This window comes from Streptomyces sp. GESEQ-4 (genome assembly GCF_017948455.1).
Lineage (GTDB): Bacteria > Actinomycetota > Actinomycetes > Streptomycetales > Streptomycetaceae > Streptomyces.
Window position 1 is genome coordinate 286,430 of record NZ_JAFFSU010000008.1, and the last position, 57,671, is coordinate 344,100.

51 protein-coding genes and 1 tRNA gene (2 of these 52 running past the window's edge) are annotated in these 57,671 nt (G+C 71.3%); 37 read left to right on the forward strand and 15 right to left on the reverse strand.

The features are described 5' to 3' along the window. The 5 genes in view from KCH48_RS18490 to KCH48_RS18510 are tightly spaced (at most 55 nt apart) and all read left to right on the forward strand, a layout consistent with a single transcriptional unit that may run on beyond the window. Positions 1–481, forward strand: partial view of a glycine C-acetyltransferase gene (locus KCH48_RS18490; RefSeq protein WP_210575423.1) — the 3' portion only. It extends 722 nt beyond the left edge of the window; the window shows 481 of its 1,203 coding nt (coding positions 723–1,203); its start codon lies off the left edge, out of view; its stop codon occupies positions 479–481. Next, positions 478–1,380, forward strand: a complete 903-nt coding sequence (locus KCH48_RS18495) for a LysR family transcriptional regulator (RefSeq protein ID WP_210575424.1) — start codon at positions 478–480, stop codon at positions 1,378–1,380. Before KCH48_RS18490 ends, KCH48_RS18495 begins: the two co-directional genes overlap by 4 nt. Before the next feature lie 55 nt (positions 1,381–1,435). Then, the gene (locus KCH48_RS18500; RefSeq protein WP_210575425.1) at positions 1,436–2,014 is read left to right on the forward strand and encodes a helix-turn-helix domain-containing protein; all 579 of its coding nucleotides are present in this window, start codon (positions 1,436–1,438) and stop codon (positions 2,012–2,014) included. Between the two features lie 5 nt (positions 2,015–2,019). Then, positions 2,020–2,547, forward strand: a complete 528-nt coding sequence (locus KCH48_RS18505; protein ID WP_210575525.1) for a GNAT family N-acetyltransferase — start codon at positions 2,020–2,022, stop codon at positions 2,545–2,547. A 30-nt stretch (positions 2,548–2,577) separates the two neighbouring features. Then, positions 2,578–2,937, forward strand: coding sequence for an MmcQ/YjbR family DNA-binding protein (locus KCH48_RS18510; RefSeq protein ID WP_210575427.1), 360 nt, complete (start codon positions 2,578–2,580; stop codon positions 2,935–2,937). Between the two features lie 147 nt (positions 2,938–3,084). On the opposite strand, the gene KCH48_RS18515 is transcribed toward KCH48_RS18510, so the two are convergent. Both KCH48_RS18515 and KCH48_RS18520 read right to left on the reverse strand, forming a co-directional pair. Further along, complete coding sequence (locus tag KCH48_RS18515) at positions 3,085–3,984, reverse strand: transketolase family protein (RefSeq protein WP_210575429.1); 900 nt, start codon at positions 3,982–3,984, stop codon at positions 3,085–3,087. Between the two features lie 85 nt (positions 3,985–4,069). Continuing rightward, the gene (locus tag KCH48_RS18520) at positions 4,070–4,777 is read right to left on the reverse strand and encodes a transketolase (RefSeq protein WP_210575430.1); all 708 of its coding nucleotides are present in this window, start codon (positions 4,775–4,777) and stop codon (positions 4,070–4,072) included. Positions 4,778–4,926: 149 nt separating this feature from the next. On the opposite strand from KCH48_RS18520, the gene KCH48_RS18525 reads away from it, so the two are divergent. Further along, positions 4,927–5,000, forward strand: a tRNA-Pro gene (locus KCH48_RS18525). Positions 5,001–5,249: 249 nt separating this feature from the next. On the opposite strand, the gene KCH48_RS18530 is transcribed toward KCH48_RS18525, so the two are convergent. From KCH48_RS18530 to KCH48_RS18540, 3 genes are all read right to left on the reverse strand, one after another. Next, positions 5,250–5,957 carry an SDR family oxidoreductase gene (locus KCH48_RS18530; RefSeq protein WP_210575431.1) on the reverse strand — a complete coding sequence of 236 codons (708 nt, stop codon included), beginning with the start codon at positions 5,955–5,957 and terminating at the stop codon, positions 5,250–5,252. Positions 5,958–6,063: 106 nt separating this feature from the next. After that, on the reverse strand, positions 6,064–6,417 hold the full coding sequence (locus KCH48_RS18535) for a hypothetical protein (protein WP_246885470.1): 354 nt from the start codon (positions 6,415–6,417) through the stop codon (positions 6,064–6,066). 9 nt (positions 6,418–6,426) lie between these two features. Then, positions 6,427–7,026, reverse strand: a complete 600-nt coding sequence (locus tag KCH48_RS18540) for a PAS domain-containing protein (protein WP_307840900.1) — start codon at positions 7,024–7,026, stop codon at positions 6,427–6,429. Positions 7,027–7,716: 690 nt separating this feature from the next. Between KCH48_RS18540 and KCH48_RS18545 the strand changes: the two genes are divergently transcribed. The 21 genes from KCH48_RS18545 (at position 7,717) to KCH48_RS18645 (ending at position 35,207) form a co-directional block, all read left to right on the forward strand. Beyond that, on the forward strand, positions 7,717–9,195 hold the full coding sequence (locus tag KCH48_RS18545; protein ID WP_210575433.1) for a sugar transferase: 1,479 nt from the start codon (positions 7,717–7,719) through the stop codon (positions 9,193–9,195). Positions 9,196–9,268: 73 nt separating this feature from the next. Continuing rightward, entirely contained in the window at positions 9,269–10,585 is a 1,317-nt protein-coding gene (locus KCH48_RS18550; protein ID WP_210575435.1) for a nucleotide sugar dehydrogenase, read from the forward strand. Further along, entirely contained in the window at positions 10,575–11,855 is a 1,281-nt protein-coding gene (locus tag KCH48_RS18555; RefSeq protein WP_210575437.1) for a glycosyltransferase family 4 protein, read from the forward strand. The genes KCH48_RS18550 and KCH48_RS18555 overlap by 11 nt, the downstream gene beginning before the upstream one ends. Next, positions 11,852–13,219, forward strand: coding sequence for a Wzz/FepE/Etk N-terminal domain-containing protein (locus KCH48_RS18560; RefSeq protein ID WP_210575438.1), 1,368 nt, complete (start codon positions 11,852–11,854; stop codon positions 13,217–13,219). The genes KCH48_RS18555 and KCH48_RS18560 overlap by 4 nt, the downstream gene beginning before the upstream one ends. Beyond that, positions 13,219–14,739: a Wzz/FepE/Etk N-terminal domain-containing protein gene (locus KCH48_RS18565; protein ID WP_210575439.1), complete on the forward strand. Its 1,521-nt coding sequence runs from the start codon at positions 13,219–13,221 to the stop codon at positions 14,737–14,739. The genes KCH48_RS18560 and KCH48_RS18565 overlap by 1 nt, the downstream gene beginning before the upstream one ends. A 3-nt stretch (positions 14,740–14,742) precedes the next feature. Continuing rightward, positions 14,743–16,677 carry an asparagine synthase (glutamine-hydrolyzing) gene (asnB, locus tag KCH48_RS18570; protein ID WP_210575440.1) on the forward strand — a complete coding sequence of 645 codons (1,935 nt, stop codon included), beginning with the start codon at positions 14,743–14,745 and terminating at the stop codon, positions 16,675–16,677. 28 nt (positions 16,678–16,705) lie between these two features. After that, on the forward strand, positions 16,706–18,877 hold the full coding sequence (locus KCH48_RS18575) for a bi-domain-containing oxidoreductase (protein WP_210575442.1): 2,172 nt from the start codon (positions 16,706–16,708) through the stop codon (positions 18,875–18,877). Then, entirely contained in the window at positions 18,874–20,817 is a 1,944-nt protein-coding gene (locus KCH48_RS18580; protein WP_210575444.1) for an alginate lyase family protein, read from the forward strand. Before KCH48_RS18575 ends, KCH48_RS18580 begins: the two co-directional genes overlap by 4 nt. Positions 20,818–20,825: 8 nt before the next feature. Next, positions 20,826–22,382, forward strand: coding sequence for a right-handed parallel beta-helix repeat-containing protein (locus KCH48_RS18585; protein WP_210575446.1), 1,557 nt, complete (start codon positions 20,826–20,828; stop codon positions 22,380–22,382). Between the two features lies 1 nt (position 22,383). Beyond that, positions 22,384–23,640 carry an O-antigen ligase gene (locus tag KCH48_RS18590; RefSeq protein WP_210575447.1) on the forward strand — a complete coding sequence of 419 codons (1,257 nt, stop codon included), beginning with the start codon at positions 22,384–22,386 and terminating at the stop codon, positions 23,638–23,640. A 2-nt stretch (positions 23,641–23,642) separates the two neighbouring features. Then, on the forward strand, positions 23,643–24,863 hold the full coding sequence (locus KCH48_RS18595; RefSeq protein ID WP_210575448.1) for a glycosyltransferase: 1,221 nt from the start codon (positions 23,643–23,645) through the stop codon (positions 24,861–24,863). Further along, a complete protein-coding gene (locus KCH48_RS18600) occupies positions 24,864–26,123 on the forward strand; it encodes a class I SAM-dependent methyltransferase (RefSeq protein WP_210575449.1) in 1,260 nt (419 codons plus the stop codon). It begins immediately after the preceding gene. Next, complete coding sequence (locus KCH48_RS18605; RefSeq protein ID WP_210575450.1) at positions 26,120–26,914, forward strand: glucose-1-phosphate cytidylyltransferase; 795 nt, start codon at positions 26,120–26,122, stop codon at positions 26,912–26,914. The genes KCH48_RS18600 and KCH48_RS18605 overlap by 4 nt, the downstream gene beginning before the upstream one ends. Next, positions 26,911–27,558 (forward strand): PIG-L deacetylase family protein, encoded by a 648-nt coding sequence (locus KCH48_RS18610; RefSeq protein ID WP_210575451.1) that lies wholly within the window; start codon positions 26,911–26,913, stop codon positions 27,556–27,558. The genes KCH48_RS18605 and KCH48_RS18610 overlap by 4 nt, the downstream gene beginning before the upstream one ends. Before the next feature lie 3 nt (positions 27,559–27,561). Then, complete coding sequence (locus tag KCH48_RS18615; protein ID WP_210575452.1) at positions 27,562–28,587, forward strand: NAD(P)-dependent oxidoreductase; 1,026 nt, start codon at positions 27,562–27,564, stop codon at positions 28,585–28,587. Beyond that, on the forward strand, positions 28,575–29,858 hold the full coding sequence (locus tag KCH48_RS18620; RefSeq protein WP_210575453.1) for a DUF4910 domain-containing protein: 1,284 nt from the start codon (positions 28,575–28,577) through the stop codon (positions 29,856–29,858). Before KCH48_RS18615 ends, KCH48_RS18620 begins: the two co-directional genes overlap by 13 nt. Continuing rightward, on the forward strand, positions 29,855–31,153 hold the full coding sequence (locus KCH48_RS18625; protein ID WP_210575454.1) for a hypothetical protein: 1,299 nt from the start codon (positions 29,855–29,857) through the stop codon (positions 31,151–31,153). The genes KCH48_RS18620 and KCH48_RS18625 overlap by 4 nt, the downstream gene beginning before the upstream one ends. Continuing rightward, entirely contained in the window at positions 31,150–32,097 is a 948-nt protein-coding gene (locus tag KCH48_RS18630; RefSeq protein ID WP_210575455.1) for a glycosyltransferase family 2 protein, read from the forward strand. The genes KCH48_RS18625 and KCH48_RS18630 overlap by 4 nt, the downstream gene beginning before the upstream one ends. Beyond that, positions 32,094–33,326 (forward strand): polysaccharide pyruvyl transferase family protein, encoded by a 1,233-nt coding sequence (locus KCH48_RS18635; protein ID WP_210575456.1) that lies wholly within the window; start codon positions 32,094–32,096, stop codon positions 33,324–33,326. The genes KCH48_RS18630 and KCH48_RS18635 overlap by 4 nt, the downstream gene beginning before the upstream one ends. Next, positions 33,323–33,874, forward strand: coding sequence for a dTDP-4-dehydrorhamnose 3,5-epimerase (gene rfbC, locus KCH48_RS18640; protein WP_210575458.1), 552 nt, complete (start codon positions 33,323–33,325; stop codon positions 33,872–33,874). The genes KCH48_RS18635 and rfbC overlap by 4 nt, the downstream gene beginning before the upstream one ends. 7 nt (positions 33,875–33,881) lie before the next feature. Beyond that, entirely contained in the window at positions 33,882–35,207 is a 1,326-nt protein-coding gene (locus KCH48_RS18645) for a glutamate-1-semialdehyde 2,1-aminomutase (protein ID WP_210575460.1), read from the forward strand. Between the two features lie 23 nt (positions 35,208–35,230). Here the strand turns inward: KCH48_RS18645 and KCH48_RS18650 are convergent, their stop codons facing one another. Further along, the gene (locus KCH48_RS18650; protein ID WP_210575462.1) at positions 35,231–35,914 is read right to left on the reverse strand and encodes a phosphatase PAP2 family protein; all 684 of its coding nucleotides are present in this window, start codon (positions 35,912–35,914) and stop codon (positions 35,231–35,233) included. Between the two features lie 166 nt (positions 35,915–36,080). Between KCH48_RS18650 and KCH48_RS18655 the strand changes: the two genes are divergently transcribed. Together KCH48_RS18655 and KCH48_RS18660 are read left to right on the forward strand one after the other, a co-directional pair. Beyond that, on the forward strand, positions 36,081–36,584 hold the full coding sequence (locus KCH48_RS18655; protein ID WP_210575463.1) for a pyridoxamine 5'-phosphate oxidase family protein: 504 nt from the start codon (positions 36,081–36,083) through the stop codon (positions 36,582–36,584). Positions 36,585–36,759: 175 nt separating this feature from the next. After that, positions 36,760–37,482, forward strand: a complete 723-nt coding sequence (locus tag KCH48_RS18660) for a dienelactone hydrolase family protein (protein ID WP_210575464.1) — start codon at positions 36,760–36,762, stop codon at positions 37,480–37,482. 102 nt (positions 37,483–37,584) lie between these two features. Here the strand turns inward: KCH48_RS18660 and KCH48_RS18665 are convergent, their stop codons facing one another. After that, positions 37,585–38,334 carry an SDR family oxidoreductase gene (locus KCH48_RS18665; RefSeq protein WP_210575465.1) on the reverse strand — a complete coding sequence of 250 codons (750 nt, stop codon included), beginning with the start codon at positions 38,332–38,334 and terminating at the stop codon, positions 37,585–37,587. A 159-nt stretch (positions 38,335–38,493) separates the two neighbouring features. After that, positions 38,494–39,399 (reverse strand): AraC family transcriptional regulator, encoded by a 906-nt coding sequence (locus KCH48_RS18670; RefSeq protein WP_210575467.1) that lies wholly within the window; start codon positions 39,397–39,399, stop codon positions 38,494–38,496. A 144-nt stretch (positions 39,400–39,543) separates the two neighbouring features. Between KCH48_RS18670 and KCH48_RS18675 the strand changes: the two genes are divergently transcribed. Then, positions 39,544–39,861 (forward strand): putative quinol monooxygenase, encoded by a 318-nt coding sequence (locus KCH48_RS18675; RefSeq protein WP_210575469.1) that lies wholly within the window; start codon positions 39,544–39,546, stop codon positions 39,859–39,861. A gap of 56 nt (positions 39,862–39,917) precedes the next feature. Next, positions 39,918–40,883, forward strand: coding sequence for an alpha/beta hydrolase (locus tag KCH48_RS18680; protein WP_210575471.1), 966 nt, complete (start codon positions 39,918–39,920; stop codon positions 40,881–40,883). Here the strand turns inward: KCH48_RS18680 and KCH48_RS18685 are convergent. Beyond that, the gene (locus tag KCH48_RS18685; protein WP_210575473.1) at positions 40,874–41,167 is read right to left on the reverse strand and encodes a hypothetical protein; all 294 of its coding nucleotides are present in this window, start codon (positions 41,165–41,167) and stop codon (positions 40,874–40,876) included. The two genes, KCH48_RS18680 and KCH48_RS18685, sit on opposite strands and share 10 nt — an antisense overlap. Positions 41,168–41,368: 201 nt before the next feature. On the opposite strand from KCH48_RS18685, the gene KCH48_RS18690 reads away from it, so the two are divergent. The 5 genes from KCH48_RS18690 to KCH48_RS18710 all read left to right on the forward strand — a co-directional run bounded on the left by KCH48_RS18690 (position 41,369) and on the right by KCH48_RS18710 (position 49,805). Continuing rightward, positions 41,369–42,223, forward strand: coding sequence for a hypothetical protein (locus KCH48_RS18690; protein WP_246885474.1), 855 nt, complete (start codon positions 41,369–41,371; stop codon positions 42,221–42,223). Then, positions 42,216–44,399 (forward strand): bifunctional serine/threonine-protein kinase/ABC transporter substrate-binding protein, encoded by a 2,184-nt coding sequence (locus KCH48_RS18695; protein ID WP_210575475.1) that lies wholly within the window; start codon positions 42,216–42,218, stop codon positions 44,397–44,399. Before KCH48_RS18690 ends, KCH48_RS18695 begins: the two co-directional genes overlap by 8 nt. Positions 44,400–44,442: 43 nt before the next feature. Further along, a complete protein-coding gene (locus tag KCH48_RS18700; RefSeq protein WP_210575477.1) occupies positions 44,443–46,560 on the forward strand; it encodes a bifunctional serine/threonine-protein kinase/ABC transporter substrate-binding protein in 2,118 nt (705 codons plus the stop codon). A 104-nt stretch (positions 46,561–46,664) separates the two neighbouring features. After that, the gene (locus tag KCH48_RS18705; RefSeq protein WP_210575479.1) at positions 46,665–47,825 is read left to right on the forward strand and encodes an FAD-dependent monooxygenase; all 1,161 of its coding nucleotides are present in this window, start codon (positions 46,665–46,667) and stop codon (positions 47,823–47,825) included. A gap of 147 nt (positions 47,826–47,972) precedes the next feature. After that, on the forward strand, positions 47,973–49,805 hold the full coding sequence (locus tag KCH48_RS18710) for an ABC transporter ATP-binding protein (RefSeq protein WP_210575480.1): 1,833 nt from the start codon (positions 47,973–47,975) through the stop codon (positions 49,803–49,805). 59 nt (positions 49,806–49,864) lie between these two features. Here KCH48_RS18710 and katG read toward each other — a convergent pair whose 3' ends face one another. The 6 genes from katG to KCH48_RS18740 all read right to left on the reverse strand — a co-directional run bounded on the left by katG (position 49,865) and on the right by KCH48_RS18740 (position 56,675). Further along, positions 49,865–52,081 (reverse strand): catalase/peroxidase HPI, encoded by a 2,217-nt coding sequence (katG, locus tag KCH48_RS18715; RefSeq protein WP_210575481.1) that lies wholly within the window; start codon positions 52,079–52,081, stop codon positions 49,865–49,867. A 34-nt stretch (positions 52,082–52,115) separates the two neighbouring features. After that, positions 52,116–52,553, reverse strand: a complete 438-nt coding sequence (locus tag KCH48_RS18720; RefSeq protein WP_210575482.1) for a Fur family transcriptional regulator — start codon at positions 52,551–52,553, stop codon at positions 52,116–52,118. Between the two features lie 108 nt (positions 52,554–52,661). Beyond that, entirely contained in the window at positions 52,662–53,189 is a 528-nt protein-coding gene (locus tag KCH48_RS18725; RefSeq protein ID WP_210575527.1) for an NUDIX hydrolase family protein, read from the reverse strand. Positions 53,190–53,213: 24 nt separating this feature from the next. Further along, positions 53,214–54,341, reverse strand: a complete 1,128-nt coding sequence (locus KCH48_RS18730; protein ID WP_210575483.1) for an amidohydrolase family protein — start codon at positions 54,339–54,341, stop codon at positions 53,214–53,216. Between the two features lies 1 nt (position 54,342). Next, a complete protein-coding gene (locus KCH48_RS18735) occupies positions 54,343–55,728 on the reverse strand; it encodes a glutamine synthetase family protein (protein ID WP_210575485.1) in 1,386 nt (461 codons plus the stop codon). A 131-nt stretch (positions 55,729–55,859) separates the two neighbouring features. Further along, positions 55,860–56,675 carry an SAM-dependent methyltransferase gene (locus tag KCH48_RS18740; RefSeq protein WP_210575486.1) on the reverse strand — a complete coding sequence of 272 codons (816 nt, stop codon included), beginning with the start codon at positions 56,673–56,675 and terminating at the stop codon, positions 55,860–55,862. A 216-nt stretch (positions 56,676–56,891) separates the two neighbouring features. On the opposite strand from KCH48_RS18740, the gene KCH48_RS18745 reads away from it, so the two are divergent. Continuing rightward, on the forward strand, positions 56,892–57,671 hold the 5' portion of the coding sequence (locus tag KCH48_RS18745) for a cytochrome P450 (RefSeq protein ID WP_210575487.1). 636 nt of this gene lie beyond the right edge of the window; only the first 780 of its 1,416 coding nucleotides appear in the window; the start codon lies at positions 56,892–56,894; the stop codon falls past the right edge of the window.

Sequence of the window (57,671 nt, forward strand, 5' to 3'; positions counted from 1 at the left end):
CACCCTCGGCAAGGCGCTCGGCGGCGCCTCCGGCGGCTACGTCGCCGCACGCGCCGAGATCGTCGCCCTGCTGCGGCAGCGCTCACGGCCGTACCTCTTCTCGAACACGCTTGCCCCGGTGATCGCGGCGGCCTCACTGAAGGTGCTCGACCTGCTGGAGGCAGCGGACGACCTCCGGGTCCGGCTCACCGAGAACACCGCGCTGTTCCGCCGCCGGATGACCGAGGAGGGCTTCGACATCCTCACCGGCGACCATGCGATCGCCCCCGTCATGATCGGTGACGCCTCCGTCGCCGGGCGGCTGGCGGAGCTGCTGCTGGAGCGCGGGGTGTATGTGATCGGCTTCTCCTACCCGGTCGTACCGCAGGGGCAGGCCCGTATCCGTGTCCAGCTGTCCGCCGCGCACTCGACGGCGGATGTGAACCGTGCGGTCGACGCCTTCGTCGCGGCGCGCGCGGACCTGGGAGAATCGGACGCATGATCGAGGCGCGGCGGCTCCACATCCTCCGTGCGGTGGCCGACCACCGCACGGTGACGGCGGCTGCCGCCGCGCTCTATCTCACCCCCTCCGCCGTCTCCCAGCAGCTGACGGCGCTGGAGCAGGAGACGGGCCACCGGCTGGTGGAGCGCGGCGCGAAGGGCGTACGGCTCACTCCGGCCGGCGAGATCCTGCTCAGCCACACCAACGTGGTCCTCGCCCAGCTGGAGCGCGCCGAGGCGGAACTGGCCGCGTACAGCTCGGGAGCCGCCGGCACGGTGACCGTCGCCTCCTTCGCGACCGGCATCGTCCTGGTCGTCGCGCCCGCGGTGGCCCGCCTCGCCATGACGGCGCCCGGCATCCGCATCCGCGTGCAGGACGCCGAGGGCGACGCCAGCCTGCCGATGGTGCTGGACCGGCAGGTCGATGTCGCGGTCGCCGTCGAGTACCGCGGAGCGCCGCCCGCCGACGACCCGCGGCTGGCCCATGTGCCGCTGTACGCCGAGCCGTTCGACGCGGTGGTCCCGGTCAGCCACCGGCTGGCGGACGCCGAGGAGGTGCCGCTGGCGGAGCTGGCGAAGGACCCGTGGATCGGCCCGTACCCCGGCAACCCATGCCACGACGTCGTTGTCCTCGCCTGCGAGAGCGCGGGATTCCAGCCCCGCCTGGAGCACTCCTCGGACGACTTCCGCGCCGTCGTCGCCCTCGCCTCGGCCGACGCGGGCGTGGCGCTCGTACCCCGTTCCGCACTGCACGGCATGGACCTCACGGGCGTGGTGGTCCGCCCGGTCGACGGGGTCGCGCCCACCCGCCGGGTCTTCGCGGCCGTACGGCGGGGAGCGGAGGAGCATCCGCTGATCCGTCCGGTGCTGGACGCGTTGGGAGCGGTGGCCCAGGGCTGAGGGCCCACCGGGTTCTCATGTATGGGCTTCTCATATATGGGATAGCATCCCGAATATGAAACAGGTCGAAGCCGCGCCCGACCCCGTGGACGTCCGCCTCGGTGCCCGCCTCGCCGAGCTGCGGTCCGAACGGGGCTGGTCCCTAGGGGAGTTGGCGGAGCGCAGCGGAGTGAGCCGGTCGACGCTGTCGCGCGCCGAGCGCGCCGAGATCAGCCCCACCGCATCCCTCCTCAACCGCCTCTGCGCCGTCTACGGGCGGACCATGTCCCAGCTGCTCAGCGAGGTCGAGCAGGAGCCCGCGCTGCTGGTGCGGGCGGCCGAGCAGCAGGTGTGGGAGGACCGGTCCTCCGGCTTCGTACGGCGTTCCGTGTCCCCGCCGCACGCCGGGCTGCGCGGCGAACTCGTCGAGGGGCGGCTCGCCGCGGGCGCCGACATCGCGTACGACCGGCCGCCCGTGCCGGGACTGGAGCAGCACATCTGGGTGCTGGAGGGGGCCTTGGAGGTGACCGCGCAGGACGTGGAGCACCGGCTCGATACGGGTGACTGCCTGCGGCTGCGGGTGTGGGGGCCGACGCGGTTCCGGTGCGCCGACGCCGAGGAGGTCCGGTATGTGCTGGCGGTGGTGCTGCCGTGACCGTCATGCGCTGGGACGCGGATCAACTGCTCGCGGCGATCGAGGAGTTGGCCGACCTGCTCACCGACACCGTGCACTCAGGCGCCTCCATCGGCTTCCTCGCGCCGCTCGACCGCGCGGCGGCCGTGGCGTGGTGGACGGAGTGGGCCGCCAACGTCGCCGCCGGGCGACTCGCGGTGTGGGTCGCGCGTGAGGAGGGCGGCCGGGTGGTCGGCACCGTCAGCCTGGCCTTCCCCGACAAGCCCAACAGCCGTCACCGCGCCGAACTGGTCAAGCTGATGGTGCACCGGGACGCGCGGGGGCAGGGCCTGGGCCGTACGCTCCTGGGCACCGCGGAAAGGGCGGCAGCCGAAGCGGGCATCACCCTCCTCCACCTCGACACCGAGACAGACAGCCTCGCCGAACGCCTCTACCGCTCGGCCGGCTGGACCCGGCTCGGCGCGATACCCGACTACGCGGCGAGCCCGGCCGGGGTGCTGCGGCCGACGACCATCTACTTCAAGCAGGTCGGAGCGGGCACTCTCACCTGCTGAATGTCAGTGGGAGCCGCTACCGTGCGTTCCATGCCGGATGCCGAAGACGTACGACGGATCTCCCTGTCCTTGCCGGACACGACGGAGAAGATCGCCTGGAGCATGCCCACGTTCCGGGTCGCGGGGAAGATGTTCGCCACGCTGCCCGAGGAGGAGACCTCCATCGCCGTGCGCTGCCCCAAGGAGGAGCGCGACGAACTGGTCCTGGCCGAGCCGGAGAAGTTCTGGATCGCCGAGCACGAGGCGATGTTCGCCTGGGTCCGGGTCCGGCTCGCCGCGCTGGAGGACGAGGGGGAGTTGCGGGACATCCTCGCCGACTCCTGGCGCCAGGCTGCGCCGACCCGACTGCTTGAGGCTTACCCGGAGTTGGGGCCGCCGGCGGTGGACTAAGTGCTCTGCGGGAAGTGCGGCGCTCTGTCGTCAGTCGTCTGCGGGTCCGTCGTGGCTGGTCGCGCCCGCGCGGCGGAGCCGCATATCGACACAGCCCCGCGCCCCTTTGGGGCGCTGCCGAACCGCAGCCGACTTCGCCAAGTCCGCTTAGAGGCCCATGAACCCCGTGATCCGCTTCCGCAGCGACCCGGCGTCCAGTCCGTGCGCGGCGACATGTTCCTCGAGACTGCCGTAGCGCCGCAGCTCACGGCGGCCGACGCCCAGGCCCAGGACACGGTGGGGTACGTCGGCGAGCGCGTCGTTCGCGGCGGCGGTCGACGTGCCCGCGAGGTAGGGCTCGACGAGGACGACATCGGTACCGGCGGCCTCCGTGGCCCGGCGCAGCGAGTCCGTGTCGAAGGGCCGTACGGTCGTCGCGTACAGGACGGTCAGGTCGAGGCCCTCGGTGGCGTCCAGCACGGCGTCGAGCATCGGCCCCACGGCGACGACGACACCGGAGCGGCCCTCGCGGACGGTGACGAAGCGTGCCCCGTCGACCGGGCGTCCGGCCGCGTTCGACTGGACGGACAGCCGGACGTACACCTTGTCGTCACCGGCGCCGACCGCATGCCGCAGCAGTGTCTCGGCCTCGTCGGGATGCCCCGGCACATGGACGGTCCACCCGTCGAGGGTGTCGAGGAGCGCCACATCGCCGGGCGCCATGTGCGTGTACCCACCGGCCGGCCAGTCGAAGGACGCGGCGGCGCTCACCAGCACCGCACCGACGTCCTGATGCCCGAGGTCCAGCTTCACCTGCTCGAAGGGTCGTTCCACGAGAAAGCTGGCGAAGGTGTGCACGATCGGCCGCATCCCGGTGAGCGCCAGGCCCGCGCCCGCCCCGACCAGGAGCTGCTCGCGGATACCGACGTCGATCACCCGGTCGGGATGCCTGCGCCGCACCTCCGCGAAACTGGCCGAGCCGATCACGGCGAGAACGACCGCGACGCGCGGATCCTCGTCGAGCAGCCGCGAGGCGACGGGAGCGAAACGGTCACGCATGGTGTCCATGGAGTTCGAGCCCTTCTGTTGAGTCCGGAGTGGGGCGTGAGTTCGGCGGGGGCGTGCGTTCGGAGCGGGCGTGTGCGGGTGGCGCTCAGGCGTACGCCGGCTCGACGCGGGCCACGACCACGTGCGGGCGACCCGGGTGCGGGGTGGTGCAGGCGGTGTACAGCGCCTCGTGGTCGCGTCCGTCGACCGTGACCGCCGACCAACCCGCGACCTCGAAACGGGCGGCGATCCCGCCGGGCCGCGCGTAGGTGGCGGACGCGTTGTCGATGACGACGGTGTGGAGCCGCTCCAGACCGGCCGGTCCGGCGAAGGCGATCGCCTCGTGATTGCTGCCCTCGTCCAGCTCGGCGTCGCCGACAAGCGTCCAGACCCGCGGCTCGTCGAGCCCCTGCGCGCGCAGCCCCAGCGCTGTACCGACGGCGATCGGCAGCCCGTGCCCCAGCGAACCGCTGCCGATCTCCGCCCCCGGCACGAGCACCCGGTCGGGGTGATGGCCGAGCGGGGAGTCGTACGAGCCGAAGCCCGGCAGCCAGTCCACGGGCACGAAGCCCTTCGCGGCCAGGACCGCGTAGTACGCCATTGGCCCGTGCCCCTTGGACAGCAGGAACCGGTCCCTCTCCGGGTCCTCCATCAGCTCCGGGCGCACCCGCAGCACCCGGTCGTAGAGCACCCACAGCGCATCCAGTGTGGACGTCGCCGCAGGTCCGTGCTTCTCGTCGCCCGACATCAGGCTCATGAGCCGGGGCAGGTCCGCGTAGCCGTACGTACGCCTGTCTTCCTCGGTGGTCGTCATGCCGACGATCGTGCAACCTCGACCAAACTTGAGGTCAAATGCGGCCCTGTGCGAGGCGCCCCGGATAAACGAGTGCGCGACCATCTGTCCAAGTGCGGTATTGTTTCCATGCGCGTTCGGCCACGGGAAATCCCAGGTCAGACGGGCACCGGGACGTGGCGCAGCTTGGTAGCGCACTTGACTGGGGGTCAAGGGGTCGCAGGTTCAAATCCTGTCGTCCCGACGGTGTGAAGGGTCTTCGCAGGCGAGAGCCTGTGGGGGCCCTTTTCGTGTGGGTCGTTTCCGGCGTCGGGGCTGAGCATGCCGCTCATCGGCACCTTTACTCGGAGGCCGGCGAAGGTGCCGCTACGCGCTGCTGACCAACCTCGCCCCGGTCTCTGCCTGGTCGGCCTGCAGGGCGCCCGACCAGACCCTGGTACCTGGATCCATCCACCCTCATCTGCGAAGTACGGGACGAGTCGGAGAATCCGGTTCAGCGGTGGGCGTCTTGGCCGACGGGGCGGATGAGGATCTCGTTGACGTCGACGGTGGCCGGTTGGGTTACGGCATAAAGGACCGCGCGGGCGATGTCGCCGGGTTCGAGTTTCGGGTCGTGGGCGCGTTCGGACGGGATGCCGCCGGTGTCGACCAGGCCGGGCTGGACAAGGGTGACGCGGACGCCGGTGCCGACGCACTCGGCGCGGATGTTCTGGGCGAGGCCGTTGACCGCCCATTTCGTGGCGGAGTAGAGGTTGCCCGGTCGTACCCCCCGGCCGGCGGCCGATCCGGTGAATACGAGGTGACCGCCGGAGGCGACCAGGGCGGGCAGCGCGGCACGTGCCGTCAGAGCAGGTCCGTAGACGTTGGCGAGCACCATGTCCCGCCACTGGTCGGGCGGTGCGCCCCGGGTGCCGAGGAAGCTCGTGACCACACTGGAGCCGGCGTTGGCGAAGGCAACGTCCAGTCGGCCCCAGGTGTCCTGGACCTGGCGGACGAGTCCGCTGACCTGGTCCCAGTCGGTGACGTCGCAGGCAACCGGCAGGACTCTGTCGGGGCCGCCCAGCTGTGCGGCAAGTTCGGTCACGGAGTGGTGGGTTCGCGCGGCGAGGACCACGCGGTATCCGGAGTCGGCTGCCAGTCGGGCGGTGGCGGCCCCGATGCCTCGGGAGGCTCCGGTGATCAGGAAGACGGGATCGTTCATGCACGTCAGATTACTCATCACGGACGCAACCGGTCTAGACCACTGTGCTAAGTTTTGCCACCTGCCAGCGAAGGGGAAATCCGTGGACTTCGCGGCCCCGAAGTCGTCACGGAGTCGTCTGGTCCAACAGCAGCAGGGTGGAGTGGTGACGCGGCAGCCCGTGCTCCGTGTTCCCCGGCCAGTAGGTGCCGATCTTCACCCCGGCGTGCGTCGCGGACGCGGATGGCTTGAGCGTGAACTGGTTGCGCGGATCCGATCCGTGCACGGCCAGACTGGGAAAGACCGTGCCGTCCACCGTGGCGGCGAAGGCGGCCTGGGCCGCTTCCAGAGCCAGCTCCTCGTCCACGAGCGCGGCGGTCTGTTCCTCGGTGATGTGCAGCAGGCCGCGCGCGGTCGGTGGGCGGGCCGGGCCGGAGGAGGCAGCGGACACTGGGTCGGCGGTCGATCCGGTGGCAGTCATCAGGGCCCTTTACTTGGTGTAGTTGTAGACGGTCGCTCGGGACACGCCGAGCAGGTCGGCGATGGTCTGCGCTGCGTCGCGCGAGTCGAAGTAGCCGTCTTGGTGGAGCTGTCGCACCAGCGCCTTCTTGTCCTCCCGGCTCAGCGACCGGGGGGTGGCGGCGCGCTCCGCGGCCAGTGCCTCCACCGCCTGGCGCAGCTCGCGCGCGTTGCGGGCCCGCAGCGTCTCCAGAGGCTGGTCAGGGTGCTCGGTGTCCGTGGCCACCAGGTTCGACAACGCCAGCGTCATCGGTGACAGGACGGACACGTCGAGGTTCAGGCAGAGAGCCGCGATGTATTCGCCCGCGGTGTTCTTGATGCCGATGGATGTGCTCTTCACCGGGCGGCCATCGGGAAACTGGTTGGGGTAGTTCTGGATGACGCTCGGGTAGTCGGGGTCCTCGATGCGGGCGAGGCCCAACTCCGTGACGGAGTCCCCGATCTTGCGGCCCGAGAGGTTGTTCTCGATCGCCCGGATCGCATGCTGCGGATCGCGCAGATCATGCAGAACCACCTCGCACAGACCCGGGAACATGCGGCCCAGCACGACCGCGATCTTCAGGACCCTCACGCCCTTGTCCAGTTCGTGCGCGCCGTGGGTTCGTTGAAGTGGCGCGGGCGGGCTACTTCGCCGATGTCTGGCCGCGGTTCGCCAACGCATACGTGTGAAGGATTTCGGGCCACTGAGGCGGCTGGGGCGCCCTGCGCCCGTAACCACCGCCCCGAGCTTACCGACAAATTGCGCCGAATCGGCCCCGAGTGCGGCCCAGTTGGTACTGCGTCCACGCCTCCGGATTGCCGGTCCAGGCACCCCGGAGGCATCCCGTCATCACAGGTCAGAGGGCATGACCTCGTCGGCGAGGCGGGCGTAGTAGGTGAACGAGATGTGGATCAAACTTCAAAGGTTAAGCACAAATTACACACGTACCCCTCTCCGGACGGGGTTCGATGGTCTAGATTGACCTTGCTTCACATGCGGGACACGAGCCGACAAATGACGATCTATAGGTCTGCCGCTATGGACCCGAGAGGGACTTTGGGTGCGGGGAGCATCCGGGGGTTCCGCGGGGCGGATTGATCACGTAGCGCGGCAGTGACCGGAATGTCATGCGCGGGGCTGGAGCCGCCCGCGAGGAGGGAACAGCGCGGCGGGGGGCGGGGGGCCTCCCGAGGGGAGGAAGCATGCGGGAGGCGGGGGCCTCCCGGGGGGAGGGACGGTGTTTGGCGACCACGTCGTATCACTGGGGACCGGGGGGGTTCTGTGCGACAGGGGGGATTGATCGACCCGTTTTCGTCGGCGCGGGGAGGTCTGGCGAGTGAGGCCATCAGCCAGCCGGCGACCGAATGGGAACAGCGCTACCGCCGGGCCGTGATCACCAGCGACACGGTGGCCACCGCCCTGGTGGTAGCGGCGATAGGCAACTTCTTCGGGGTCCGGGACGCGGCCGACTGGCACGAGAAATGGGGGATTCTCGCCTTCGGCACGGAGCTGCTGGTGCTGGGAGCGTTGGCGGTGAGCCGGTCGTGGGCTCCGGCCGTGCTCGGCCAGGGTGCCGAGGAATTCCGCCGGCTCGGACGCGCGCTGTTCGCGGCGACCGTCGTACTGGCACTCGGCGGGATAGCCCTCACCTCACGCAACATCAAGCTCTGGATCTTCGTCGCGATCCCCGCGATCGCGCTCGTCACCATGACCGCCCGGTATCTGCTCCGTATACGGCTGCACAGACAGCGGAACGAAGGACGGTGCCTGAGACCGGTGCTCGCTGCCGGGAGCCCGGACACCGTGCGCGACCTCATCAATCGAACCCGCAAATTCCCGCACCTCGGCTGGCGGGTGGAGGCGGTGTGCACGACGGACGGTCGCGGGCTCGACGGTGACCACGTGGACGGAGTGCGGGTCGTCGGCCGACTGGCGGACGTCGCCAAGCACGTCCGCCACGACGGCTACCGGGTCGTCGCGGTCACACCGGACCCGTACTGGACACCGCACCGGCTGCAGCGGCTGGCCTGGAACCTCGAGGGCAGCGACGCCGAGATGATCGTGGCCCCCGTGCTGATGGAGGTGGCAGGACCGCGGCTGCATGTCGACGCGGTGCTCGGAATACCGCTGCTGCGGGTCAGCATGCCGACCTTCACCGGGGGGCGGCGGGCGGTCAAGGAGGTCGCCGACCGGATGGGCGCGGCGGTGCTGCTGGTGCTGTTCGCGCCGCTGATGGTGCTGGTCGGACTGCTCGTGGTGGCGGACAGCCGGGGCGGGGTGTTCTACCGCCAGCGCAGGGTCGGCAAGGACGGCCGCGAGTTCACGATGTTCAAGTTCCGCACCATGGTCGCCGGGGCGCACGGAGCCCGTGCCGCGCTGGCCGACCTCAACGAGGGTGCGGGGCTGCTGTTCAAGCTTCGCCGGGATCCGCGGGTGACCCGGGTGGGGGCGGTGCTGCGCCGGTACTCGATCGACGAGCTCCCGCAGCTCTTCAACGTGCTCTCCGGGTCGATGTCGCTCGTCGGTCCGCGGCCTCCGCTGCCGGAGGAGTGCGCCGCGTACGGCCCGGACATCCGGCGGCGGCTGCTGGTCAAGCCCGGGCTCACCGGCCTGTGGCAGATCAGCGGACGCAGCGACCTGCCGTGGGAGGAGGCGGTCCGCCTCGACCTGCGGTACGTGGAGGACTGGTCGCTCGCCCTCGACGCGGTGATCTTGTGGAAGACGCTACGCGCGGTGCTTCACGGGCAGGGGGCCTACTGATGCGCGAGGGGTGTCGTTCGGTGCGTGCGCGGACCGCAGGCCACATGGGCCTGCGTGGGGGGAAGGACGAATCATGAAGGTCAGCGTTTTCGGGCTCGGCTACGTGGGCTGTGTGTCGGCCGCGTGCCTGGCCAGCATGGGTCACGAGGTCATCGGCGTGGACGTGAACCAGGTGAAGGTCGACCTGGTCAACGACGGCAAGGCCCCGGTGGTCGAGGAGCGGATCGGCGAGCTCATCGCCGAGGTCGTGCGGACCGGTGCCTTAAGAGCCACCGACGACGTCCGCGAGGCGATCATGGGCAGCGAGGTGTCGCTGGTCTGCGTGGGCACGCCTTCGGAGCCCAACGGCAGCCTGTGCACGACGTACTTGGAGCGGGTCACCGAGGAGATCGGTGCCGCGCTGGCCGAGCGGGGCGGGCGGCACACCGTCGTGTTCCGCAGCACCATGCTCCCGGGCACCTGCCTGAACCTGCTGGTACCGATCCTGGAGAAGTACGTCGGCGGCACCGCCGGGGTGGACATCGGGGTCGCCGTCAACCCGGAGTTCCTGCGCGAGGGCACGAGCGTGAAGGACTTCTTCGACCCGCCCAAGACCGTCATCGGCGAACTCGACCCGGCCAGCGGCGACGCGGTGCTGGCCCTGTACGACGGCCTGCCCGGCGAGGTGTTCCGGGTGCCGGTCCCGACCGCCGAGGCGATCAAGTACGCGGACAACGCGTTCCACGGCCTCAAGATCGGCTTCGCGAACGAGCTGGGCGCGGTGTGCCAGGCGCTCGGAGTGGACTCGCACCAGGTGATGGACGTGTTCCTGGCCGACCGCAAGCTGAACATCAGCCCCGCCTACCTGCGGCCCGGCTTCGCCTTCGGTGGCTCCTGCCTGCCCAAGGACCTGCGCAGCCTGGTTTACGCGGCGCAGCGGGCCGACATCTCGGTGCCCATCCTCGCCCACGTGCTGCCCTCCAACTCCGCCCACCTGCAGCGCGCGGTGGAGCTGGTCGAGCGCACGGGCAAGCGCCGAATAGGCATGTTCGGGCTGTCCTTCAAACCCGGCACCGACGACCTCCGCGAGAGCCCGCTCGTCGAGCTGGCGGAGAGACTCTTCGGCAAGGGGTACGACCTCAAGATCTACGACGCCAACGTGAGCCTCTCCCGGCTGATGGGCGCGAACCGCGAGTACATCGAGACCCGGCTGCCGCACCTCGCGCAGCTGCTCGCGGACTCCGTCGACGAGGTGCTCGAGCACGCCGAGGTGTGCCTGGTCGGAACCAGGGATACGGCGGTGCTGTCGGCGCTGCCCCATGGCGACGGCCCGGTGATCGTCGACCTCATCCACCTTCCCGACGCCGAAGCGCGGCGGGCCGAACCGGGGTACGTGGGCCTTGCTTGGTAACACATCGTTCGATGACACAGCCCGCGGCGACGGGTCGAAGCGACGCGCGTTGATCCTGGTGGAGAACCTGTCGGTGCCGTTCGACCGGCGGGTGTGGCAGGAGTGCACGACACTGCGCGACGCGGGCTGGGAAGTGCACGTCATCTGTCCCCGCGGGGAGAAGCGCGACACGGAGCCGGAGGCCGTGATCGACGGGGTGCGGATCCACCGCTACCCGTTGCGCGCGGCCACCGGAGGACCGGCCGGCTACCTCAAGGAGTACGGAACGGCGCTCTGGCACACGGCCCGGCTGGCCCGCAAGGTCGGCCCGGTCGACGTGGTCCACGCCTGCAACCCGCCGGACCTGCTGTTCCTGCCCGCGCTGTGGCTGAAGCGGCGCGGCGCGCGGTTCGTCTTCGACCAGCACGACCTGGTACCCGAGTTGTACCTCTCCCGGTTCGACCGCGGCGAAGACCTGCTCTACCGCGCCGTGTGCGCGCTGGAACGGCGGACCTACCGGGCCGCGGACATCGTCCTCGCCACGAACGAGAGCTACCGGGACGTCGCGATACGCCGCGGCGGCCGGCGTCCTGAGGACGTGTTCGTGGTGCGCAGCGCGCCCGCGATCGAGCGGTTCCAACCGGTGCCGCCCGAACCGGAGTTGAAGCGCGGCAAGCCTCATCTGCTGTGCTACCTCGGCGTCATGGGCCCTCAGGACGGCGTCGACTACGCCCTGCGGGCCCTCGCGAAACTGCGCGACGAGCTCGGGCGGACCGACTGGCACGCGGTGTTCGTCGGCTCCGGCGACGCCTTCGACGCGATGGTGGAGCTGTCCCGGCAGCTCGGGCTCTCCGAACAGGTGCAGTTCACCGGGCGCATACCGGACGCCGACCTGGTGCGCTACCTGTCCACCGCGGACGTGTGCCTTTCCCCCGACCCGCGCAATCCGCTCAACGACGTGTCGACCATGAACAAGGTCCTGGAGTACATGGCGATGGGCCGGCCGATCGTCTCCTTCGACCTGAAGGAGGCGCGCGTCTCCGCCGATGACGCCGCCGTCTACGCGTCCGCCAACGACGAGGCCGAGTTCGCCAAGCTCATCACGCTGCTCCTGGACGACCCGGAGAAGCGGGCCCGGATGGGCGAGATCGGCCAGGAGCGGATCAGCGGGCCGCTCTCCTGGCGGAACTCGCAGGCGTCGCTGCTCGCCGCCTACGCCGCTGCCTGCCGTGACCACGCTCCGGTGTCGGCGGGCAACCCGGTCCGGACGGGGAGGAGGCCGCGCCGATGAGCGATGACACAGTTCGCCTGGTCACGGTCGGGCGGATCTTCCGACGGCGCTGGCGGCTCCTCGCCGTCCTCGCCGTGGTGGGCGCGCTCGTCGGCTACGGCACCTCCTTGCTGATTCCGCCGAAATACACGACGTCGGCATCGGTGCTGCTGCCGGGGGCGTGGGAGGAGCGCGAGCTGCTGACGCAGACAGAGATCGCGACCAGTTCGGCGGTGGTCGACCGCGCGGCCGCCAAGCTCGACTGGAGTGGCGTCAGCGGCAGGGAGCTGCGAGAACGAGTGAGCGCCAAGGCCGGCGACGGGAACATCGTCAAGATCTCGGGTACGGCCGACACTCCGGAGCGCGCACAGCGGCTCTCGGACGAGGTGGCCAAGCAGTTCGTCGCATTCGTCGCGCGGATCGCGGGGGACAGCACCGCGGCGGGGCCCGAGGCACTGCGGAAGCAGGTGGAGCAGACCAACCGCCGCATCACCGAACTGGCCAATGCGACCGATCCGGGGCAGACCGTGGAGAGCGTGCAGGCCCGCACCCAGCTCGAGCAACTGCGCACCTCGCTGGAGGAGGCCATGACCAAGCTGGCCGAGGCCGACCCGGCGGCCGCCAAGGCCAGCCTGGTCGTCATGGGGCCGGCGGTCCGGCCGACCGGTGAGGCCCCGCCGACGAGGACGCAGCTGACGGTCGCCGGGGCGGTGCTGTTCTTCCTGCTCGCGGTCATCGGCCATCTCGCGGCCGCACGGGCCAGCCGCCGACTGCGCACCGAACCGGAGATCGCCGCCGCGCTGGGCTCGGCGCTGCTGGGCACCGTCGACGTGCCTGGTGAACGGTCCGCGGACCGGCCGGAAGACCGTGGCCCGCGGGCCTTGATCCGCCGGCTGCTGGGCGTCGACACCCGGTGGGACATACCGACCCCGCGGAGATCCGGCGACGAGGCCAGCAGGCGGATCCGCTACCGGCGGGTGTGCGCTCGCCTCCGGGAAAGGCTGCCGGCCCCCCGGCGGTTGCTGGTGGTCGTACCGGACGGCGACGAGATCGCCCGCCGGGCCGCCGGGCAGCTCGTCACCGAAGCCGGGAGCGATCCGCTGCTTCGGGTGGTGGAGGTGTCGGTGTCCCAGCCGTTGGTGCCGGACCGCGTCAGGGAGAACGGTGCCCTGGTGGTGCTCAGCGCGGGCAGTTGGACCGCGGCGGAGCTCACCGGCATAGCCGAGGCGTGTACGGACGGCAAGCATCAGGTCGTCGGCTTCGTCGTCGCCGGCACCGTCGTCGCCGGCACGGTCCAGGCCCGTCCGACGCCGTCTGCCGGCCGGACGCCGGATGACGCCACTCTGGCGTTCGCGGTTCGCGGCCCCGCGCCGGGAGGTTCGTAGTGATGACGAGCACAACGTCCGAGTCGTCGGCAACCGCTCCGCTGTTCGACCTACAGGGCCTGGTGGTGGCGGTGCGCAGGCGCCGCCGCCTCTGGTGCTCCCTGGCGCTGCTGGGGCTGCTGCTCGGCGCGGCGGTGGCGGTGCTGCTGCCGGCGCCGCCGACCGCGGTGACCACGGTGCTGGTCGCGCATCAGGACGACCAGCCGAACGACCCCGGAACGCTGATCCGCACCGACGTCGAGCTGCTGCAGACCACGCGGGTCGCCGACCAGGCCCTCAAGTCCCTCAACGACTCGGAACGCCCGGTCGACTTCATGCGGGACTACCGTGGTACCGGCTTGACCAACAACCTCTTGCAGATCAACGTGACGGGTGACAGCGACGCTCAGGCGGTGGCCCGGGCCAAGGCGCTGGCCGACGCGTTCATCGCGGACCATCTGACGCGGATACGGGAAGCGGCGAACGCCGAGGCCGAGGCCCTGCTCGACCGGCGCGACCGCTTGCGGGACGAGCTCGCCAAGGTCAACGAGGAAATCGGAGACCAGCCTCAGGAAGGCGACCCGTCAGCGTCGGCTGACCTCGAGTCGCTCTTCGACCGCCGGGCCAAGCTCACCTCGCAGATCGGCGACTACGACGAGCGCGCCGAGGAGGCGCGCATCGGCACGCCCCAGCTCATCGCCCGTACGCAGATCGTGGACGGCCCACGCACGGTGCGGCATTCCCTGCCCAAGGCCGTTGCCACCAACGCCGCGATCGGCCTGGTCGTCGGGCTCGCCCTCGGGCTCGCCCTTGCCGCGGTCCGCACGGTCGTGGCCGACCGCCCCGTGCTGCGCCGGGACATCGCGGCGAACCTGGGCGCCTCGGTCATCGCCGAGCTGCCCCGCCGGTCGGGCAGGCTGTGGCAGCGCCGACGGACGCGGGTGACACGCGAACGGCTCACCGCGCACCTGGCCCGTACCGTGCGCGGCTCCGCGGCAGCGGAACCGGTGTCGCTGCTGGAACTGGGCTGTGCGCGCAGCGCGAGCGTGATCGCCCTGCACCTCGGCCGGGCCCTGGCGGCGGAGGGGCCGGCGGTCATCATCGACGGTCTGCCCGGCCCGCAGCTCGCGGAGCGCCGCCAGAAACCGGGAGACCCCACCGTGGTCAGCGGCGAGCGTGCCGCGGCCGTGCCGCATCAGCAACTCCGGATCGGCGTCGGCTCGGTGGCGCCCGGCACCGCGTGGACCGACCTCCGGTACCTCGGTACCCGGACCGTGCTGGTCGTACGGGCCGGACACGGCAGCGCCGCATGGCTGCACACCGTGGCGCGGCAGCTCGCGGACCAGCGCATCCCGGTGCTCGGCGTGGTGCTGATCGACCCCGATCCGCGGGACCGGACCGACGGCACGCTGTGGGACGGGCCGTACACCGCGCTGCGCGGCCGCGGCGAGACACCGGCCCGGCAGAACGGCACGGGCCGGACGGAGCGGCTGCCGGTGTGGGCCGCAAAGGGCCCGGACAACGACCAGGAAGCGCGGTAGGACATGTGTGGCATCGCAGGCACTTACCGATGGCCGGACGGGAAGGTCGTGACCGACCGGCTCACCGAGACCCTCACCCACCGCGGTCCGGACGGGGCGGGCCGCTACGGCCACCCCGTCGGTGACGGTGAAGTACAGCTCGGGCACCGTCGGCTGGCCATCATCGACCTGTCCGAGACTGGCGCCCAGCCGATGGTCTCGGACGGCCTCGCCCTGACCTACAACGGCGAGCTGTACAACGCGCCCGAGCTGCGCGCCGAACTGACAGCCGCCGGGGTGCGCTTCCGCGGCACCTCCGACACCGAGGTGCTCCTGGAGGCCTGGCGGCACTGGGGCACCGACTGCCTGCCCAGGCTGCGCGGCATGTTCGCGTTCGGGATCTTCGACGAGCGCACCGGTGAACTGGTGCTGGCCCGCGACCAGTTGGGCATCAAGCCGCTGTTCCTGCTCCGGCGCGGCGCGGGTCTGGTCTTCGCCTCCGAGCTCAAGGCGCTCGCGGCCGTGACCGGCGGGTCGCTGGAGGTGGACCACGCGGCGCTGGTGGCCTCGCTGCTGTACTACTGGGTGCCGGACTCACGGTGCGCGTTCCGCGAGGCGGAGAAGCTGCCGCCGGGGAGCTGGATGAGGTTCCGGCCCGACGGCCGGGTGGAGCGCGGCCGGTTCTGGAACCTGAAGGACGTCGCCGCCGAGGGCCGGGAGCGGGCCCTGGCCGGCGAACAGCCGGACCTGGCCGCCATCGTCGAGGAGTCGACCCGGCGGCACCTGCTCTCCGACGTCCCCGTGGCGACCTTTCTCTCCGGCGGCCTCGACTCCAGCTACCTGACCGCGCTGGCCGCCCGCCACCAGCCCGGGATCTCCGCCTACACGATCGGGTTCCGCGCCGAGGACGCCAAGTTCGAGGCAATGCCGGACGATCTGCGCTACGCGCGTCAGGTGGCCGAGCGGTTCGGCGTCGACCTGCACGAGATCGAGATCGCCCCGAACGTACTCGATCTGCTGCCGCAGATGACGTACCACCTGGACGAGCCGATCGGCGACCCCGCCGCGATCAACACGTTCCTGATCTGCTCGGCCGCCCGGGAGGCCGGGGTCAAGGTGATGCTCTCGGGGATGGGCGCCGACGAGCTGTTCGCCGGGTACCGCAAGCACCTGGCCAACCTGCTGGCGCTGCGCTACCAGCGCGTCCCGCGGCCCCTGCGCCGCGGACTGTCCGCGGCCGTGGACCGGCTGCCGGTCGCCTCGGCCCGCCGCGGGTACCGGTCGGTGCGGTTCGCGAAGCGGTTCCTCTCCTTCGCCGATCTGCCGGAGGAGACCGCGTTCCGGCGCAGCTACACCATGTACGACCAGGAGGAGCTGCTCGGCCTGCTCGATCCCGACCTGGCCGGGACGGTCGACGACGTCCTGACCGAACATGCGGACACCTACGAGGACAACGACCTCGACGACTTCGTCAACCGCATGTGCCTGACCGACGCCCGGATGTTCCTGCCGGGTCTGAACCTCGCCTACACGGACCGCTCCAGCATGGCCGCCTCGACCGAGGTACGGGTGCCGTACGTGGACGTCGAGGTGGTCAAGGCGGCGTTCGCCGTGCCCGGCGACCGCAAGATCGTCGGACGGCAGGGCAAGGTCGTGCTCAAGGAGGCGGCCGGCTCGATCCTGCCCCGGGAGATCGTGTACCGGCCCAAGGGCCTGTTCAGTGCCCCGCTGCGGGCCTGGATGAGCCGGGATCTGGCACCGCTGGTGCGCGAGGTGGTCAACGACGGCCTGCTGGTCAATTCCGGGTTCCTGCGCCGCGACGCGCTGGCGCGGATGGTCGCCGAGGACGCCGCCGGGCAGCGGGACTTCTCCAAGCATCTGTGGCATGTGCTGACGCTGGAGTACTGGTATCGCGACGCGACGTCCGGGTCCGGCCAGAGCGCTCGCTCGACGGCGTAGAAGACGCGTAGAAACAAGGGGACTTCGGGTGAAACAGGTTGTGCAGAACTACAAGAGCGGCGAGCTGGCGGTGCTCGACGTTCCGGCGCCGGGGTGCAAGCCGGGCGGTGTGCTGGTCCGCAGCGCCTACTCGCTGATCTCCACCGGCACCGAGCTCATGAAGGTGTCCGAGGCCGGCATGTCGATGCTGGGCAAGGCCCGCTCCCGGCCCGACCAGGTGGCCAAGGTCATGCAGAGCGTGGCCACCAACGGGGTGCCCGCCACCTACCGCAAGGTGATGGGCAAGCTGGACTCCTACACACCGCTGGGCTACTCGCTGTGCGGGGTGGTCGAGCAGGTCGGCGCCGGCATCGACGACGTGAAGGTCGGCGACCTCGTGGCCTGCGCCGGCAACGAGCACGCGCTGCACGCCGAGCTGAACTGGGTGCCGAAGAACCTCTACGCCCCGGTGCCGGACGGACTCGCGCCCCGGCACGCGGCCTTCGGCACCGTCGGGTCGATCGCGATGCAGGGCGTCCGCCAGGGCGAGTCACAGCTCGGCGAAGTGGCCCTGGTCATCGGCCTCGGGCTGATCGGGCAGCTGGTGGTACAGCTCCTCACCGCCTCGGGAGTCCGCGTCGTCGGCGCCGACCCCGACCCGGTGCGCTGCGAACTGGCCGAGCGTCTGGGTGCCGCGGCCTGCGGCGACCCCGCGTCGGCCGCCGTGGAAGCCGCTGTCGCCGAGCTCACCGACGGCCACGGCGTGGACCAGGTGTACCTGGCCGCCGGCGGCGGCAGCAATCAGCCCGTGGAGCTGGCCGCCCGGCTCTGCCGGGACCGCGGCCGGGTGATCGACATCGGCAAGTGCCGTCTGGACCTGCCGTGGAACGCGTACTACGAGAAGGAGCTCGACGTCCGCTTCTCCCGCAGTTACGGCCCCGGTCGCTACGACCCGGAGTACGAACTGGAGGGCCGGGACTACCCGATCGGCTACGTGCGCTGGACCGAGCGCCGCAATCTGGCGTGCTTCCTCGACCTCGTCGCCCGTGGCCGCGTCGATGTGGAGCCTCTGATCTCCCACGTCGCCGACTTCGATGACGCCGTGGAGACGTACCAGCGCCTGAAGGACGGCGAGTTGAAGGCCGTGGCCGTGCTGTTCCAGTACCCCGACCAAGCGGTGGAAGCCGAGGCTCCGGCGGTGGCCGTGCCCACGGTGAGCGTGAAGCGGAGTCCGGCCCGGGCCGCCAAGACGCCGGTGCGGCTCGCGTTCGTAGGCGCGGGCAACTACGCGACGTCGATGCTGCTGCCGCACCTGGCACAGCGCGACGGCGTCGAGTTGTCGACCGTCGTCACCACGACGGCGCTGTCCGCGGCCAACGCGCAACGGAAGTTCGGCTTCGCCGAGGCGACCACCGATCTCGACGCCGTACTCGGCGACAAGTCCATCGACGCGGTGTTCGTCGTCACCCGGCACAGCTCGCACGCCGAACTGACCCGGAAGGCGCTGCTGGCCGGCAAGACCGTCTTCGTGGAGAAGCCCCTGGCCCTCAGCGAGGACGAACTGGCCGGCGTACTCGCGGCGGTGGAGGAGTCCGGCAACGACCGGCTGCAGGTGGGCTTCAACCGCCGGTTCGCGCCGCTGCTGCAGGAGGCCAGAGAGCGGTTCGGCGCCCGGACCGGTCCGGCGAACCTCCGCTACCTCGTCAACGCGGGCCGGCTGCAGCACGGCAGTTGGTACCTCCAACAGGGCAGCGAGGGCTCGCGGTTCGCCGGTGAGGGCGGACACTTCATCGACACGGCGAGCTGGCTGCTCGACGCCGACCCGGTCTCGGTGTACGCGGTCGCCCCGTCCGGCAACGAGGACCTCCAGGTCGTACTCCGCTACCCGGACGGGTCCACCGCCACCATCAGCTACGTCACCACCGGACCGGCCAGTCTGCCCAAGGAAACCCTCGACCTCGTCGCGGACGGGAAGGCGCTGCGCCTCGACGACTTCGTCCGTGCCTCGGTGTACGGCCGCAAGAAGTGGGTCAGTTCGCGGCTGCCCAAGGCCCGGGACAAGGGCCAGAACGCCGAACTGGCCGCGTTCATCAAGGCGGTGCGGACCGGCGGGCCGATGCCGGTGCCGCTTCAGTCGCTGGTCGCCACCACGGCGGCCACCCTCGCCGTGCAGGCGGGCCTCGCGGGCGGTGCGCCGGTGACGCTGGCGGGGCCGCGATGAGCATGAGTGCGGGCTGGTATCTGCGGCGCCTTTCCCGGATGGGGCCGCGGGAGGTCGCGGGCCGGGCGGGCGACGCGGTGCGCAGACGCCGGTGGCGGTCGGCGCGGCCCGACTCCCCGAGCGTGACCGGCGCCCGGTTCACCGCGGTCCTGCCCGAGGGGACGATCGCCGCGGTGCCACCGGACGCCGCGAAACGGCTCATCGCCGAGGCGGACCGGCTGATGGACGGGCACGCCGAGTACTTCGGGGTGGTCCGCGACGACCTGGACGACCCGGACTGGTGGCGCGACCCGAAGACCGGGCGCCGGGCTCCGGAGGGCTACGCCTTCGACGTGCCGTACCGGAACGAAGACGCCGTCGGGGACATCAAGCAGATCTGGGAGCTGTCCCGGCACCAGTACCTCACCCAGCTCGCCGCCGCCTACGCGGTCACCGGGAACGAGCGGTACGCCGAGCGGGTCGCCCAGCACCTGCGGTCGTGGTGGACGGCCAACCCACCGCTGCGCGGCGTGCACTGGATCAGCGGCATCGAGCTGGGCATCCGGCTGCTGTCCTGGGTGTGGGTCCGCCGGCTGCTCGACGGCTGGCCGGGCGCGACCGACCTGTTCGAGGACAACCCGGTGGCGCTGAACCAGATCTGGCACCACCAGCGCTGGCTGGCCGCCTTCCCCAGCCGGGGCTCTTCGGCGAACAACCACGTCATCGCCGAGGCCGCCGGCCAGTTCGCCGCGTCCTGCGCCTTCGACTGGTTCCCCTCGTCGGAGAGTTGGCGGGCGGGGGCGCTGCGCTCACTGGAGCGGCACCTGCGCGGCAACACCTACGTCTCCGGCCTCAACCGCGAGCTGGCCACCGAATACCACGGACTCGTACTGGAGTTGGGCCTGGCCGCCGTGGCCGAGGCGGATGCCGCGGGCGTCCCGGTCCCCGCGACCGTACGCCTCGTACTGCTGCGGATGACCGACGCGCTCGCGGCCGTCGTGGACAACCGGCTGCGGCCGCCGCGCCAGGGGGACGCGGACGACGGGCACGGTCTGGTCGTGGACGGCGCGGGCACCGACCGCTGGGCCTCACTGCTGGCCACCGGGGACACCGTGTTCGGACGGCTCGACTGGTGGCCGGCCGTGACCGGCACCGATGTGCGCACCCCGCTGCTGGCCGCGCTCATCAAGCCCAGTGAACGGTCCGTGAGCCGTCCGGTGAACCGACCGTCCCACTTCGCCGACGCGGGGCTCACCATCCTGCGCGGTCCGGAGGAGATCTGGTGCCGCTGCGACGGCGGCCCGCACGGCTTCCTGTCCATCGCCGCGCACGCCCACGCGGACGCGCTGTCCGTGGAGGTGCGGCACGACGGGGTCGACGTACTCGCCGACCCGGGGACGTACTGCTACCACGGGCAACCCGAATGGCGGCAGTACTTCCGCTCGACCCTCGGCCACAACACCCTGCAACTGGACGGCGGTGACCAGTCCGTCTCCGGCGGCCCGTTCCTGTGGACCCGGCATGCCGAGACCCGCGTCCTGACCGCCGACACCTCCGGCGACGGCGTGGCCCGCTGGTGTGCCGAACACGACGGTTACGAGGGCTCCGTGCACCGCCGAAGCGTGGAACTGACGGCGGAGACCCAGGAATTGACGGTGGTCGACGAGGTGCGCGGCTCGGGCCGGAAGGTACGCCTCGCGTTCCACCTCGGCCCGGCGATCACCGCGGACCTGCTGGGGAACCGGGCCGTGCTCACCTGGACCCGGGACGGCGAGGAGCGCTCCGCGGTGCTCGACCTGCCCGGGCAGCTGTCCTGGCAGGCGCACCGCGGCGAGACCGATCCGCCGCTGGGCTGGTACTCCGCGGGATTCGGGCGCAAGGAACCCGCCACCACGCTGGTCGGCACCGGCTTCGCCGACGGCGCGGAAGGTTTCACCACCGTGCTCAGGTTCCGGGGCTAGGGGGGCACGTGGGTTTCAGAAGGCGGCACTGGGCGTCGGCGGCGGCATCGTCGGCGCTGGCCCTGCTGGCGGCGACCGGCTGTACGAGCACGCCGGACGACTCGGCGAAGCCTGCCGACGCGCCGCCCACGTCCGGTGCGCCGTCCACGTCCGGTGTGCCGTCCCCGGACGTGGCCCGGGTGTGCGCCAAGCCCGCCGCCGGGCCGGCGAAGGCACCGGCGGGCGCGGTGACCGTCGACCCCGCGGTGGTCGGTGACCTGGCGGCGAAGACCAAGAGCAGCCCTCCGAACACCACGTTCTGGCTTCGGCCGGGCACGCACCGGCTCGACCCGGACCGCTATGCCCAGGTGATCCCCAAGAAGGGGAACCGCTACCTCGGCGCGCCGGGCGCGGTGCTGGACGGCCGGAAGAAGAACCAGTACGCGTTCGGCGGCGGTGCCCCCGACGTCACGATCCGCCACCTGACCGTGCAGGGTTTCGTCGCGCCGCACGACCAGGGCGTGGTCAACCATGACTCGGCCGACGGGTGGGTGATCGAGCACGCGACGATCCAGAACAACTCCGGTGCCGGGCTGATGGCCGGTGCCCGCCAGCAGGTCCGCGCCAGCTGTCTGCGCGACAACGGCCAGTACGGCATGAACGCGTACAAGGGCGGGGGCCGTATCACCGGCCTGGTGGTCGAGGGCAACGAGATCGTGGGCAACAACACCGACGACTGGGAGCGGCGGCGGGAGGGCTGCGGCTGCACCGGAGGCATCAAGTTCTGGGCCGTCAACGGTGCGGACATCCGCGGCAATTGGGTGCACGACAACCGTGGCACAGGGTTGTGGGCGGACACCAACAACAACGACTTCCGCATCGAGAACAACGTGATCGAGGCCAACGACGGTGCCGCGCTGATGTACGAGACCAGCTACAACGCGGTCATCCGGAACAACACGATCCGGCGCAACAACTGGGTCGAGGGCCGCAAGTACACCGCCGGCGAGGACAACTTCCCGTTCGCGACCGTCTACCTGTCCGAGTCCGGCGGCGAACCACGGATCCGAGCCCGCACGGACAAGATCGAGATGTACCGGAACGTGCTGGAGAACAACTGGAACGGGATCACCCTGTGGGAGAACGCCGACCGGTTCTGCAACAGCCCGGCCAACACCTCGTCCGGTGACTGCACCTTGCTGGTGAAGAAGACCGACCGCTGCGCGAAGCCGGCGATCGCCAAGCCACCGCTCTACGCCGACTGCCGGTGGAAGACCCAGCGGGTGGACATCCACGACAACCGCTTCGTGCTGGACACGTCCGTCGTCAAGTGCACGGTGAAGTGCGACCGCATGGCGGTGCTGTCCAACTACGGCACCTATCCGGACTGGTCGCCGTACCAGGGCGAGAAGGTGGCTCAGGCGATCACCCACAAGCAGGACAACCGCTGGCACGACAACGTCTACCTCGGACCGTGGAAGTTCGTCGTCCAGGACCAGAGCCGGCTGATCGACTTCGCGCAGTGGCAGGGGAAGAGCTACCGGCAGGACGCGGGGAGCACCCTCGACGCACAGGCCGGTGGTTGAGATGGCGACACAGTTCGACGCCGAACCGCGCCCTGCCGGCACGCCGAAGACCGTCGGGATCGCCTGGGGACTGCTGGCCCTCAACACGCTGGGCTCCACCGGGGCGGACACCATCGTCCCGCTGCCCCGTTCCCTCATCCAGTTGGTCACCATGGGCTCGCTGGTCGCCGCGTTCGCGCTGGCGCTCGCGGTCAATCCCCGGCTGCGCATCAGAGCCAGCGCCTTCTTGTTCCTGCTCACCCTGCTGCTGGTGCCGAGCATGATCTCCAGCGTGGACCTGGAGTCCGGGTTCGGCGCGCTGTTCCGCTGCGCCCGGCTGGCTCTCTTCATCGGCACGCTGTGGCTGCTGAGCCGCTGGTGGGACGGCGGCCTGACGTTCGTCCGGCACCACATCCGGACGTACTTCGCGGTGCTCGCGACGGTGGCCGTCGGCGCGGTCATCTCACCGGGCGCAGCTATGCCCGAGCGCTATGGCGGGCGGCTGGTCGGCGCGTTGTGGCCGCTCACCCCGCCGCAGATCGGACAATACGCGGCGGTGATCATCGGGCTCACCGTGCTGCTCCTGCTCGGCCGCAGAACCGACCGGACCAGCGCGGCGGTGGTCATCGTGCCGTCACTCGCCCTGCTCGCCCTGACCCACACCCGGACGGCCACGATCGGTCTGCTCATCGGGCTGGCGCTGGCGATCGGCTCGCTCATCCTGACCAGCGCCGCCGCCCGCCGGTTCTTCGTCTGGACGGTGCTGTGCGCCGCGGTGGCCGCCGTGGGATTCGCCTCCGCGCTCCAGGCATGGTTCCTGCGCGGACAGAGCAAGGAGTACTTCACCAGCCTCACCGGCCGCGCCAAGGTCTGGGACGCCCTGCTGGCCGAACCCCGCACGACCGCGGAGAAGGTGTTCGGCATGGGCCTGGGCGACAAGTCGTTCGGCGGGCTGCCGATCGACAACAGCTGGCTGGCCGTCTACCAGGAACAGGGCCTGATCGGCGTCACCTTGGTGTCGGCGATCATCATCGTCCTCGGCGGCGTCGCGTTGCTGCGGCCACCGTCGCTGCAGAGGGCCTGCGCGATCTTCCTGATCAGCTACTGCGCGATCGCGTCGTACACCGAGGCCGGCCTCGGCGACGCCTCGCCGTATCTGCTCCATCTGGCCCTGGCCGCCTCGCTGTTGGCGGCACCTGCCACAACGGCTCCGCTCGCGATACCCGAAGTCCCGCGACGACACGTCCCGCGCTGGGCCCGTAGAACGGAGGTGGTCTGAGCATGCACGTCCTCGTGGTGCACAACCGCTACGCCTCGGCGCAGCCGAGCGGGGAGAACAAGGTCGTCGACCAGGAGGTGGAACTGCTGCGCGCGGCCGGCCACCGGGTCGACCTGTTCGAGCGGCGCAGCGACGACATCGCCGCCCGGTCCCTGCTCGGCAAGGTCGCGGTGCCGCTGCTCGTGCCGTGGAACCCCGGGGTCCGCACGGAACTCACCGCCCGGCTGCGCGCCGACCGGCCGGACGTGGTCCACGTCCACAACGTCTTCCCGCTCCTGTCGCCCGCGGTCCTGGCCGCCTGCGCCGACGCCGGAGTGCCCGCCGTCGCCACCCTGCACAACTACACCCAGGTCTGCCCGCCCGGCACGCTGCAGCGGGACGGCCGGCCGTGCACGGAGTGCGTCGGGTCGACGCCGCTGCCGGCCGTCCGGCACGGCTGCTACCGGAACTCCCGCCTCGCGACTGTGCCGCTCGCGGTCAGCCTGTCGGTCAACCGGCGGCGGTGGTGGACCGGCGTCGAGCGGTTCTTCTGCATCTCCGCGGCACAGCGCGACGTCCTGGTGTCGGCCGGCATGCCGGCCGAACGCCTTGCGGTGAAGCACAACTTCGTGCCCGACCCGGACGACCGCCGGTCGGGCGAGGGCGAGCATCTGCTCTATCTCGGCCGGCTCGCGGAGGCCAAGGGCATACGCCTGCTCATGGCCGCGTGGGACGAGGTCGCGGCGAGCGGCGGGGTGGGCGTACCGCTCGTGATCGCCGGCACGGGGCCACTGGAGCGAGAGGTGACCGCCTGGGCGGCGGGCCGGGACGACGTGCGCTACGTCGGCCTGCTGGACCCGGCGGAGTGCCGGAAGGCCGTCGCGCGGTCCGTCGCCGTGGTGGCTCCCTCGACCTGGCTGGAGGCGTTCGGCCTGGTGGTCGTGGAGGCGATGGCGGCGGGGGTGCCGACCGTCGCCGCCGGTCACGGCGCCTTCGTCGAACTGGTCGAGGACGGGGTGACCGGGCTGCTGCACCGGCCGGGGGAGTCGGCCTCGCTCGCGGACCGCATACGCCGGATCGCGGCCGAGCCGGCCCGGAACCGGGAGATGGGCGAGGCGGCCCGGCGCCGCTACGAGCGGGACTTCAGCCCGGCCGTCGGGCTGGAGCGCCTGCTGGAGGAGTACCGCACCGCGATCGCGGGTCGGTCGGAATCAATGGGGGACGGAATCAATGGGGGGCAGTAGATGACACGATGCCGACTGTGCGGCTCGGAGGCGCTGGCGAGCGTCGTCGATCTCGGGGCGACGCCGCCATGTGAGAGCTTTCTCGCCGCGGACCAACTGGACCAGGCGGAACCGGCGTACCCGCTGCACCTGCGGGTCTGCACCGACTGCTGGCTGGCGCAGATCCCGCCGCTGATCACGCCGGAGGAGACGTTCAAGGAGTACGCGTACTTCTCCTCGTACTCGACCTCCTGGGTGGAGCACGCGCGTACGTTCGTCGCCGACGCCGTACAGCGGGTGGGACTCGACACCGAGGGCTCCGACGCCTTCGTCGTCGAGGTCGCGAGCAACGACGGATACCTGCTGAAGCACGTGGTGGACCGGGGGATCCGCTGCCTGGGCGTCGAGCCGTCGGTGAACGTCGGCGCCGTGGCGCGTGAGGCGGGCGTACCCACGCTCACGGAGTTCCTGAGCCCTCAGACCGGCTCGGCCGTGCGCGCCGAGCACGGTCCGGCGAACCTGGTCGTGGCGAACAACGTGTACGCGCACATCCCCGACGTGGTCGGATTCACCCAGGGGCTGCGCGCCCTGGTCGCCGACGACGGCTGGGTCTCCATCGAGGTGCAGCACCTGCTGACCCTGATCGAGGACAACCAGTACGACACGATCTACCACGAGCACTTCCAGTACTACACGGTCGCGTCCGCGATCCGGGCCCTGGCGAGCGGCGGACTCGCGCTCGTGGACGTCGAGTTGCTGCCCACGCACGGCGGCTCCATCCGCCTGTGGGCCCGGCCGGCCGAGGTGGCGGGCGAGCCGACGGAGCGGGTGGCCGACGTACTGGCCCGGGAGAAGGCCGCCGGGCTGCAGGAGCTGTCCGGGTACACCGAGTTCTCCGCCCGGGTGGCGAAGGTGCGCCGGGACCTCCTCAAGTTCCTCATCGAGGCGGCCGAGCGCGGCGAGACGGTCGTCGGCTACGGCGCCCCGGGCAAGGGCAACACGCTGCTCAACCACTGCGGCATCCGGCCCGACCTGCTCCCGTACACGGTCGACCGCAACCCCTACAAGCACGGCCGGTTCACCCCGGGCACCCGCATCCCGATCCTGCCGCCCGAGCAGATAGCCGCCGACAAGCCGGACTACGTCCTCGTCCTCCCGTGGAACCTGCGGGCCGAGCTGGTCGAGCAGCTGTCCTTCGTCCACGAGTGGGGCGGCCGGCTGGTCTTTCCCATCCCGGAACTGAGCATCGTCGAGGTCGCGTCCAGAAAGGTCACAGCATGAAGGTCGTTCTGTTCTGCGGCGGTTACGGGATGCGGATGCGCAACGGAACCTCCGACGACGTCCCCAAGCCGATGGCGATGGTCGGCCCGCGGCCGCTGATCTGGCACGTCATGCGCTACTACGCGCACTTCGGGCACACGGAGTTCATCCTGTGCCTCGGCTACGGGGCCCACCACATCAAGGACTTCTTCCTCAACTACGAGGAGACGACGTCCAACGACTTCGTGCTGCGCGGCGGGCGGACCGAGCTGCTGTCCACCGACATCTCGGACTGGACGATCACGTTCGCGCAGACCGGCATCGAGTCACCGATCGGGGAGCGGCTGCGCCGGGTGCGGCACCACCTGGACGGCGACGAGATGTTCCTCGCCAACTATGCCGACGTGCTCACCGATGCGCCGCTGCCGGAGATGATCGAGAAGTTCACCCTGCGCGACGCCGGTGCGTCGATGATGGTGGTGCCGCCGCAATCCTCCTTCCACTGCGTGGAGTTGGGAGAGGACGGCCTGGTGGGAGGCATCACCGCGGTGAGCGACATGCCCCTGTGGGAGAACGGCGGCTACTTCGTGCTCCGCCAGGAGGTCTTCGACCACATACCGGAGAACGGAGACCTGGTCGCCGACGGTTGCGCCCAACTCGCCAAGCAGGGACGGCTGGTGGCGCACCAGCACCGCGGCTTCTGGAAGCCGACCGACACCGTGAAGGAGCGGGCCGCGCTCGACGCCGCCTACGCCCGAGGCGAGCGTCCATGGGCCGTGTGGGAGCAGGACAGTGCTGGGGTGAAGGCGTGATCCGGCTCGGCGCCGGGCGCCTGGACCGGATCGTCGCGGTGGGCGCGCACTGCGACGACATCGCCATCGGCGCCGGCGGCACGCTGCTGACGCTGTGCCTCGCGCACCCGGGTGTCCGTGTCGACGCGCTGGTGCTTTCCGGCGGCGGCAGTGAGCGCGAGCAGGAGGAGCAGGCCGCACTCGCCGCCTTCTGCCCGGGAGCCGACCTGCGGCTGACCGTGCACAAGCTGCCGGACGGCCGGCTGCCCGTGCACTGGGACGAGGCCAAGGCAGCGGTCGAGGAACTGCGCGGACAGACCGACCCGGATCTGATCCTGGCCCCGCGCACCGACGACGCGCACCAGGACCACCGCGGCCTGGCGCAGCTGATACCCACCGCGTTCCGCGACCACCTCGTGCTCGGCTACGAGATCGTCAAGTGGGACGGCGATCTCGGCCGTATGGCGGCGTACCAGCCGCTGTCGCCCGAGGTCGCCGAACAGAAGGTGCGGCTGCTGCAGGAGCACTACCCCTCGCAGCGGCACCGGCCCTGGTACGACCGGGAGGCATTCCTCGGTCTGGCCCGGATCCGCGGCATCGAATGCCACGAGCGATACGCCGAGGCGTTCGCCGTCACCAAACTCACGCTCGATCTGGGGGACTGAACTTTGCGCGTACTGCTGACCGGACACCAGGGCTACCTGGGCACCGTGATGGCCCCGGTCCTCGCCGCCGCCGGACACGAAGTCGTCGGCCTCGACGCCGGCCTGTTCGCCGACTGCGTCCTCGGCCCGACGCCCGCCGACCCGCCGGGACACCGGGTGGACCTGCGTGACATCACGGCCGAGCACGTGGCCGGGGTGGAGGCCGTGATCCACCTGGCGGCGCTGTCCAACGACCCGCTGGGATCGCTGGCGCCGGACCTCACCTACGACATCAATCACCACGCCTCCGTACGGCTGGCCCGGCTGGCCCGCGACGCCGGAGTGCGACGCTTCCTGTACGCGTCGACCTGCTCGGTGTACGGCGCCGCCGGCGGCGACGGCCTCGTCGGCGAGGACGCCCCGTTGCGCCCGGTGACGCCTTACGCGGAGTCCAAGGTGCGGGTGGAGGACGACCTGCACGCGCTGGCCGACGGCGACTTCACCCCGGTGTTCATGCGCAACGCCACCGCCTTCGGCTACTCACCCCGGCTGCGCGCCGACATCGTGCTGAACAACCTCGTGGGCCATGCGCTCCTGAGCGGCGAGGTGCTCGTGCTCTCCGACGGCACCCCCTGGCGCCCGCTGGTGCACGCAGCCGACATCGCCCGGGCCTTCACGGCGGCGCTGGCCGCGCCGCGGGAAGCGGTGCACGACCGGGCGTTCAACATCGGTAGCGAGATCAACAACGTCACGGTCGCCCAGATCGCCGAGCAGGTCGCCGAGGCGGTGTCCGGCGTGAAGGTGGTGATCACCGGGGAGAACGGTGCCGATCCGCGGTCGTACCGGGTGGACTTCTCCCGGTTCCGGGCCGCGATACCCGGCTTCGACTGCGAGTGGACGGTGAAGCAGGGCGCGCTCGAACTCGCCGACGCCTACCAGAAGTTCGGCCTGACCAGCGAGGCCTTCGAGCAACGCTTCACCCGCCTCGCCGTGCTGCGCGCGGCGTCCGAGGCCGGAACCGTCGACGACACCCTGCGGTGGCGCCCGTGACCGAGATCGGCGAGGAGATGTACGCGATGGTGGAGCGGATGTACCCGCTCTGCCGGAGCATCACGGGCGACGGCGTGCGCGCCACCTTGGACATCGTCGGCGAGTACATCCCGCTCCAGAGGCACGAGGTGCCGACCGGCACGCAGGTGCTCGACTGGACGGTGCCGCAGGAGTGGAACATCCGCGACGCGTACATCGCCGACACCGCCGGGAACCGGGTCGTCGACTTCGCCGCGTCCAGCCTGCACGTGCTCGGCTACAGCGTGCCGGTGGCGGAGACCATGCCGCTGGCCGAGCTGCGCGAACACCTGCACACCCTGCCGGACCACCCGGCCTGGGTGCCGTACCGCACCAGTTACTACAAGCCGGAATGGGGATTCTGCCTGGCCCAGGAGACCCTGGACGCGATGCCGGACGGCGACTACGAGGTGCGCGTCGACTCCACGCTCGCGGACGGCCACCTCACCTACGCCGAGCATGTCGTCCCCGGGCAGGTCCAGGACGAGGTGATCGTCTCCTGCCACGTCTGCCACCCGTCGCTGGCCAACGACAACCTGGCCGGCATCGCGGTGGCGACGTTCCTGGCCCGGGAGCTGGCCCGGCAGACGCCGTACTACACCTACCGGTTCATCTTCGCGCCCGGCACCATCGGGGCGATCACCTGGCTGGCCCGCAACGCGGAGCGGGTGGAGCGGGTCAAGCACGGCCTGGTGCTGGCCTGTGCGGGCGACTCGGGCGGGCTGACGTACAAGCAGAGCAGGCGCGGGGACGCGGAGATCGACCGGGTGATGCGGTACGTGCTGGCCGCCTCCGAACGCCCGCACCAGGTCAAGGAGTTCACGCCGTACGGCTACGACGAGCGGCAGTACTGCTCGCCCGGGTTCAACCTGGGCGTGGGTTCGCTCACCCGGACCCCGTACGCCGGCTACCCCGAGTACCACACCTCGGCGGACAACCTGGACTTCGTCTCCCCGGAGGCGATGGCGGACACCCTCGCGGTCTGCCGCGAGGCGTCCGCCGTCCTCGACCGCAACCGGCAGTACGTCAACCTCAGTCCTTACGGCGAACCGCAGTTGGGCCGGCGCGGGCTGTACGACGCACTCGGCGGCCGCAGCGACACCAAGCAGGCCCAGATGGCCATGCTCTGGGTGCTCAACCTCTCCGACGGCGAGCACAGTCTGCTGGACGTCGCCGAGCGGTCCGGGCTGCCGTTCGGCGCCGTCGCCTCCGCGGCCGACGCCCTGCACGGAGCCGGGCTGATCAAGACATGACGCCGATCACCACCAACGGGGAGCAGACGGCGCGACCGGCCGGATCGGCCCGGCGGGCCCTCGCCGGCCGGCTGTCCTGGGGACTGGCCGACCAGGCGGTCTCCAGCATCAGCAACTTCGTGGTGGGCATGTACGTGGCACGCTCGCTCGGGCTGGCCGCGTTCGGCGTGTTCAGCCTGGCCTGGGTGACCTACGGCGTGGTGCTCAACGTCTCCCGCGGACTGGCCACCGACCCGCTCGTGGTGCGCTTCAGCGGTGTGCCGGAGGCGTCCTGGCGTGCGGCGACGACCCGGTCGACGGGCACCGCGCTCGGCGTCGGCGGTGTCATCGGCGTGGCGTCCGTCGTGGTCGGGCTGGGGCTCGGCGGCAGCGTGGGCGCCGCGTTCGTCGGCCTCGGCGTGGTACTGCCGGGACTGCTGCTGCAGGACGCCTGGCGGTTCTCGTTCTTCGCCGCGGGCGCCGGGCGGAAGGCGTTCGTGAACGACCTCGTGTGGGGCGTCGCGCTCATCCCGGCCCTGGTGGCGGCCGCCCGCGTGGGCACCGTGACCGCTTTCGTGCTCGCCTGGGGCGGGTCGGCCGCGGTGGCCGCGGGGTACGGCTGCGTCCAGTCCGGCATCCTGCCCCGGCCGGCCCGGGCGCGCGCATGGCTTCGCGAGCAGCGCGACCTCGGCTACCGATACCTGCTCGAGAACGTCGGCGTCAGCGGCGCGAGCCTGCTGCGGGCGTACGGACTTGGCCTCGTCGTCGCGGTCAGCGCGGTGGGTGTGGTCCGGGGTGCGGAGCTCCTGATGGGCCCGTTCCTCGCCGTGCTGATGGGTCTTTCGCTGGTCACCGTCCCGGAGGCGGCACGGGTGCTGCGGCAGGCCCCGCATCGACTGGGCAGGTTCTGCCTCCTGCTCGGCGCCGGGCTGGCCGCCGCCGCACTGCTCTGGGGCACCGCGCTGCTGCTGGTGCCGGACCGTCTCGGCGAGCACGTGCTCGGCAGCGTCTGGTACCCGTCCTCCGAGCTCATCGTGCCCATCTCGCTCGGCGTCGCGGGCGCCGGCCTCGGCGTCGGCGCTGCGGCCGGGCTCCGCGCGCTCGCCGCCGCCCGGCGCAGCCTGCGCTGCCAACTGTTCGCCTCCGCCGGCTATGTCGGCGGCGGGGTCGGCGGGGCGGCCGTGGCCGGCACGGCCGGCTCGGCCTGGGGCGTCGCCGCCGCGAACCTCGGCGCCTCGGTCCTGTGGTGGCTGCAGCTGCGGTCCGCCCTGCGCGAGCACCGGCACAACACCATCAGCGAAGAGAGGACCACATGACCCGCCATCCCCGGCTCAGCATCGGCCTGCCCGTGTACAACGGGGAGGAGTACCTCGCCGAGTCGCTCGACGCCCTGCTCGGCCAGACCTACGAGGACTTCGAGCTGGTCATCTCCGACAACGCCTCGATCGACGGAACCCAGGACATCTGCCGCCGGTACGCCGCGAAGGACTCACGCATCCGGTACCTCCGGCTGCCCCGGAACATCGGCGCCGCACCGAACCACAACTACGTCTTCACTGAGTGCCGGGGCGAGCTGTTCAAGTGGGCCTCGCACGACGACCTGTACGCCCGCGACCTGCTGCGGCGCTGCGTTCAGGCGCTGGACGAGCGGCCGGACGTGGTCCTCGCGCACAGCGGCCAGGCGGTCATCGACGGCGACGGCCAGGTGACGGTCCCGTACGAGTACGGGCTGGCCACCGACTCGCCGCACGCGCCGGAGCGCTTCCGCAGCCTGCTGTTCGAGCCCGGTGGCGACGACTTCTACGGAGTGATGCGGGCCGACATGCTGCGCCGGGTGAAGCCGCACGACAGCTACCACCACGCGGACCGCACATTCGTCGCCGAGATCACCCTGCACGGGCCCTTCCACCAGGTGCCGGAGCTGCTGTACTTCCGCCGCGACCACCCCACCCGCGCCGAGCGGGCGAACCCCTCCAAGCGCTCCCGATGCGTCAATCTGGACCCGCGCCGGGCCGGCCCGCTGCACCCGACGCCCCGGCTGCTCGCCGAGTACGTCTGGGGCTTCGTCTCGGCGATCCGGCGGGCGCCGTTGTCCCCGGCCGACCGGCGCGCGTGCTACCGCCACCTGGCCGCGTGGATGACCAGCCGCACCCGGCCGGGTGCGGGCGAGCGGGTCGAGGACCGCGCCCCGGTCGACCCGGGCGGGCTCACGGTCTCCGTCGACGCGATCGTCGCCGGCCGCGAGGGGAGGCAGGCATGACCTCGACGAACAGAACTCAGGTGCGCGTCGGCCTGTTCGGCCTGTTCGGCGCCGGCAACTCCGGCAACGACGCGTCACTCGAGGCCATCCTCGGGTACCTGCGCACCGAGCACCCGGAGGCGGTCGTGGACGCGCTGTGCGGCGGGCCCGAGGTCATCACGGCCCGGTACGGGATCCCCGCGGCGCGGATGAACTGGAACCGCGGTGAGTACCGGACCGCCTCGAGTGTCGTCGCCATCGCGACGAAGGGTCTGGGCAAGCTCGTCGACGCCGTCCGCACCGCCGCCTGGGTGCGCCGGCACGACGTGGTGATCGTGCCGGGCACGGGCGTCCTGGAGACCACGCTGCCGCTGCGGCCCTGGGGCTTCCCGTACTCGCTGTTCCTGCTCTGCGCGAGCGGCCGGCTGCTGCGCACCCGGGTCGCACTGGTCAGCGTCGGCGCCTCCGAGATCGGCGACCGGGCGACCCGGACCCTGGTGCGCTGGTCGGCGCGGCTGGCCGCGTACCGGTCGTTCCGGGGCGCCCACTCGCGCGACGCGATACGGGCGATGGGCGTGGCCACCGCGCGCGACGAGGTCTATCCGGACCTCGCCTTCTCGCTGCCGGCGCCGCGGGCGAGCACGCCCTCGGGTCCGCCGGGTCCGGTCTGCGTCGGCGTCATGGCCTGGCACGGCAGCAACGACGAGCGCGCACGGGCCGAGGAGATCCACCGGCGCTACCTCGACGGGACGATCCGGTTCGTCCGCGCGCTGGTCGAGGACGGCCGGCCGGTCCGGCTGCTCACCGGGGACGAGCTCGACCGGCCGGTGGCCGCCGCGGTCCTCGACGCGGTGGACTCCCCGCTGGTCACCGCCGCCGAGGCGGCCTCGCTCGCCGACCTGATGAAGGAGGCGGCGGCCGCCGACACCGTGGTGGCGACCCGCTACCACAACCTGGTCTGCGCGCTGAAGACCGGCACGCCGACGCTCGCCGTCAGCTATTCGGAGAAGAGCGACGATCTCATGGCCCAGATGGGACTCGGCGCGTACTGCCACCCGGCACGCGAGGTCGACGCCGACCGGCTGCTCGAGCAGTTCCGGGAGCTGGAACGGCGATCGGCGGAGCTGCGGCGGACCCTCCCGGAGCGGAACCAGGACGCCGCCCGGCGTGTCGAGGACCAGTTCACCGCCTTGACCACGGCCCTGTTCCCGCCGACCGACCGCACCCGCACCACGCAGGAGACTCCATGAAAGCGATCGAAGTCCCGGAGATCGCCGGCGCGTACCTCTTCGAGCCGACGCCGTACGCCGACGAACGCGGCTTCTTCTGCCGCACCTTCGACGCCGACGTGATCCGCTCGGTGGGCCTCGACCCGAACGCCTTCGTCCAGGACAGCCTGTCCCGCTCGGTCCGGGGCGTGCTGCGCGGCCTGCACCTGCGTTCCGGCGCCGGCGAGGCCAAGCTGGTGCGCTGCTCGTACGGGCAGATCTTCGACGTCGTCGTGGACCTGCGGCCCGACTCGCCGACGTACCTGAGCCGGGCGTCCTTCGAACTGTCCGGCGAGACCCAGACGACCCTGTACATCCCGGCGGGGTGTGCGCACGGCTTCCAGGCGCTGACCGAGACCGCCGACACCTCGTACCGGATCGACCGCCCGCACGATCCGGCCGAGGACGTGACGATCGCCCATGACGACCCGGAGCTCGCCATCCCCTGGCCGCTGCCGGTCACTTCGATGTCTCAGCGGGACCGGGAGGCGCCGAGCCTCGCCGACGTCCTCAAGCACAGGGAGAGTTGAGGTCGTCGTGGACACCGAGGAATTCCAACTGCCCCGGTCGCGGAAGGCGAACGAGCGGCTGCACGCCATGATCCCCGGCGGCGCGCACACCTACGCCAAGGGCGACGACCAGTACCCCGAGCACCTGGCCCCGGTCATCAGCCACGGCCACGGTGCCCATGTGTGGGACATCGACGGCAACCGCTACATCGAGTACGGCTCAGGCCTGCGGTCGGTCAGCCTCGGCCACGCCCACCCCCGCGTGACCGAGGCGGCGCGGCGGGAACTCGACCGCGGCAGCAACTTCGTGAGGCCGTCCATCGTGGAGGTCGAGGCCGCGGAGCGCTTCCTGGCCACGGTGCCGACCGCCGAGATGGTGAAGTTCGCGAAGAACGGCTCCGACGTCACCACCGCCGCGGTCCGCCTGGCCCGCGCCGTCACCGGGCGCCCACGGGTGGCCATCTGCGGCGATCACCCGTTCTTCTCCGTCGACGACTGGTTCATCGGTACGACGCCGATGTCCGCCGGTATTCCGGCGGCGACCACCGAGCTCACCGTGGCGTTCCCGTACGGGGACCTGGCCGCCACGGAGGAACTGCTCACCCGGTACCCGGACGAGATCGCCTGCCTGATCCTCGAACCCGCCGGCCACACCGAGCCGCCGCCCGGGTACCTCGCCGGGCTGCGCGAGCTGGCCGACCGGCACGGCTGTGTACTGATCTTCGATGAGATGATCACCGGCTTCCGCTGGTCCGAGGCGGGCGCCCAGGGCTTGTACGGCGTCGTCCCCGACCTCTCCACGTTCGGCAAGGCGCTGGGCAACGGGTTTGCCGTCTCCGCGCTTGCCGGGCGCCGCGAGTTGATGGAGTGGGGCGGTCTGCGTCACTCCAGCGAGCGGGTGTTCCTGCTGTCCACCACGCACGGTGCGGAAACGCACTCCCTGGCAGCCGCGATGGCCGTGCAGACCACCTATGTCGAGGAGGGCATCACCGCACAACTGCACGCCCTCGGCGAGCGGTTGGCGGCCGGTGTCCGGGACGCCGCGGCGAGCATGGGCGTCGGCGACCACGTCGTCGTCCGGGGCCGGGCCAGCAACCTGGTCTTCGCCACCCTCGACGAGAACCGGCAGCCGTCGCAGCCGTACCGCACCCTGTTCCTGCGCCAACTCCTCGCGGGCGGCGTACTGGCCCCGTCGTTCGTGGTGAGCAGCGCGCTCAGCGAGGCCGACATCGACCACACCGTGGCGGTGGTGGCCCAGGCATGTGCCGTGTACCGGAAGGCACTTGACGCCGGCGATCCCACTCCCTGGGTGGGCGGGCGGCCGGTGAAGCCGGTATTCCGCCGGTTGGCATGACGCGACGGTGACATGACGTGCCGTCAGTGACGCGCCCGCCGACCGGCGTCGGCCATCCGGTCGGCCATCTGGTCGGTCTGCCGGTCGGCGATCCGGTCGACCAGCCACGCGGTCGCCGGGACCACCGCCAGCGCGGTGCAGCAGCCGCCGAGGACGTCGGTCGGGTAGTGCGCGCCCAGCGCGACCTGCGCCCAGCCCATGGCGCCGCCGGCCACCAGCGCCGAGCCGAGCACGAGTGATGTGCCGGCCGTTCTGCCGAGGCCGAGCCGGCCGGTCGCGAGCAGCGCGGCCACGAGGGCGAGCGCGGTGAGGAAGGCGGTGTGCCCGCTCGGGTAGGACAGGTTGCCGGGGCCGTGGATGGTACGTCCCACCAGGTGCTTGAGCAGCCTCGCCGTCCCCACGGTCATACCGACGCCGAGCACGACGAGCACCGCCGCACGAGGACGCCGAAGCAGCAGGCACCCCGTCACGGCGGCCACGACCAGCATCGCCGCTCCGCCGGGCTCCCCCAGAAAGTCGATGGTCAGAGCGACGTACCGCCACGGCGGACGCACACTGTCCGCCGTCGGCTCGATGATCCACCTGTCCACCCGGCCGGGCTCGCCCTGGTCGGCGTACAAGCCCCCGACCCCGACGACCACCAGAGCGGCGAGGGCCGCGATCAGCCCCAGCCACGCGCGCAAGGACGGGGGCAGCAGGCGATCCAACGCGAGCCCCCCATCGTGTCACCGGTGTGTGCAACCCTAACCAACCTCCACGGAGACATACGGCCATATCGGTTTCACTGACCACCGAGGATGTCGAGAACGGCGTGATGACTCCGTCCCAGGGCCAGAAGCGACCACCATGGTCGCCCTGCCTCAGGAGGCCACCATGACGAACGACCAGGTCACCGAGATCCTCGATCGCCCGCTGAGCCAGGAGCTGCTGGCCCGTGACCTCTGCCGCCTGGCCTACGTGGCCAAGGACGGGACACCGCGGAACATCCCGATCGCCTTCTCCTGGAACGGCAGGGAGATCGTGATGTGCACGTCGAGGAACGCCCCGAAGCTGGCTTCGCTCCGTCACAACCCGGCCGTCGCCCTCACGATCGACACCGAGGTGCACCCGCCCAAGATCCTGCTCGTCCGCGGCACCGTCGAACTCGACGACGTCGACGGCATTCCCGAGGAGTACCTCGAGATGAACGGTTCGTACACGATGACGGCCGAGCAACGGGTCGAGTGGGAGGCCGAGGTCCGCTCGCTCTACGACGGCATGGTCCGCATTGTGATGACGCCGACGTGGGCGAAGCTGATCGACTTCGAGACGACCTTGCCCAGCGCCGTCGAGGAACTCATCCAGCGGCGTGCGGAACGTCAGCAGCAGAGCCACTGAAAAACCTGTTGGTGGACCACGGCGGCCACTGCTACTTTTCCGGAGGCCGTGCGAGATGACGAGGAGGTGGTACCCGTGAACGTATCGACATGGGTGCTTCCCTCCGGGGTCACGGTCGGGCGATAGGCAGGTCGTCCGGGAGCGCCGTTCACGAGCACTCCCGAAAGGCACGACCATGCGATTCACTTCCGAACAGCGTCTCGACGGCGGCGTCCTCGAACGCGAATTCACCCTCGGCGAGATCCCCGGCACCCTGTGGACGCCCGAATCCGCCGCACCGGCCCCGCTGATCCTGATGGCCCACAACAACGGCCTGCCCAAGCGGGACTCCCGGCTGGTGGCCCGGGCCCGGCTCACCGCGGCGTACGGCTACGCGGTGGCCACCATCGACGCCGCCGGGTGCGGTGACCGGCCCCGCTCCGCCGCCGACGAGCAGGCCCGCGCCGACCTCCGCCGGGCGATACAGGCCGGCGAGCCCGTCGACGAGATCTTCGAGTCCGTCGTCGGCCCGCTGGTCGAAAAGGCGGCCCCGGAATGGCGGACCACCCTGGACGCCCTCCTCGCACTGCCCGAGATCGGCGGCCCGGTCGGGTACTCGGGGTGGACCGCCCTCGGCATCCGCCTTGCGGTGGCCGACCCGCGCATCACGGCCGCCGGTTTCTTCGCCGGGGGTTACGTGCCCCGTGCCCAGCGCGAGGAGGCCCGGCAGGTCACCATTCCGCTGCTGATCCTGCTGCAGTGGGACGACGAAGGAAACCCCCGGCAACGGGCCCTGGACCTCTTCGACGCCTTCGGCAGCAAGGAGAAGACGCTGCACGCCAATCTGGGCGGACACCTCGGTACCCCGTGGTTCGAGAGCGAGGACGGGGGCCGGTTCTACGACCGGCACCTGAAGTGAGGCCGGGCCGTCCGGCGGGCAGCAGCCGGTAGGCGGTGTCGGGGCGGCGCGTCTCTGGCAGGGCACGCGCCGCCCGCGATGGCCTTTCAAATCCCTGGTCGGTCACTTCGCCTGGGCGAGCCAGACCGCGTCGCGGCCGGCCGGGAAGCGGAGCTGGCCGGTCGTGTCGTGCACGGCCCGCCAGACCGTCTCGGCGACGTCGCTCTCCTCGGTGAAGACGTCCTGGCCCATGAAGCCGTCCATGGCCTTCTTCGCGAACGCCGCGTAGGGCGCCGGGACCAGTTGGTCCAGCGAGGCGCCGTTCGTCGCGTTGGCTGCGAAGTTCGTGGTCAGGCAGGCGCCCGGCGCGACCGTCGTCGCCCGCACACCGAACGGCGCGAGTTCGAGCGCGAGGGACGCGGTGAACCCCTCGATGGCCATCTTGCTGGCCTTGTAGACGGCCGAGAGCGGCATGTGCCCCAGCACCACGCTGGAGGTCACGTTGACCACCACGCCGGAACCCCGCTCCCGGAACCGGGGCAGCACCGCCTGCGTCGTCGCCATCACGCCGAAGGTGTTGGTCTCGAAGACCTCCCGTACACGGGCCATGGGCGTGCCCTCGAACACGCTGATCGAGGGCACGCCCGCGTTGTTGACCAGAGCGTCGATGGGCCCCGCTGCCTCGAACGCGGCGGTGATGGATTCGGGCTCGGTCACGTCGAGTTCGACGATGCGGAGCCGGTCCGACTCGGGGAGGACGTCCGGACGCGGGGTGCGCATCGTGGCGATGACGTTCCACCCCTGCGCGTGGAAGTGGAGGGCGGTCGCCCGCCCGTAGCCGGACGACGTGCCAGTGATCAGAACGGTCTGCATGCTGGGTCCCTTGCGATGTGGTGGGGTGGTCCGCGGATGGACAAGCATTTTCCTGCTCCGCGAAAGAACCGATGACCCCATTGAATCGCTCTGACCTGCGTTGACAGTAGACCTATCCTCGCCCTGCCTTGCACGATCCTCTTCCAACGCCGAGCCCGCTCAAGGGATGACGCTCACGGGACTGCGTGCGGTGTCGCGCAGGCGGGCCGCGTCCTGGCTCGGGGGCGCCCCGAACTGGCGGCGGTACTCCCGGCTGAACTGTGAGGGGTTGTCATAACCGACGCGCCGGCCGACGCCGGTGACATCGCCCGGGTGGGTGGCGAGCAGCAGCCTGGCCTCCTGCAGCCGGATCTGCTTCTGGAACTGGATGGGGCTCATCGCGGTGACCGCCTGGAAGTTGCGGTAGAAGGCGGAGACGCTCATGCCGGACATGCGTGCCACGTCCTCGACCCGGAAGGGCTGCGCGTAGTGCTCGCGGATCCAGCGCACGGCCCGGGAGACATGGCTGAGGCCGCTGTCGGCCAGGCCCAGTTGGCGAACCGTCGCCCCCTGCTCGCTGGTGATCAGGCGCCAGAGGATCTCGCGCTTGACCAGCGGGGCCAGTACGGCGCGGTCGCGAGGTTCGTCGAGCAGGCGCAGCAGCCGGACGACCGCGTCGAGCAGCGGGGCTGACGCGTCGCTGACGGCGATGCCCGATGGCACGCCTGAGTCGGCGCGGGGGAGGTCGCCGGGGCCGGCCCGAAGCAGCAGTTCGGCCACGGCGGACGGCTCCAGGGTCAGGCCGAAGCCGAGGGCGGGTCGCTCGGGTTCTACCTGGGTGAACTGCCCCGTGACGGGCAGGTCGACGGATGCGACCAGATACTGCCCGGCGCCGTATTCGTAGACCCGGTCGCCCAGCGCCAGGCGTTTGGCGCCCTGGGCGATGACCGCGAGCACCGTGCCGGACATGGAGGGTGCCGGCGGATCCGGCCGGTCGACCTTCGAGATGAGGACGCCGTCGATGGCGGTGGTCCAGTCGGGGCGGGCATGCCGGGCCAGCAGGGTGCGGAGCTCTTCGAGGTGCATGCGTCCATTGCAGCACCATCCCCGCGCCCGGTCTCCCGTGGTTGCGAGGATCGTGCAAGTGCCGGCGAGCATCGTTCTAACATTTTCGCAGGTCGCAAGCGTTCAATGGAATCACCGCACTCCCCCACCGAGAAGAAGGCATCCATGAACGCCACCTATGGCTTCAACGCCACCCTGACCGCCAGGCCCGGAATGGGCGACCGACTGGTCGACCTGCTGCTGACCGGCCTGAACGAGGGCAGCCCCGGCGCGAGCGAACACTGCGTCGTCTACCTGGTCTCCCGTTCCGCGTCCGACCCCGACGTCGTCCACGTCACCGAGGGCTGGACCAGTGAGGAGGACCACCACCGGATCTTCGCCGGCGAGGCCGCCCAGGCCATCGTGGCGCGGATCGACGGGCTGCTGGCCAAGGAATCCGAGTTCACCGACTACGTCCCGGTCCGCGGCAAGGCCGCCTTCTGAAGCCCGCGGATCGAACGCGGACCTCTTCTCGCCCGACTCCCCGAAAGGCAGCAACCATGACCACGGCACGCCCCGCCCTTGACCTCGAACTGCGTGAACTCCTGGCCGAGATGCCCCTGATATCCCAGCTCACCCCAGAACTCCTCGCCCAACTGCGTCAGCTCCCCTCGACGCCCGTCGAGTCCCTCCTCGCCCACCGGCAGGTCGAGCGGCGCGACATCACCGTGTCCGCCGAGGACGGCGCCCAGATCGGCCTGTCAGTCCTCAGCCCCGCGCGGACCGATCCCACCACCCCCGCCGCACCCTGCATCTACTGGATCCACGGCGGCGGGATGGTCATGGGCGACCGCTTCTCGCAGATCGACATCCCCCTGGAGTGGCTCGACCGGTTCGGCGCGGTCGTGGTCACCGTCGACTACCGGCTCGCCCCGGAGGCCACCGGCACCACCCTGGTCGACGACTGCTATCAGGGCCTGCTCTGGATCGCCGAGCACGCCGACGAACTGGGCATCGACGCGGCCAGGATCATCGTCGCGGGCGCCAGCGCGGGCGGCGGGCTCGCCGCCGGCGTCACCCTCATGGCCCGCGATCTCGGCACCCCGGCGATCGCCGCGCAGGTGCTGATCTGCCCCATGCTCGACCACCGCAACGCCACCACCTCCAGCCGCCAGTACTCCGGCGTTCCCGGTGTCTGGACCGGCGAGATGAACGCGTTCGGATGGCAGGCCGTCCTCGGCGACCTCACCGACGAGGAGATACCCGCGTACGTCTCACCCGCGCTGGCCGACGACCTCTCGGGCCTGCCGACCACCTATATCGACACCGGCTCCGCCGAGGTCTTCCGCGACGAGGACACCGACTACGCCACCCGCGTCTGGGCGGCCGGTGGCCAGGCCGAACTGCACGTCTGGGCGGGCGGCTTCCATGGCTTCGACGCGCTGTTCCCGCAGGCACAGATCTCGGCCACGGCCCGCCGCACCCGCACCGACTGGCTCGCCCGTCTCTTGCCTCGTCAGTGCTGAGGGTGCGGTCCGGTCGCGGTGTCCGGGCCGGTGAACCGGGCTCGGCGGGCGCGGGGGCTCCTGGCGCGTCGGTGGGCTGTCGCGCGTATCGCCATGGCCAGGCCCAGGCAGAAGACCAGCGCCAGGGCGAGGCCGGAGCAGAAGACGGCCAGGGTGTTCATGGTCGCGATGTCGTTGCCGAGGACGGACACGGTGTACTCAGGGCCGCCGGACAGATTGTCGCCGATTGCGAGCCCGGTGAACGCGGCGGCGCCTGCGAGGAGGAGCAGTCCGATGAACAGCATCCGAGTCATCTCCTAAAGAGCACTTCGGCACTACGGGTACCCGTGACGCGTCGTGACACACGGCACTCAAGCGGTCCTGGTCGATCCACCCCCCTGTTGATCATCCACGCCCTTAACTCGGCATTTCCGCAAGGGCAGTTGTGCGTGCGTTTCCATGCGTCACACTTCCTTCACAGGTGGGGCTCGGAGGGGGAGTGATACATGGCCGCGTGGAGACCAGCCCTCGTCACGGCCGCGGGGGCGCTGCTGCTGGCGGGGTGCACCGGCGGAGCGGACGACGGGGCCGGGGCGGAGAAGAAGCCGAAGTCGGCCCCCAGCGCCTCGCCCTCGCCGACCGAGGTGAGCGAGCCGTACACGCTCGCGGAGGAACGGGCGCCGAAGACACGGGCCGAGGCGGTCGCGTACGTCCGCGACCTCGATGTGCGGCCCGACTACTTCGGCACCGGGTATCGCAAACGCCAGCCCTTCGAGAGCGATCCTGCCGAGTGGGCCGTGCTCGGGACGGACTGCCTGTGGCGGCGCGAGCCCCTGGCGGACACCGTGCTGGCCAGTCTCACGCGGGCGTTCGAGCTGCCGAAGCAGGGCGCCAAGGGGCCGGTGCACGTGTCGCTGACCGTCACCGTGCACGAGAACGCCGTGGCCGCGCGGCGCGACATGGCAGGTTCGCTGGAGTCGGCACTGCGCTGCCCCGAGCAGCGGCTGAACGCCACCGAGCGGGTGCGTGACCTGTACTCCCAGGCCAACGCGTATGCCGACGAGCGGAACGCGATCTCCGACGACGACCTGTCGGAGGCAGGCGAGTGGGTCGTCGACGGGCAGCGCGGGGCGTACCCCTTCGACTGGTACAAGTTCCGGCTCGGGCCGGTCACCGTGGCCGCGACGGCACGGCACGGCGCGGGCCGGACCGAGGCGGAGGACTCCGCCGTCACCTCCGACATGATCCAGGGGCTCGGCTTCGTCGCCGCCGAGATCCATCGGCAGGGGGAGGCGGGCGGTTCGGACGGTTCCGGTGCGCCGAGCGCGCCGACCGAGACCAAGGGGGCGGGCGATGAGTGAAGAGCTGCGGTCCTCCGATCCCTCCCGCATCGCCGGGTTCCGGCTGCTGCGGCGGCTCGGTGCGGGCGGCATGGGCGTCGTCTACCTCGGGCGCACCGACGCGGGCGCGCTCGCCGCGGTCAAGGTGATCCGGGGGGAGGGCGCCGGGGACGACGACTTCCGGGCCCGGTTCGCGCGCGAGGTGGAGCTGGCGCGGCGGGTCGACAACCCCTGGGTGGTGCCCGTCCTGGACGCCGACGCCGAGGCGCGTGAGCCATGGCTGGCCACCGCCTTCGTACCCGGCCCCTCCCTGTCCGAGGCGGTCGCCGCACACGGGCCGCTTCCGGCGCCTGCCATCGGTGTCCTCGGCGGGCTGCTGGCCGGGGCACTGGACGCGGTCCACGCGGCCGGTCTCGTCCACCGGGACGTCAAACCGGGCAACGTGCTCCTCGCGCTGGACGGGCCACGCCTGATCGACTTCGGCATCGCGCGCGCCGCGGGCGACACGGCGCTGACCGCGTCCGGCGTCGTGGTCGGAACGCCCGGATTCCTCGCCCCGGAGCAGGCCGAGGGGCGGCCCGCGACCTCCGCGAGCGACGTCTTCGCGCTGGGCTGCGTGCTCGCGTACGCCTCCTCCGGGACCCCGCCCTTCGGCACCGGAGCGCCGGACGCACTGCTGTACCGCACCGTCCACGACGACCCCGAACTCGGCGGTGTGGAGGGCGAGTTGCGGGCCCTGGTGGAACGCTGCCTGGCCAAGGACCCGGACGCGCGGCCCACCGCCGAGGAGATGGGGCGGCTGCTCGCGCAGGACGCTCCGGACGGATCGGGCGACTGGCTCCCCGACCCCGTCGCCCGGATGGTCGCGGCGCGGGCCAGCGAGAGCCTCGCCCTGCCCGACATCGAGCCCACGGTCGTGAACGAGCCGGACGCTCCGGCCCCGCAGGCCGCGCCCGGCCGGCGCCGGCTGCTCCTCGCCGGCGGCGCGCTGCTGCTGGCGGGCGGCGGGACCGGCGCGGCCGTATGGGCGGCGGGGGACGAGGGGAAGAAGCCCGCCGCGGGCGGCGGGCGTCCCGTGTACGTCCTCGGCGTGCACACGACCTCCGCCGCGGCCGACCGCGCCATCAGCCGGACCTGCGAGCGCGCCGCCCGCCTCGCCGTGGCCCAGCACAACGCCTCGCCGAAGCGGGCGTACGACCTTGAGGTGCGGGTCCGCGCCGACCGGGGCGACGTCGCCTCCGCCCAGCAGGTGGCCCAGGCGTTCACCGCCGACCGGAACGTGGTCGCCGTGCTGGGTCCGGTCGCCGAGATCTCGATGCGCTCGGCGGCGGCCGTCTACGGCGCGGCCGGGCTCACCCATCTGTCCAGCAGCACGGGCCAGCCGGACTACTTCGCCACGTCGAAGAAGACCTCGTTCCAGACCGGCGCCCCCCATCTCGCGCTCGGCACGTGGATCGGGTTCCATGCGCTGGTGACCGGCCAGGTGGCGAAGGCGGGCGTCGTGATCGACCGGTCCGGCGGCGCGACCATGCAGGATCTGGGCACTCCCCTGATCACCAACTGGCGCGACCCCGGCACCCTCGGCGCGGAGGTGATCCCCAAAGTCGTCGCCGAGGGGACGGACGACCGCCCGAAGGCGGTCCGTGACCTGCTCGCCGCCGGTGTCAGGGACTTCATCTATCTGGGCCCCCTCGAAGCCACCGTCCGCACCGCCCGCGAACTGTCCGCGGCCGGCTTCACCGGGCCGCGCTGGATGCAGCACGCGCTGTACGGATCGGACTTCCCGCGCCTGGCGGGGGCCGCGGGCGAGGGCTGGTCCGTGGTCACGTCGGCCGTGGACCCGTCCGTGCTGCCGACCCGGCGGGCCAAGGACTTCACCGCGGCATGGCGTAAGCGTTACGGCGCCGCCCCGGAGCCGTACGCCACCGAGGCGTACGACAGCGTGCGGATGCTGCTCGCCGAGTTCGCCCACACGGTCCCGGCCGGGGCCCGCGGGCGGCCGGTCCGTACCGATCTGGCGGCGCGGCTGGCGAGGAAGAACTACCAGTACAAGGGCATCGCCCGGACGTACGCCTTCGGCCAGTTCCATGAGTACGACAACAGCGGGGACGGATGGACGGAGGAGACCTACGTCCACCAGGTCCGCGACGGGCGCTTCCAGCAGCTGGGCACGCTCGTCGACCAACAGCGTGGCTGACGAGGGCGGATGACGGAACCGGAGAAGAACGGAGACGGCTGACGTGGAGCGGCTTCTGCCGTCCGATCCCTCGGTGATCGGCGGGCACCGGCTCGCGGGGCGGCTCGGGGCGGGCGGCATGGGCGTCGTCTACCTCGCACGCTCCCCGCACGGCGCCTGGTGCGCGCTGAAGGTGATCCGGGCCGAGTACGCCGACGACCCCGGCTTCCGCGCCCGCTTCCGCCGCGAGGCCGAGCTCGCCTCCGGGCTGACCGCCCGGTGGACCGTGCCGGTCGTCGGGGCGGACGCCGAGGCGCGCGAGCCGTGGCTGGCCACGGCCTACGTGCCCGGCCCCTCCCTGGCGGAGGCTGTTGCGCTGCACGGACCCTGGCCCGAGGCGCAGGTGCGCAGCCTGGGATCCGCGCTGGCCGAGGCGCTGGACGGGGTGCACGCGGCCGGTCTGGTCCACCGGGACGTCAAGCCCGCGAACGTGCTCCTCGCCGTGGACGGGCCGCGGCTGATCGACTTCGGCATCGCGCGGGCCGTCGGCGCGACCGCGCTCACCACGGACGGCTCCGTCGTCGGTTCCCCCGGCTACCTCTCGCCCGAGCAGGCCCGCGGGCACACGGTGGGTCCGGCCAGCGACGTCTTCTCGCTCGGCTGCGTCCTCGCCCACACGGCCACCGGGCGGCCCCCGTTCGGCGTCGGCGGGGCCGCGGCCGTGCTCTACCGGACCGTGCACCGGGAACCGGACCTGGACGGCGTACCGGAGGGACTCGATCAGACCGTACGGCGCTGTCTGGCCAAGGAGCCGGAGGGGCGCCCGAGCGCGCGGGAACTCATGGATGTCCTCGGCGAGTTCATGCGGGACGGGTGGCTGCCCGAGGGGCTGCCCGCCCTGGTCGCCGCCCGCGCCGGGCACGTCCTCGACCTGCCGGTGCCCGAGCCGACCATGGTCTCCGGGCCCGCCACCGTCGAGGCCGCCGATTCCCCGCCGTCGCCGACCCGGCGGCGGCTGCTCGTCGCCGGGACCGCGCTCGGGGTCACCGCGGCGGGCGGGACGGGCGCGTGGTGGCGGTGGGGCCGAAGCAGCGCGTCCGCGAACACCGGCGCCGGTCGGCGGACCCGCCACGTGATCACGATGCTCGGCGACCCGGACGACTCCGTCCATCAGAACCAGGTGCGCGGCGCCCGCCTCGCCGTGGAACAGCACAACGAGGACGCCCGGCGCACCATCGACCTCGTGCTGCGCACCACCGACGACCGGGGCACCGCGGCGGGCTCCGCGGCGGCGGCCACCCGGCTGGCCGCCGACGAGACCGTGTCCGTGGTGATCGCCACGGGCGGGAACGCGACCGCGCCCGCGGCGATGAACCCGTGCACGGAGGCCGGGCTGCTCCTGCTGATCACCACCGCCGACACGGACGACCTCAACAACCTCAGCACCAGCTCGACGCTCGTGCTGCGCTCCACCCGGACCATCGGGCCGGGCGGGGCGCTGGTGTATCTGAACCGGGTCGTCCGACCCGCCCGCACCGTGATCGTCAACGACCTGGCCACCCACGCGGAGAGTCTGCCCACGGTCAGGATCGCCACCGTCCACGACAAGCTCAACAGCGAGACGGCGGTGGAGGACGTCGCAGCGGACGAGGACTTCAGCGTCGCCGCCCGCCGCATCGCCGCCCGCCCTCAGGACGCGGTCCTGTTCGCCGGCGTGCGCCCGGACCGCGCCGCCGCCTGCGCCCGCGCGCTGCGGGACGCGGGCCACGAGGGCGCCCGGACCGCGGGCGAGCAGGTCCTCGGCGCCCCCTTCCTCGCAGCGGGCGAGGGCTGGCGGATCGGCACGGCGTACACCGACGCGAGCGCCGACCTCCGTACCAAGGCGTTCGCCACGGCGTTCCGGGCACGTTTCGCCCGCCCGCCCGGCTCTTGGGCGGCCGAGGCGTACGACGCCGTCCGGTTCGCCGCCCACGGCCTCACCTCCATCGGCGACGAAGGCCGGTCCGCCCTGCGTTCGGAACTCCTGCGCCGCCCCTGGCAGGGCATCACCCGCCGCATGAGCTTCGACCCCGTCTCGCAGTCCTTCGAGTCCAGCGAGGACGGCGGCGCGTTCCTGTTCCGGGTGACCGGGGGAGCGGCCCGCTTCGTGACGCGCTCCGACAGCATCCGCAAGACGTCGTGAACCGGCCCGCAGTATGCCCGAAACGCGTCGTACGTCAGCGAAGTCCCGTTCGCTATCCTGCCCGGGCCGACGTGGCGCAGGGTCCGGCGAAGTGAGGTCGGGGGATGAAAGCGATCGTCGTGGGGGCGGGCATCGGGGGACTGGCCGCGACGCTGAGCCTGCGCGGGGCCGGCTGCGAGGTCACCCTCATCGAGCAGACGTCGCGGTTCACCGAGATCGGTGCCGGTATCCAGCTCGCGCCCAACGCGACGCGGGTGCTGCGCCGGCTTGGCCTGCTCGACGCGGTCGCCGCACAGGCGGTCCGGCCTCCTTACGTGAGTTTCCGGACCTGGTCCGACGGGACCGAGATCTGCCGCTTTCCGATCGGGCCGGAGGCCGAGAAGGAGTTCGGGGCGCCCTATCTGCAGGTCCACCGGGCCGATCTGCACCAGGCACTGGCGGACGCGGTGCCGGCCGAGTGCGTGCGCCTGGACACCGTGGTCGTGGGGATCGATCAGGACGACACCGCCGCGTATGTGACGACCGGAAGCGGTGAGCGGCTGGGCGCGGACCTGGTCGTGGCCGCCGACGGGGTGCGGTCCCCGGCGAGGCAGTGGCTCTTCGGCAAGGACGCGCCGGTCTTCTCCGGGACCGCCGCGTACCGGGCGCTGCTCCCGGCCGACAAGGTCGCCGATCTGGACCTGCCGGAGTACGCCGGCTGGTTCGGACCGGGCCGGCACCTCGTCCACTACTGGGTGCGTCCCGGCCAACTGCTCAACATCGTGGGCGTGTTCGACACCCACACGCCCGCACAGGAGTCGTGGACCGCGCAGGCGGAGCCGGGCGAACAGCTGCGCACCTTCGACGGGTGGGACCCCCGGCTGCTCAGCGTCCTCGAACGCGCGGGCCAGGTCTTCCGCTACGGCATCTACACCCGTGCCCCGCTGGAGAGATGGAACCTCGGCCGGGTGACCCTGCTGGGCGACAGCGCCCACGCGATGGTGCCGTTCCTGGCCCAGGGCGCCGCGCAGGCGATCATGGACGCGGCCGTGCTGGGCGACGTCCTCGCGGGGGCGACGCCGGCCGGGGTCCCCGAGGCGCTCGACCGGTATGTGCGGCGGCGGCTCACGACCGCTACGGGCGTGCAGGCCGGGTCGTCGCGGGCGGGCCGGGACTATCACCTGCCGGACGGCCCCGAGGCCGAGGCGCGGAACGCCCGCTGGGTGGCCTACGCGGCCGAGAACAGATTCGGTCCGCATGCTGCCTCGTGGGGCGTCGACGTCTGACCCACCCCACGGAAAACGCTTGGACTCGACTCGTCCGCTCGCGGGACACTACGGCTTCTGCCCTGTCCGTGGCCGCACGGACATCGAGGCCACGGCACTTCCTGACCGCGCACACGGCGGACTGCCGTACGACACCACGGGGTTGAGATGGGATCGCCGGAATCGGGAGAGTTACGCCGGGCCAAGGGCTCGGTGCTGCTGGCCCTTCGTTACTACGGACGGGAGATGTCCCGGCTGCGGTGGCTGACGCTGCCCGCGTTGCTGCTGCCGGCGCTGGGCAACATCGGCATCTACTACCTCGCGCCGCTGGTCGTCGCGAAGCTGGTCGGCCGGATCGCCGGCGACACCGATGTCTCGCTCGGCTGGACCCTGCCGTACGTCCTCGGCTTCGCGGGTGTCCTGCTGCTCGCGGAGGCGTTCTGGCGCATCGGCCTGCACTGTCTGAACCGCCTTGCCGCCCGCAGCATCGAGCAGCTGTATGTGATCGGCATGGACCAGCTGTTCGCCAAGGACGCCGCGTTCTTCCACGACAACTTCGCCGGGGCGCTGACCAAGCGGGTCCTCAGCTTCGCCTCGCGCTTCGAGGATTTCATCGACACGCTGACGTTCCAGGTGGTGGCCAGCTTCGTGCCGCTGCTGTTCGGATCGGTCGTGCTGTGGCGCTACGAACCCCTGCTCGTCCTCGGCCTGCTGGCGATGATCGCGTTGACGGCCCTGTGCGTGCTGCCGCTCATCCGCCGTCGCCAGGCGCTCGTCGACCAGCGCGAGGAGGCCATCGCCCGGGTGTCGGGCCATGTCGCCGACAGCCTGATGAACATGGACACGGTCCGGGCGTTCGCCGCCGAGGAACACGAGGCCGCCGAGCACCGCTCCCGGGTCGCCCAGTCGCGTCGGCTCACCCTGCGGTCCTGGGACTACGGCAATCTGCGCATCGACACGCTGGTGGCGCCGCTGTCCGTACTGACCAACGCACTCGGCCTGCTGCTCGCGGTCGCCCTCGCCGGGGGCACGAACGGCGTGGAAGCGGTCGTCGTCGCCTTCACGTACTACACGAACGCGACGCGGATCATGTTCGAGTTCAACCAGATCTACCGCCGCCTGGAGAGCTCGATGACGGAGGCCTCGCAGTTCACCGAACTGCTGCTGGTACCGCCGACCGTGCTCGACCCGGTGGCTCCCGAGCCGCTGCGGCCCGGTGCCGCCGACGTCCGCTTCGAGCGGGTGACCTTCGCCCACGCGGGAGGGAAGCCGCTCTTCGAGGGCCTCGACCTGACCGTGCCCAGCGGGACGAAGCTCGGGCTCGTCGGCCGGTCCGGCGGCGGCAAGACCACACTCACCCGGCTGCTGCTGCGGATGACCGACATCGACGCCGGCCGGATCCTGGTCGGGGGACAGGACATCAGCAGGCTGCGCCAGGCCGACCTGCGCAGCCTGATCGCCTACGTCCCGCAGGACCCGGCGATGTTCCACCGCACCCTGCGGGACAACATCGCGTTCGCCCGGCCGGACGCCACCGAGGCCGAGATCCGGCGCGCGGCTCAGGCGGCGCACGTCACGGAGTTCGCCGACGCCCTGCCGCGCGGCTTCGACACCCTGGTGGGCGAGCGCGGGATCAAGCTGTCCGGCGGGCAGCGCCAGCGGGTCGCTCTCGCCCGGGCGATCCTGCGCGACGCGCCGATCCTGCTGCTCGACGAGGCGACCAGCGCCCTGGACTCCGAGAGCGAGATCCTCGTGCAGGAGGCGCTGTGGCGGCTGATGGAGGGGCGGACGGCGCTGGTGGTGGCGCACAGGCTGAGCACGGTCGCCACCATGGACCAGCTCGTCGTCCTCGACCGCGGACGGATCGTCGAGCAGGGCACGCACCAGGAACTGCTCGCGTCGCACGGGACGTACGCGAAGCTGTGGCAGCACCAGTCGGGCGGCTTCCTCGACGACACCGCCCCCGACTACACCACCGCGGCAGCGGAGCCCGGCCACTGAGGAAAGCACGATGTCCAGGGCGGCCACGCGGGCAGCCCTGGACATCGTGATCAGAAGGTTCAGACGAGGTCGAACCGGTCCAGGTTCATGACCTTGTCCCACGCCTCGACGAAGTCCTTGACGAACTTCTCCTTCGCGTCGTCGCTCGCGTAGACCTCGGCGAGCGCACGCAGCTCCGAGTTGGAGCCGAAGACCAGGTCGGCACGGGTGCCGGTCCACTTGACCTCGCCCGTGGCGGCGTCGCGGCCCTCGAACGTGGTCTGGTCCTCGGAGGTCGACTTCCACGCCGTGCCCAGGTCGAGCAGGTTGACGAAGAAGTCGTTCGTCAGGACGCCCGGGGTCTCGGTGAGGACGCCGTGCTTCGACTGCTGGCTGTTCGCACCCAGGACACGGAGGCCACCGACGAGGGCCGTCATCTCGGGGGCGCTCAGGGTCAGCAGGTTCGCCCGGTCCAGCAGCAGGTACTCGGCGGGAAGGCGGTTGCCCTTGCCGAGGTAGTTGCGGAACCCGTCCGAGGTCGGCTCCAGCGCGGCGAACGACTCCGCGTCGGTGTGCTCCTCGGTCGCGTCGACACGGCCCGGGGTGAAGGGCACCTCGATGTCGAAGCCCGCGTCCTTGGCGGCCTTCTCGACGCCGGCGCAGCCGCCGAGGACGATCAGGTCGGCCAGGGACACCTTCTTGGCGCCGGAGTTGAACTCACCCTGGATCGACTCGAGGGTGCGCAGCACCGTCGCGAGCTGGTCGGGGTCGTTCGCCTCCCACGTGCGCTGCGGCTCCAGACGGATCCGCGCGCCGTTGGCGCCGCCGCGCTTGTCGCTGCCGCGGTACGTCGAGGCCGACGCCCACGCGGTGGAGACCAGCTCGGAGACCGACAGGCCCGAGTCGACGAGCTTGGCCTTGAGCGCCGCGATGTCGGCGGCGTCGATGACCTCACCTTCCGCCTGAGGCAGCGGGTCCTGCCACAGCAGCGTCTCCGCCGGGACCTCCGGGCCGAGGTACAGCGACTTCGGGCCCATGTCGCGGTGGGTCAGCTTGTACCAGGCGCGGGCGAAGGCGTCCGCGAACTGGTCGGGGTTCTCGTGGAAGCGGCGCGAGATCTGCTCGTAGATCGGGTCGAAGCGCAGCGAGAGGTCCGTCGTGAGCATCGTGGGCAGACGCTTCTTCGACGCGTCGTGCGCGTCGGGGATGATCGCCTCGGCGTCCTTGGCAACCCACTGGTTGGCGCCGGCCGGGGACTGGGTCAGCTCCCACTCGTAGCCGAAGAGGATGCTGAAGAAGTCGTTGCTCCACTGGGTCGGCTTGGTGGTCCAGGTGACCTCCAGGCCGGAGGTGATGGCGTCGCCGCCCTTACCGGTGCCGTAGGTGCTCTTCCAGCCCAGGCCCTGCTCCTCCATGGAGGCGGCCTCGGGGTCGTTGCCCACGTGGTCGGCCGGGCCGGCGCCGTGGGTCTTGCCGAAGGTGTGACCGCCCGCGATCAGGGCGACCGTCTCCTCGTCGTTCATCGCCATGCGGCGGAACGTCTCGCGGATGTCACGGGCCGCGGCGATCGGGTCCGGGTTGCCGTTCGGGCCCTCCGGGTTGACGTAGATCAGGCCCATCTGGACCGCGCCGAGCGGGTTCTCCAGCTCGCGGTCACCGCTGTAGCGCTGGTCGTCGAGCCAGGTGGTCTCGGGACCCCAGTACACGTCCTCCTCGGGCTCCCAGACGTCCTCACGGCCGCCGGCGAAGCCGAAGGTCTTGAAGCCCATCTGCTCCAGGGCGACATTGCCGGTGAGGATCATGAGGTCGGCCCAGGAGATGGACTGGCCGTACTTCTTCTTGACCGGCCACAGCAGACGGCGGGCCTTGTCCAGGTTGCCGTTGTCGGGCCAGCTGTTGAGCGGGGCGAAGCGCTGCTGACCGGCGCCGGCGCCGCCGCGGCCATCGCTGATGCGGTAGGTGCCGGCGCTGTGCCAGGCCATCCGGATCATCAGCGGGCCGTAGTTGCCGAAGTCCGCCGGCCACCAGTCCTGCGAGGTCGTGAGCACCTCGGCGATGTCCCGCTTCACGGCCGCGAGGTCGAGGTTCTGGAACGCCTCGGCGTAGTCGAACTCCTCGCCGAGGGGGTTCGCCACGGCGGGGTTCTTGGCCAGGATCTTCACATTGAGCCGGTCCGGCCACCACTGGCGGTTGCCGCCGCCCTGAGTCGGGTGTGCGGCCCGCCCGTGCGCGACCGGGCAGCCACCTGTGCCCTCCGTCTTGGGGTCGGTGACGATTGCATCGGGGTTCTCAGCCATGGGGAATCCTTCCGGACTGCTGGATCTTCGGTGCTCAGGAACTGCGTGGGGTGGAACAGTCGGGGCACTGGCCCCAGTAGATGACCTCGGCCTCGTCGATCGCGAAGCCGTGGTCGTCCGACGCGGTCAGACAGGGTGCCTCGCCCATCGCACAGTCGACGTCGGCGACGGCACCGCAGGACCGGCAGATGACGTGGTGGTGGTTGTCCCCGACCCGTCCCTCGTACCGGGCCGGGCTGCCGGCCGGTTCGATACGCCGGATGAGGCCCGCCCCGGTCAGGGCGTGCAGGCCCTCGTACACGGCTTGAAGGGAGACATGGCCGACGCGGTCACGGACCCCGGAGGCGATCGCCTCGACACCGAGGTGGTCGCCGTGCCGGACGGTCTCGAGCAGCGCGGCTCGGGCCGCCGTCACCCGCAGGCCGGCACCGCGCAGCTCCTCGGCCGTGGTCGGAGTCTCGGATGCGGTCATGCCGAGAACCTATCCTCAAGAACACGAACGATTCAAGAAAACGACTGGTTCTAATTTAATGTCGTGTCGGGGCACGGTGGTGGACGTGCCTCAGCGGAGCGGCGACGCTCAGCTCACGCAGCCCACATGTGCCAGCGCCTGCTTCAGCAGGACCCCGTGCCCGCCCGGCATGTCGCTCTGTACCGCCGGTGACAGGGCCTCCTGAGGGCTGAACCAGACGAGGTCGAGGGCGTCCTGCCGGGGCCGGCAGTCGCCGGTGACCGGGACGACGTAGGCGAGGGATACCGCGTGCTGACGGGGGTCGTGGTAGGGCGTGACTCCATGGGTGGGGAAGTACTCGGCGACCGTGAAGGGCTGGAGGGACGTCGGGACGCGGGGCAGCGCCACCGGGCCGAGGTCCTTCTCCAGGTGGCGCAGCAGGGCGTCCCGGACCCGCTCGTGATGCAGGACACGGCCGGAGACCAGCGACCGGCTGACCGTTCCGTCGGGTCCGATGCGCAGCAGCAGGCCGATGCTGCTGACTTCGCCGTTGTCGTCGACGCGCACGGGCACGGCCTCGACGTACAGGATCGGCATGCGGGCGCGCGCCGCCTCGAGCTCGTCGGCGGAGAGCCAACCGGGCGTGGTATCGGTCATGTCAGACATTGCTTGATCATACTTTCAGGAGGTGGCGGAAAACCGGTAGATCCGTCGGGCATTGTCCCGCCCGGCCCAGCGGGCGACACGCAGCGCGTCCGGCAGGCTCAACTCGTCGGCGTCCACCCGGTCCTGCAGCAGCCCGGCCAGCCCCTGCCGGAAGGCCACCGCGCCGAGCAGATAGAACTCGGCCAGACCATAGGCGTCGGAGCTGTACAGCAGCTTGCGGAACGGGGTGATTTCCAGGGCCTCCTCCAGGACCGCCCGCGCCCGGACCGGCCCGACGTGGTGCAGGGTCAGCCCCACATCGAGGTACACCTGCTCGAACACCGCGGCCAGATACGCGGCCTGCCGCTGGTACGGCCAGCAGTGCAGCAGGAGCACAGGGATCGTGCCCTTCGTCAGGTGCAGCCAGTCGGTCAGGAGGGCGGGGTCCGCGCGGTGCAGCCGGATGTCGTCGTCACCGAAGCCCGTGTGCAGCTGGAGCGGCAGGCCCAGCTCCACGGCCGTCCACAGCAGATGTCGTACGAGAACGGGATCCGCGAGACGGCCACCTGCGGCAAGCCACTCACAGGCCGCCTCGGTGACCTCCGCGTCCGTCGGGCGGGCCGGGTTCAGGTCGAAGCCGGTGCGGTAGGCGGCGACGGACTTCACGGCCACCACGCCAGGACGCCGTACCGCCGACTCCGCCGCCGCTCGGACCACGCGCGCGTACTCGTCCGGCTCCACCCCCTCGGCCGCGACCGCCTCGGCGACCGATTCCAGTCGTACGACCTCGAAGGCGTCCGCGTCCGCCGCCCCCGCCAGCTCCGCCGGAGTGGTCAGCCGGTCCGGGGTGTAGCCGGTGTCTACGCAGAACACCTCCGTCCGCGCGGCCGTGAGGAAGCGGCGGTTCACCTCGCGCGCGCCCAGCTCCGTGCGCCGGGCCAGGTACGCGCCGGCGGGTGCGTGCCGGGGCAGGTCGAGGAGGGGAGCGCAATGGCGCCGGACGGCCGTGCCGACGGGGGTGTCGAAGGTCGAGACGCCCGGCCAGGTGCCGCCTTCGGTGAGCAGGGACTCGAAGCCCTCCCGGTCGAGACCGGCCGTGGTGACGCCGTGGCAGTGATGGTCGAACAGCGGCAGCGCGGCCAACTCGTCCTGGACGGCGCCCATGTCAGTACTTCCAGCGGTACGCCGCCGCGATCCGCTCGTCGTCCAGCCCGGCTACCGCCGCGATCTCCCCCAGGCGTACGGCGGTCACCGCGTCGGCGAGGACCGGGCCCAGGGCGGTGCGCAGCCGTTCGTCCTTGCGGAACTCCTCGACCGACTCCGCCAGCGAGGTGGGCAGCCGGCGCATCGCCTCGCCCAGGCGTGCCGGGTCGCCGGTGATCTCCTCGGGCAGGGGCGCAGACGACGTCACTCCGTCCAGTCCGGCGGCGATCAGGCAGCCGAGGGCGAGATACGGGTTGGCGGCCAGGTCGACCGGCTTGACCTCCAGGTTCGCCGCCTGGTCGCGCAGGCCCGCCGTACCGGTGACGACGCGTACGGCCGCCTCGCGGGTCTCGTGGCCCCAGGTGGTGAACACCCCGGCCCACTGGGAGGGTTTGAGCCGCAGATGGCTCGCCGGGCTCGGGGCGGTGACGGCCGTCAGGGCGGGCAGGTGGGCGAGGATCCCGGCCGCGAAGGACTCCGCCTCGGCCGTCATGCCGTACCGGCCCGCGCCGCCGGAGTGCAGGTTCGCGCCGTCGCGCCAGGCGGAGAGGTGGATGTGGCCGCCGTTGCCGACGCCCTGCGCGAACACGGCAGGGGCGAAGGAGACGACAAGGCCGTGGCGCTGCGCCACGGCTCGGACGGTCTGCCGCACCAGCACACTGCGGTCGGCCGCCGCCACCGGGTCGAGCGCGCCCACCGAGATCTCGAACTGCCCCGCCGCGTACTCGGGATGAAGCTGCCCGACGTCCACGCCCTGCGCCGCGCACGCCGCCAGCAGATCGGCCGTGTAGTCGCTCAACTCCACCTGCCGGACCGCCCCGTACGCCGGACCTGACACCGCGGGCACGAACTCCCCGTCCGCCGTGGGTCCCCGGCCCACCGCCCACTCGATCTCGACCGCCGCCCGGAAGGTGATGCCGTGCCGCTCGGCCGCGTCGGCGACGATCCGGCGCAGGAAGGTGCGGCTGCAGGCGGGATGCCGCTCGCCGTCCTGGGTGATCCGGTCGACGGGCGCCCACGCCCAGCCGGGCTGGCCTGCCAGGGCGACCAGTTGGTCCAGGTCGGGGTAGAGACGCAGGTCGCCGTCGGGCGTGCCGAGGACGTCGGTGGAGACGATGGAGTCGTTCGCCAGGAAGGTGTCGAAGACCGGCGACATACCGACACCCCAGGCCGCCGCCGAGGGGAGCTTGGCGGTGGGGACCGCCTTCACCCGTCCGATGCCCGCCGTGTCGACGTAGGCCAGGACGACACCGTGCACCCCCCGCCCCGACAGCTCCCCACTCAGCGCGGTGGCCCGCTCCACATCCCCGGGACGCCCACCGGGGACGGGGTCGGCAAGGGTGGTCATACGTCCTCCTCGACGGACTCGGCGGCTAAACGCTCCGCTGAGGCCGGTGCGTCACGTGCGGGTCCGTTGTGGCTGGTCGCGCCCACGCGGCGGAGCCGCACATTGATACAGCCCCGCGCCCCTTCGGGGCGCTACCAGGGTTTCACAGCCACTGCCCCGAACTGCGGTACCACGGCGGGCAGGTCGGGCCCGGCGCGCCACTGGGAGCAGGGCACCATGCCCGGGTCGAGCAGCTCCAGGCCTTCCAGGAAGGCGGCTATGTCCGCGCGGCTGCGGGCCGTGATGGGCGGCGTGGCGTTCTCGTTCCAGAACTTCATCGCCGGGATCTGGCCCTGGCCGCCCAGGTCCGCGTCGAAGGTGGGGTGCGTCAGGACCAGGAAGCTGCCGGAGGGCACGGCCTCCATGACGCGGTCCACGATGTGCCGCGCCTTGTCGGTGTCCAGCACGAAGTTGAGGATGCCGAGCATCATCACGGCGACGGGACGGGTGAAGTCCAGGCTCCGCGCGGCGCGTTCCAGGATCGCGTCCGCGTCGTGCACGTCCGCGTCGACGTAGTCGGTGACGCCCTCGGGGGTGCCGGTCAGCAGCGTGCGGGCATGGGCGAGCACGATCGGGTCGTTGTCGACGTACACGATCCGTGCCTCGGGCGCGATGCGCTGGGCGATCTCATGGGTGTTCTCGGCCGTCGGCAGCCCGGTGCCGATGTCGAGGAACTGCCGCACTCCACGCTCACCGGCGAGGAACCGCACGGCCCGGCCGAGGAATTCGCGGTCCGCGCGGGCGATGTCCCGGATCACCGGGAACATGGTCGCCACGTGCTCGCCGACCCGCTGGTCGACCTCGTAGTTGTCCTTGCCGCCGATCCAGTAGTTCCACACGCGCGCGTTGTGCGCCACAGCGGTGTTCAGCCTCGGCGACCCGCCCGGCGGGGTGTGGCTCTCGCTCAACTCTGCTCCTTAGCGCGCCCGCGGCCGTTCGCCGCCCCTGTGCCGTCCGAAGATCAGCATGGCCCGGAAACGGCCCGAGCAGAAGTGGGCGTTGTGCTACCGGCGAGTACCCCGGCCCTGTGACGCCTGCGACGCCTGAGGTATGGTCCCCTGCGATCCGCAACCACTCACAGGCTGCAGACCGCTACGGGCGGTGTCGAAGGGGGCGGCAGCATCATGGAATTCCATCTGGTCGAGGAGGAGCCGGCGCGGGGCGGTGCGCGGCTGGAAGACCTGGCCCCGGAACCCCTGCTGACACGGGACTACGAGACCCGGCCCGCGCTCGTCTACGAGCGGCTGCGCGAACGCCACGGCCCGGTCGCCCCGGTCGATCTGCTGGGCGTGCCCGCCTGGCTGGTGCTGGGCTACCGCGAGTCGCTCCAGGTGCTGCACGACGACGCCGGCTGGCCGAAGGGCCTGGAGAACTGGCGGGCACGGTCGGAGGGCCGGGTGCCCGCGGACTGGCCGCTCGCGCCCTCTCTCGAGGTCAACCACGTGCTGATCCAGGGCGGTTCGGGGCACCGCCGGCTGCGCAGCGCCTGGGACGGCGCCCTGCGGCCGTTCCAGGACCCGCGCCAGCCGCAGGCCAAGCGGCTGAAGGCGGCCGTCACGACCTACGCCGACGAGCTGATCACCCTGCTCGGACAGGGCGGCGGCACGGGCATGGCCGACCTGTCGGCGCAGTTCTCCCGCCCGCTGCCGCTGATGGCGGCGAGTCATCTGCTCGGCTTCCCCGGCTCGCAGGGCGACGACGCCCTGATGGACATGTGGCGGGTGCTGGACGCGGGCCCGGACGCCGAACCCGCCCTCGCGCGGCTGCTGCGGACGCTCACCGAACTGGCCGCCGCCAAGCGGGAGCAACCGGGCGACGACTTCCCCTCCCTGCTGCTGGCCGCCGACCCGGACCTCTCGGTCGACGAGCTCGCCCGCGAGCTGTTCATGCTGCTCGGCATGACC

Coding starts and splice junctions, on each gene's coding strand:
- KCH48_RS18560 (WP_210575438.1), top strand. CDS start 11,852: ATGAGCGATGACACAGTTCGCCTGGTCACGGTCGGGCGGATCTTCCGA.
- KCH48_RS18725 (WP_210575527.1), bottom strand. CDS start 53,189: ATGACCGATACCACGCCCGGTTGGCTCTCCGCCGACGAGCTCGAGGCG.
- KCH48_RS18705 (WP_210575479.1), top strand. CDS start 46,665: ATGAAAGCGATCGTCGTGGGGGCGGGCATCGGGGGACTGGCCGCGACG.
- KCH48_RS18530 (WP_210575431.1), bottom strand. CDS start 5,957: ATGAACGATCCCGTCTTCCTGATCACCGGAGCCTCCCGAGGCATCGGG.
- KCH48_RS18730 (WP_210575483.1), bottom strand. CDS start 54,341: ATGGGCGCCGTCCAGGACGAGTTGGCCGCGCTGCCGCTGTTCGACCAT.
- KCH48_RS18505 (WP_210575525.1), top strand. CDS start 2,020: ATGCGCTGGGACGCGGATCAACTGCTCGCGGCGATCGAGGAGTTGGCC.
- KCH48_RS18520 (WP_210575430.1), bottom strand. CDS start 4,777: ATGACGACCACCGAGGAAGACAGGCGTACGTACGGCTACGCGGACCTG.
- KCH48_RS18595 (WP_210575448.1), top strand. CDS start 23,643: ATGCACGTCCTCGTGGTGCACAACCGCTACGCCTCGGCGCAGCCGAGC.
- KCH48_RS18550 (WP_210575435.1), top strand. CDS start 9,269: ATGAAGGTCAGCGTTTTCGGGCTCGGCTACGTGGGCTGTGTGTCGGCC.
- KCH48_RS18500 (WP_210575425.1), top strand. CDS start 1,436: ATGAAACAGGTCGAAGCCGCGCCCGACCCCGTGGACGTCCGCCTCGGT.
- rfbC (WP_210575458.1), top strand. CDS start 33,323: ATGAAAGCGATCGAAGTCCCGGAGATCGCCGGCGCGTACCTCTTCGAG.
- KCH48_RS18605 (WP_210575450.1), top strand. CDS start 26,120: ATGAAGGTCGTTCTGTTCTGCGGCGGTTACGGGATGCGGATGCGCAAC.
- KCH48_RS18510 (WP_210575427.1), top strand. CDS start 2,578: ATGCCGGATGCCGAAGACGTACGACGGATCTCCCTGTCCTTGCCGGAC.
- katG (WP_210575481.1), bottom strand. CDS start 52,081: ATGGCTGAGAACCCCGATGCAATCGTCACCGACCCCAAGACGGAGGGC.
- KCH48_RS18690 (WP_246885474.1), top strand. CDS start 41,369: ATGGCCGCGTGGAGACCAGCCCTCGTCACGGCCGCGGGGGCGCTGCTG.
- KCH48_RS18710 (WP_210575480.1), top strand. CDS start 47,973: ATGGGATCGCCGGAATCGGGAGAGTTACGCCGGGCCAAGGGCTCGGTG.
- asnB (WP_210575440.1), top strand. CDS start 14,743: ATGTGTGGCATCGCAGGCACTTACCGATGGCCGGACGGGAAGGTCGTG.
- KCH48_RS18695 (WP_210575475.1), top strand. CDS start 42,216: ATGAGTGAAGAGCTGCGGTCCTCCGATCCCTCCCGCATCGCCGGGTTC.
- KCH48_RS18675 (WP_210575469.1), top strand. CDS start 39,544: ATGAACGCCACCTATGGCTTCAACGCCACCCTGACCGCCAGGCCCGGA.
- KCH48_RS18635 (WP_210575456.1), top strand. CDS start 32,094: ATGACCTCGACGAACAGAACTCAGGTGCGCGTCGGCCTGTTCGGCCTG.
- KCH48_RS18665 (WP_210575465.1), bottom strand. CDS start 38,334: ATGCAGACCGTTCTGATCACTGGCACGTCGTCCGGCTACGGGCGGGCG.
- KCH48_RS18495 (WP_210575424.1), top strand. CDS start 478: ATGATCGAGGCGCGGCGGCTCCACATCCTCCGTGCGGTGGCCGACCAC.
- KCH48_RS18660 (WP_210575464.1), top strand. CDS start 36,760: ATGCGATTCACTTCCGAACAGCGTCTCGACGGCGGCGTCCTCGAACGC.
- KCH48_RS18515 (WP_210575429.1), bottom strand. CDS start 3,984: ATGGACACCATGCGTGACCGTTTCGCTCCCGTCGCCTCGCGGCTGCTC.
- KCH48_RS18670 (WP_210575467.1), bottom strand. CDS start 39,399: ATGCACCTCGAAGAGCTCCGCACCCTGCTGGCCCGGCATGCCCGCCCC.
- KCH48_RS18735 (WP_210575485.1), bottom strand. CDS start 55,728: ATGACCACCCTTGCCGACCCCGTCCCCGGTGGGCGTCCCGGGGATGTG.
- KCH48_RS18680 (WP_210575471.1), top strand. CDS start 39,918: ATGACCACGGCACGCCCCGCCCTTGACCTCGAACTGCGTGAACTCCTG.
- KCH48_RS18625 (WP_210575454.1), top strand. CDS start 29,855: ATGACGCCGATCACCACCAACGGGGAGCAGACGGCGCGACCGGCCGGA.
- KCH48_RS18590 (WP_210575447.1), top strand. CDS start 22,384: ATGGCGACACAGTTCGACGCCGAACCGCGCCCTGCCGGCACGCCGAAG.
- KCH48_RS18685 (WP_210575473.1), bottom strand. CDS start 41,167: ATGCTGTTCATCGGACTGCTCCTCCTCGCAGGCGCCGCCGCGTTCACC.
- KCH48_RS18580 (WP_210575444.1), top strand. CDS start 18,874: ATGAGCATGAGTGCGGGCTGGTATCTGCGGCGCCTTTCCCGGATGGGG.
- KCH48_RS18600 (WP_210575449.1), top strand. CDS start 24,864: ATGACACGATGCCGACTGTGCGGCTCGGAGGCGCTGGCGAGCGTCGTC.
- KCH48_RS18630 (WP_210575455.1), top strand. CDS start 31,150: ATGACCCGCCATCCCCGGCTCAGCATCGGCCTGCCCGTGTACAACGGG.
- KCH48_RS18720 (WP_210575482.1), bottom strand. CDS start 52,553: ATGACCGCATCCGAGACTCCGACCACGGCCGAGGAGCTGCGCGGTGCC.
- KCH48_RS18535 (WP_246885470.1), bottom strand. CDS start 6,417: ATGACTGCCACCGGATCGACCGCCGACCCAGTGTCCGCTGCCTCCTCC.
- KCH48_RS18655 (WP_210575463.1), top strand. CDS start 36,081: ATGACGAACGACCAGGTCACCGAGATCCTCGATCGCCCGCTGAGCCAG.